The sequence below is a fragment of the Lyngbya aestuarii BL J genome (assembly GCF_000478195.2).
GTDB classification, from domain to species: Bacteria; Cyanobacteriota; Cyanobacteriia; order Cyanobacteriales; family Microcoleaceae; genus Capilliphycus; species Capilliphycus aestuarii.
On the sequence record NZ_AUZM01000037.1, the window covers coordinates 1 to 56,474 of the forward strand.

Sequence of the window (56,474 nt, forward strand, 5' to 3'; positions counted from 1 at the left end):
TTTTCTCCCAGGGCTTTCTCCCAAATAGCTAAGGAACGTTTGTAGAGGGGTTCGGCTTCATCGTAGCGTCCTTGGGAACGGTAGAGTGATGCCAAGTTGTTGAGACTGGTGGCAACACGAGGATGGTTTTCTCCCAGGGCTTTCTCCCAAATAGCTAAGGAACGTTTGTAGAGGGGTTCGGCTTCATCGTAGCGTCCTTGGGAACGGTAGAGTGATGCCAAGTTGTTGAGACTGGTGGCAACACGAGGATGGTTTTCTCCTAAAGCTTTCTCCCAGATAGCTAAGGAACGTTGGTAGAGGGGTTCGGCTTCATCAAAGCGTCCTTGGTCACTGTAGAGTGCTGCCAAACCGTTGAGGCTGGTGGCGACCGAGGGATGGTTTTCTCCCAAAGCGTTCTCACGGATAGCTAAGGAACGTTGGTAAAGGGGTTCGGCTTCACTGTAGCGTCCTTGGTCACTGTAGAGTGCTGCCAAGTTGTTGAGGCTGGTGGCGACCGAGGGATGGTTTTCTCCCAAAGCGTTCTCACGGATAGCTAAGGAACGTTGGTGGAGGGGTTCGGCTTCATCGTAGCGTCCTTGGGAATGGTAGAGATATGCCAAGTTGTTGAGGCTGGTGGCGACAAGGGGATGTTCAGTCGATAGCGCTTTTTCATAGATAGCTAAGGAACGTTGGTAGAGGGGTTCGGCCTCACTGTATCTTCCTTGTTCTTTGTATAGTAATGCCAAGTTGTTGAGGCTGGTAGCTACATCGGGATGGTTTTCTCCTAAAATTCTCTCTCGTATTTCTAGAACCCTTTCTGCTATGGGTATTGCTTCGTTATATTTGCCTTGTTGATACAGTTGAATAACTTGTTGTTGGAGTCGTTCAGCTTCTTCGAGTTCATCGGACTGTTGAACCAACAACATAGGAGAATTTGTCTGTCCGCTAACGGGTTGAGGTGTTCCCGTTAACAGTCCAGAACATCCAACGAAAACCGTTAGCCAGAGGAAGGGGTTGAGGGGAGTTCGCTTCATCGGGTAGATAGTCACGCCAAGTTCATTATCACTTATGTCTGAGGGGTGTTGAGTTATGCAGTTTGACCCCCCTCGGTTCCCCCTGAAAGGACCGAAGAAAGTTAACCCCCCTCGCGATTAATAAATAGTCCCCGACGGGACACAATTTCCCTCTCGACTAATTAATAGTCCCGCGAGGGACACAATTTCCCTCTCCTCGTAGGAGAGGGTTAGGGAGAGGTAGGAGAGGGTTAGGGAGAGGTTCTTCTCAGTTTTGACCCCCCTCAGTCTCCCCTAAAAGCAGGGAAGAAAATTGAATTTCCGTTGCTAGAGTTAAATCAGGATGTTGAACAATTGGCTGCACAGTTCTTATACTTACAAATATTGTCGTAGATTTCGGATTTTTACCCCTAAAATTTTGCCCGAATCGTAAACGAATAATCCCCTCCCGGTTCGAGTTTATAATCGGATTTTTCCAGAAAACGACCTAGAGGTTCGTGAATTAAAGCACGACCTTGAGAGGGTTGAATAATCAGAGTTTTATTTCGTCTAAACCGCCATTGAAATCGCCACTCAAATTCTCCTGCACTAACTTCTCCTTCTAAAATGCCTTGGGGCCACGATTGGCTTGTTACCCGAACATAGGCAGTCGTTTCTGGTAAACTTCTAGAACTCACTGGTGTTTATTTGGCGTTTATTCGGCAATACTGCGACTATTGTAAAGGCTCATGGATTTTTCTACGCCCTGCTTAAGACTTAATTCCACAGCCTCTACGACCAGTTTAAGCACTTTTTCCATTGCCTGAGTTTCAGAAGGGGAAAATTTTCCTAAAACATGAGAGATGGTTTCACCCGTTTGACTGGATGCAGGGTCTTTCGGTTTACCAATCCCAATTCGCAAACGGGGAAAGTTTTGAGTTCCAAGATGGGAAATGGTTGATTTCATCCCGTTATGACCCCCCGCAGAACCCGACAGTCGCAACCGCAACCGCCCGAGGGGTAAATCCATGTCATCATAAACCACTAATACCGATTCCGGGGGAATTTTGTACCAATTAACAACCGCTTGAATTGCTTGTCCAGAACGGTTCATATAGGTTAGGGGTTTGAGGAGTCTGATTTTATCGCGTCCTCGACTGATTCCTTCTCCAAATCGTCCTTGAAATTTGCGATTTTCAGAGAGAGAAATTTGCCAATTCTCCGCTAACATATCAATCGCAGCAAAACCAATATTATGTCGGGTTCGATCATATTTAGGTTCAGGATTTCCCAAACCGACAATTAATTGGGGAATAATTAAGGCTTGAGATGAAGTGGCCTCCGTCATGGTTGATTCTGGGTTGAAAGTGCTGTTGCGACGATGTTAATGGTTTTGAATACTAAAAATTAAAACAGGGAGAAACGGTGATTGTTCTCCCTCAATTTCCGATGATATTCGCTCTCAATATTAATCTCAACATTTTGATTAAGCATCAACCGCTTCATCAGTTGAAGCCACGGTCATCGTTTTTTCGGGTTGAGATTTGCTCGTTTTTGTTGCTTCTTCTAGTTGTTTGGCTTCTCGTTTGAATTCATTTTCAAATTCTTTAGAAGCCTCTTGAAATCCTCGAATTGCCTTTCCCATACTGCGACCAATCTCGGGTAGCTTTTTCGGGCCAAAAATTAACAACGCGAGAACGAGTATTACAGCCATTTCTGGCAAACCAATCCCAAAGATATTCACTATCTGATCTCCTAGATATTGACTAAAATTTTTTAGAGTTAGGCATAGGTGAGGGAATTTCAGCATTAGAGCTGTTCACCTTGAAAACTGGGCTGATTCAAGATCATCACAGCCATTGAGCAACTCTCCCCAAGGTTCCTACGCCCAACACAACCTTAGCGACTCAGGTTCGCCCAATCTACATCCACACTCTCGAGCAGCAGTGAGGAGTTATAAATCTGTAAAATGATTAACAGAAAGACAAAAAACAGCGCCATGAAAACACCCATCAGAGGCGTTGTACCCCAACCCGGAGCGACTTTACCGTATTCAGAGTTCAAGGGACGTAAGATGTCACCTAACCAAGTTCGTTGTGCCATAAGTTACCTGCTGATCTAATATCGACAACAAATTTTAATGTTTCGTAATATTATATAAGGATGAGTGTCAGATTAGAATAATCCTATGGAACCTGCAATAGCTCTTAACATTTCGATCGCGGCGGTCGTCGTCGTCATTACAGCTTATGCCGTCTACACGGCTTTCGGGCCTCCGGCCAAGGAATTAAGTGATCCCTTTGAAGATCATGAAGATTAACAGTTTGTAGATTCACTGTTGCAATCGTTTAGATGGAGTTGGAGCAAAGTCAGGTCGCCCAACTGGCAACCCGGATCAACTCCAATCTGTCTATTTGGTATTGAGGTGAGACTTCCATCAAATATAGGATAAACAATCAGACCCAACTCTATATGGGGATCTCAGGATAAAAATGGTAGCTCAGGCTGATGTCAAGAATCCAAGATTTGCTAGAATCGATGGGGGGAAAAGTTATCAAGCACGATCATCTCTTAAACCATGGGTAATAGTTTTGGGCATTTATTTCGGGTCACTACTTTCGGTGAATCTCACGGCGGTGGAGTTGGTGTGGTGATCGATGGATGCCCGCCTAAATTAAACATCGATGTATCTGAAATACAAGCAGAGTTAGATCGGCGGCGTCCCGGACAAAGTAAAATTAGCACACCGCGAAAGGAAACCGACACCTGTGAGATTCTCAGTGGTGTATTTGAGGGAAAAACCTTGGGAACGCCCATCGCAATGTTAGTGCGAAATAAGGATACTCGCCCTCAAGACTATAGTGAAATGGCGACCACCTATCGTCCCTCTCACGCAGATGCCACCTATGATGCCAAGTATGGACTTCGTAACTGGCAGGGGGGAGGCCGATCCTCAGCCCGAGAAACCATTGGGCGAGTGGCAGCAGGAGCGATCGCCAAAAAGATTTTAAAACAAGTCGTCGGCATCGAAATAGTCGGTTACGTCAAACGAATCAAAGATCTAGAAGGAATTGTCGATCCTGAGACGGTGAACTTAGAACAAGTCGAAAGCAACATTGTTCGCTGTCCAGATCATGAGTGCGCCCCAAAAATGATTGAACTGATTGAACAAATACGCAATCAGGGAGATTCCATTGGAGGTGTAGTCGAATGTGTAGCGAGAAATGTGCCAAAAGGACTAGGTTCTCCTGTATTTGATAAACTAGAAGCAGATCTCGCCAAAGGGGTAATGTCTTTACCTGCAAGTAAAGGATTTGAAATCGGTTCTGGTTTTGCAGGAACCCTTTTGAGCGGGAGTGAACACAACGACGAGTATTACACAGACGAACAGGGAACGATCCGCACCGTGAGCAATCGCTCGGGTGGCATTCAAGGGGGCATCTCAAACGGAGAGAATATTATCTTACGGGTTGCTTTTAAGCCAACGGCTACAATTCGCAAAGAGCAGCGAACAGTGACTCGTGAGGGAGAAGAAACAATGTTGGCAGCCAAGGGAAGACACGATCCCTGCGTCCTGCCGAGAGCTGTCCCGATGGTAGAAGCAATGGTTGCGCTTGTGATGTGCGATCATTTGTTACGTCATCAGGGCCAATGTGGAACTTTAAAGCCTGAAGATTAACGACATGGAAACCGCGACCACGCCTGCTATGGTAACTTCTCTCGATAGCCCAAACCCCTCAATCTCCTCTTTTAACCCAAATGATTTTGTGGTTCAGTTCTGGGGAGTACGAGGTAGTATTCCCACGCCGGGAAAAAGCACCATTCGCTATGGGGGAAATACCTCCTGTTTAGAGATGCGGGTAGCTGGTAAACGGCTAATCTTTGACGGCGGTACAGGCTTGCGAATGTTAGGCGATGCCATGATGGCAGAAATGCCGATTGAAGCCTATATGTTTTTTACCCACTACCATTGGGATCATATCCAAGGTTTTCCCTTATTTACCCCGGCTTTTCTCCCGGGTAATCGTTTTCATATTTATGGATCGATTCCTCCAGAGGGGGAGTCAATGAAAAAGCATTTTATTGAACGAGTTTTACACCCCAATTCTTCGGTTCCCCTCAAAGGATTACAAGCCGATTTGAGATTTCATGAACTCAAAGCCGGAGATTCAATGATGCTCGATGACATCAAAATTGAAACCGGACAACTCAATCATCCCAATACCGCCATGGGATATCGGATCACTTGGAATGGTCGAAGCGTGGTGTACTGTTCTGATACCGAACATTTACCGGATGGCTTAGACGAAAACGTATTGAACCTTTCCCAAGATGCAGATGTTCTGATCTACGATGCCATGTACACCGATGAAGAATATCACAGCCCCAAATCTCCGAAGGTGGGTTGGGGACATTCAACCTGGCAGGAAGCCGTCAAAATGGCACAAGCCGCAGGGGTGAAGCGAGTCGTGATTTTTCACCACGATCCCACCCACAGCGATGACTTTTTGGATCAGATAGAACAAGAGGTGCAAGCGGTCTTTCCCAAAGCGATTATGGCACGAGAAGGTTTAGTTGTACCCATTGGGGTTTAACCAACAATTGATCCAGTGTATAGATTGATCAGGCTTTGGATTGTATCCAAACTTGCAGTCCCTCAACCCGCAATCCCTTACCCCGAGTTCCACAAAATTGTCCGTTAGAACAAACGGGAACATCACCAATATTCTGGACATGAGCGGTATAACAAATCTCATAGTTGGAAGCTTGTGGCCCGGTGAGTTCAATCGCAAATCCTTCAATTTGTCTGCCTTTACCCGGTTCACCAACAAGCTGTCCTTCAGAAATCATCGGAGTATTTCCAACTTCAGAGATGTGCGCCATATAGCGTAAACTCAAACCGGGAACGGGAGGAACAATACTGATTTGAAACGCTTCTAAAGGAAGACCCTGGCCGCGAGTTCCAGCATATTCTTGAGCAGCATATTCGCGATCGCCAAGTCTGTGAATTGAAACTCCCACCTTTAACCCCACAGGAGCAAGTCTAGTGGCTTTTGCCGAGGTTGATTTTCCAGAAATCGGAGCATTCCCAAAAACGATATGGGTTCCATCAATAGTCGGTGGCGTTTTGGGAACTTCCATACTCGGAACAATAATCACCTCTTGAGGAGTCATAGAAGTCGGTTCACCCAAAATGACAATATCAGGATTAGCCGCAGGGGGAACAGAAGAAGTCAACTCACTAGAGGAGATAGAGCGAATAATTTTTCCACGAGAAATCGCCACAGCGAGAGATTTGCCAAAACTCGCCGAAACTTTTTCTTCGAGAACAACCCACTGTTGATCGTCTAAACTCTCACCCGTCTCAACCAAAGTCAGCAAAGCAGACAACGGATGAACTCCAGCAACAAGCGCTTCGACTTCTGGAGAAAACTCAGTTGTGGAATGGGTAATTTGAGTTCGCAGTTGAGTTGCACTGTGTTTAGCACTGTCTAAAGATTCAAAAGCACCTTGATCTTTGTGAGTTAAACTCAAAACTTGCTCCAGTACACTTAAGGCTTTTTGGCGTCGGTTTGGGGAGTCATTGGGTTGTATTTGCTGATGCAGTCGCTTCTCTAAGTCTGATAGAGACATCTCGACTTGAGAAGCTGATTCCCCTTCTGTCATCACCTCTTGTTGCAAGTGGTTAAAGTCTCGATTGTACCTGACCAACTCCTCTAGTAATGTTTCTGATAGAGGTGTACCCGCTTGCTGAAGTTTTTGAGCGGCTTGTAAAAGATGAGAGCCTAAGCTTCCATGACATTTGGACAGAGAGGAGAGTTGTTGCTGCCAAGTTTGGGGTGTAGATTTCATAGGTATTTACTTCAGTTGCTTTCCAATCTGAGTTTGTGATCACAATCACAAGATTTTATCGAACAAATAAGCAGTCAAATCTGCATAAAGTTCCAAAGTCGTTCCTAATGACATCATAGGTGCCGATGTTTTCATCTCATAGACTCTTAGAGAGAAAAGTTCGGAGACTTAGATTAATCAAGTGATTGTGCGTGAGGAAAATCCTATGACTTGTATTCATGAAGTTGTTAACCAAGCTCTAGCCACAGGGTTTTTGAGTCTTGAAGCCGAAGAGCGACTCCGGCAATTGTTACAGACGACTCAGTATGGAGTTGATGAGATGAATGCTTTTGTCAACTTGCAGCTTGCAGCGATGGCCGGAAAAATTAGACAAGAATCTCGGGAACGACTCCAACAACAACGGGAGTCTGAATGTGCTTTATCTTGTTCTGCCAGATGAATCTATACTGCCAGTCGTCTATGGGATTTGAAGACTGGAAATGACACTGGGGTTCAGCCCCGCCCAAAAAGCTTAACTCTCGATGCTCGGTTGACGAGTCGTCAGGGTTTGGAAATCCCGATTATCAAGAAGCGCGTGATGACTCAGAATTCGTAGACCAATCAATAAATCAATAATTTTTAGAAGTTATTCAAGTCCATAGAGTATTTATCCTCGATCAGTCCCAAAAACTTCCGCTTCAATACCTATCCACCATTCCCCCAAATTCATCAAGTCTTGCTGAATCTCTGCTAATTCTTGTAAGTATGCTTGGGAACTAAGCTGAGAACGACGTTCCTGAAGTTTTTGCAATCGCAGTTGAACGAGTAACCAAGGTTTAGAAATCCCTCCAGTTGCTTCTATATACTTGGCTAAATTTTCACTATTCATATATTTGTTAAAAAGATTAAAGCTATGGAAAAAACAGCCACCCTGAATGCGTGACTGTTCTTTATTGGTTTAACTTAGATAATTTTGAGTTCAGCGAACGACTAGACTCAATCGCTGATTTTCATTTTTTATTGAGCCGCCGCTAAGTTTTCAGCGACAAAATCCCAGTTCACCAGTTTACCGAGGAAGTTATCAATATAACCGGGGCGAGCATTCTGGAAGTCGAGATAGTAAGCGTGTTCCCAGACATCCATCGTCAGTAAAGGAGTTACTCCTTCAATGATGGGGTTAATCGCATTTAAAGTCTTTTTAACTTTGAGTGTGCCATTTTCTAGGACTAACCAAGCCCAACCACTACCAAATTGGGTTGCTCCTGCATTTTTAAATTCTTCTGCAAACTTCTCATAACTGCCGAAGTCTGCATTGATTTTTTCGGCTAAAGCTCCACTTGGCTTTCCACCGCCACCGGGCTTCATACATTTCCAGAAGAAGCTGTGGTTCCAAACTTGAGCCGCATTATTGAAAATGCCGCTTTTGCTGGGATCATTGGCTGTTGCTTTAACGATTTCTTCGAGAGACTTATTGGCTAAGTCTGTTCCTTCAATCATTCCATTGAGCTTTTTAACGTAAGCGGCATGGTGTTTGCCATGATGAAATGAGAAGGTTTGCTTAGACATCCCAGAGGATTCTAAGGCATCTGCGGGATAAGGTAATTCTGGAAGTTCAAAAGCCATCGTGTTCAATCCTCTCCGAACGATTGTAGATTTAAGTTGACTTTGATACGCTATGAGCCTACCATCACTCGCACCTTCCCGACCGGGGTAGCAACGAGGTCTGTAATTTGATCTACATAAATCTTTACATTGATTTCATTTTATAACAAACCGGATCAAACCCAAAACTTTTCTGTTCAATCTGACAAACGGTAAGTATATTCACTCCCGCGTATCGGGTCCCGATCAACTCAATCTACTCAAACCTTAGCTATAATACCGAGTGAAATGGGAATAGTGCCTCTACCGTCAGATAGAAATAACAAGCTTGATTTTTTCAGCTTTGGTGACGACTCCCTGACAAGGGTGTTTTCGATCACTCTGGGGATCTGATCTCAATCATGCCCAAAGCATATTACATTTTGTAATAATAAGTAAAGAATTAAAAACTTTCTGAATCGATTGAACGTTTACGTTTAAATATTCAAACGAATCGTCATAATCACCAATAAGGAAAAAACTTGAATGAATTTGGAGCAATGGTGGGAGGAACAAGAACTTATCTTAAACCAAATCGACAATGCGATCGCCCTATTTGATCCAAACTCACATCTAATTTTATTCAACCTCAAACTCGCTCAAACCTGGGGCTTATCAAGCGAATTCTTAGCAAGTCAGCCCGATTGTGAAACGGTTTTTAGAGAAATCGTTAATCAAGGGTATTGGAGTGAAGAACAATGCCAACACTTAAAAGCTTGTTTACTCAAGTCTGAATCTCAAGGATCAGCTTTTTGCCTAGAACAAAACAATGGAGTTTGTTTAGAAGTTTACACCACAATCATGCCCAGTGGGGGATGCCTCTTTACCTTTCGAGAAGTCACCTACTACCGCAACTCTCAAGCCAGTTTTAACACTGAAGTTCGGCGGTTAAAATTCCTCCTGGGTTTAAACGAACGGTTGCAAGACTCCGATAACCTACGAGAGATTGCTCAGTATGCCCTCAATTATCTAGTGCGGGTGATGAATGCGGCTTTTGGGGATGTCAAAGTGGTTACAGGAGAAGGTAAGCAACGCCAAGCTGGTGCAATCAGTAACAATATCTCCAGTCAATTTGTTGCCAGCTACGGAGAACCTGTGATCGCTGAAATGCAACAATTATTGGAGAAAGGCATTCCCTACGGTCAAGGCTTACTCTGGGAAGTTGTCGAAACAGGTCAAGCCGTCTATGTCGAAGACTACGCCAACCATCCCCAAGCTGTAGAGGGATTTCGTCATCCGGGAATTGGTCAGTTAGGAATTTTTCCCATTCCAGCCACAAACGGGGAAATCATTGGGGTATTAACCCTCGAATCTCGCAACCTCGAACAACTGCAAGCCTATCCTCAACGGGATATGTTGTATGCGGCTTGTCGTACCCTCGGTACCGCCATCGAACGCGCTCAAGCCCAAGAGCGTCTGCGGCAAATTAACGAAGATTTAGAACGGGCGTCTCAGATGAAATCGGAGTTTTTGGCTTCCATGTCCCACGAACTGCGAACACCCCTCAATAGCATTTTAGGCTTTTCCGACCTGCTCAAACGTCAAATTTCCGGTGAACTCAATCACCGCCAAATCAATCATGTGAAATTAATCGAAAAAAGCGGTCAACACTTATTACAACTAATCAACGATATTCTAGATTTATCTAAAATCGAAGCGGGCAAAACAGATCTCAATATCCAAGCCGTTGAGATTCACCGCCTTTGTAACGAGTGTCTAAAAATGATCCAACCTCGGGCAGATAAAAAACGACTTGCTCTATCGTTAGAATTAGATTACCCACTTAACCAGGTAGCACTTGATGAGCGTCGAGTCCGACAAATCATCATTAATTTACTGTCCAACGCGGTCAAGTTTACACCGGAGGCTGGCATCATTAAGCTGAGTGGACGCTTGGCTTATGGATCTCAGATAGAGGGAGATTATCGTCCGGATTGTTCTCCGGTGAATGCCAGTACACCTTACTTATGTCTGGAAGTGCAGGATTCAGGAATTGGGATTCCAGAAGATCGTTGGCATCTGCTGTTTCGTCCCTTTCAACAGGTGGACGCTTCTCTAACACGACGACATGAGGGGACAGGTTTAGGTTTGGCTTTAACAAAACGTTTGGCTGAACTTCATGGGGGTACTGTTTCTTTGCAGTCGGAAGTGAATCAAGGAAGTCGGTTTCGCGTTTGGCTTCCGTTGACAGAGATGCGAGAGACATTAGCCGATAGCCAAAATCTGCTTGATTCCACTTTGGAAATCCCATCTAACTTGGTATCTCCTAGTTTAACCTCAAAGACTCGTAATGCTCCTCGAATTCTAGTTGTCGAAGACCAACCTTTTAACCAATTGTTGGTTTCGGAGATCTTGGAGTTAGAAGGATATCAAGTTGAACTGATCTGTGAAGGTCAAACGATGATGGACATGATTAACTCACCCTTTGTACGAGCGAGTATGTTGCCAGATATGATCTTAATGGATATTCAACTTCCAGAAGTTGATGGGTTTGAACTAATGCGTCAACTCAAAAAACATTCGGTTTGGCAGTCTGTTCCAGTAGTGGCTGTGACTGCAATGGCGATGGCTGGAGATCGTGATCGCTGTCTGGCGGCGGGTGCGGTGGCTTATCTGAGTAAACCTTTGGATGTGGATCAAGTATTAACAACGGTTAAGTCTTTACTGCCAAGCTAAAGAAGCAGATTATCAAACAATTGAGATTTTTAGAAATATTTCAGGGGCATTCAACACAACAACTGAATAGGCTTTAGTCTACTTCAATTTAGTCTCAAGAATAATATAGATGATTTTTGCCTGTCAAGACTAAAGTTCAAGAGAAAGGATATTTAGGGAAACACTGACTCAATTTCATCTAATTTCATCTAATTTCATCTAACAGTCTTGCGTCCTTGCTCTGTCTGATTACTTACTAACCCCATGTCAGATCGCTTACCCCAAATTTTAATTGTTGATGATGAACCTGCAAACCTGATTTTATTAGAAGAACTGTTAAGAGCAGAGGGCTATGAAATTATCTTAGCTGCATCGGGAATAGAGGCATTACAACTGGCAAAAACGACATCGCCAGATTTGGTTTTGTTGGATGTAATGATGCCTGATATGGATGGGTTTGAAGTTTGTGATAGTCTAAGAAAAGATGAGCAGTTGAAAGTTACACCTGTGATTTTTCTGACTGCATTAGATGATGAACAGTCCCAAATTAAAGGACTGGAATTAATGGGGGATGATTATATTACAAAACCATTTAATAGTCGTTTACTGGTAGCCAAAGTATCGAGTCTATTGCAACTCAATCAAATGCGAACCCAAACGACACCAGTTGATAGCCAGAGGATTTCAGATGATCGTAAGAATGGTTCAGTTGCAGTACAGGTAGAGGAAGATGCTTCAGAAAAATTACGGTTATTTGTTCCTGAACAGTTTCTAGAACGGATTGCGCCTCAAGGTGTTAACTCGATAAAACTAGGTAACTTTACTGAAGAAGAATTAACGATTTTATTCTGCGATATTCGGGGATTTACAACGATTGCTGAGTCTCAAACCGCGAGCGAAACTTATCAGTGGTTAAATGTATTTTTTAATCAAATGAGTGTTTGTATTGACTCTAACTATGGCTTTATTGATAAGTATCTCGGAGATGCGATTATGGCTGTTTTTGATCGAGAACAGTTTCATCAGGAAGACGCACTCAATGCAGCAATTATTATGCAAAAAAGCCTAGAAAAATTCAATGAAGAACGCGATCAATTTCAAATTCAAGATCCTTTAAGAATTGGTATTGGAATTCATACCGGAATAGGAATGATCGGTACATTAGGTTCAGAAAGCCGGATGGACTCTACTGTTATCGGTGATGTGGTGAATACTGCTTCTCGCTTAGAAGGCTTAACTAAAACCTATGGTTGTAAAATAATAGTCAGTCAAGAAACGATGTGTTATGAAGAACAACCTTTAGAAATAACTTCATTAAGTGATGCAAAATTAGCACATCAATCTCAAACCAAATCGAGTTCATTTTATTATCGATGGTTAGATAAAGTTGCTCCTCGTGGAAAGCAAAAAGCGATTAAAATCTATGAACTCTTTGGAAATCAAAGTCATCTGATTGATTCAGATAAAACCCAAACCTTAACTCTATTTGAAAATGGAGTAGCAGCTTGGCAAATGGGAGAATTAACCCAAGCTTTATTATGCTTTAAGCAGGTGATCGAACAAGATCCCACTGATATTGTCGCAGAACTCTATATTCAACGGTGTCAAGAGCAACTCAAAGTTGATAGTTAACTGTGTTCACTTCAGTGGGAATCAACGAGAACAAGAACTCAGTGTTAAGTTCCCCAAGAGTCGATAATACCCTGTAAAGATTCTCCAGTTTTTTGCCAATTCTTGGCTAAATCTGTGCTGCGATCTTTTTTGAGAAATTCGGCTTCTTTGTGACAATGAGAAGCAAGTCCTTGAATCACGCTTTTAAGACCATGTTCTTCAATCAGTAGATTGAGAGAATGGGTTAACTTTTCGTCTTTGGGTTCAACCATAATTTGACAAGATTTTTAACTAAAAACAGTTGAGAACTGACATGATTCATTGTACCAAAAGAAGTTCAATAATTTAGGAATGGGGAGCAGGAAAGTGTGTTCGCGTAGCCTGTCGTTAGGCGTAGCATCTCACTCCCTGGTGAGGAAAATCAGTGGCATCAGGAAAATGAGCCAGCATTTTGATTATACGAGTGACGAGTGACTGTTGACGGTATGAGAATCTCCGAGTGCGTAAAATCTCGCACATTATAACTTTTCTTGAGTGTTTAGTGATACATCAGAAAACCCGGAAAACCCCGTTTTCAGAATGCTTAGACTCGGATAACAATGTTAGATAGATTACTTTTATCGGCAAACCTGAATAGGAGCTTGTGATCATGAACCAGGGTATACCACAGTGTCAAAATTTGCAAGAACAAGTTGAAAGTCTACTGGGACTGCTACACAGTGAACCAACACTGCGACAACAGGATGTGAGTGGGGTTCGCGCCGCCCTCGATAAGGTGATTTCTCCGACGTTTGAAATTGTCTTTGCGGGGGCTTTCAGTGCGGGGAAGTCGATGTTAATTAACGCATTGTTGGGGCGAAAACTCCTCTACAGCGCCGAAGGACACGCCACCGGAACCGAATGTTATATCCGCTATGCCGAACAAAATCAAGAACGAGTTGTATTAACATTTTTGAGTGAAGTTGAAATTCGCGAACAGGTAAAAACGTTGTGCGAACTGTTAAATTTACCTCTGGTTGGGAATATTAATCAGCCGGAAACCGTTCAATATTTACAACGGAAAGCCCAAGAGATTTTAGAGATTGAAGGGGGCGAAGCCCATTCGGAACGAGCTAAACAAGCGAAAGCATTGGAGTTGTTATTAGAAGGATTTGAAGCCAACCGCGATCGCATTCAAACCCTGAATAATGCAACTTATTCAATGGAGCATTTTCACGCATCAAATATTGAAGAAGCGGCGCATTTTGCACGGCGGAGTAAAAATAGTGCAGTGATCAAACGAATTGAATATTATTGCAATCATTCCTTGCTGAAAGATGGTAACGTTATTATTGACACGCCGGGAATTGATGCACCTGTAAAAAAAGATGCTCAAATTGCTTACGATAAAATCGAAAATCCTGATACTTCTGCGGTTGTATTTGTGCTGCGAACCGCTTTAACCGGAGAATTAGCAACAGAAGAAACCGAACTTCTGGAAAAAATGAAAGGAAATTCTGCAATTCGCGATCGCGTGTTTCATGTGTTTAACTATATCGATGCAACTTGGTATAATCATGAGTTACGTTCTCGGTTAGATTATCACATCAACACTCAATTTCGGAACGAAAAACGAATTTATAAAACGAGTGGGTTACTCGGGTTTTATAGCAAGTTAGTTGAACAGCAAACCTATCAATCCGATCGCTGGGGAATAGATTCGATTTTTGCTGATAGCGTCCGAAGCGATAATGGGGTTGAAAATACACCCCAGTTTGTTAATGAATTTAACCGTTACTGTTTAGTTTCGGGTCGTTTACCTTCCAGCCAGTTCCGAATTCCCCCAGAAGTTCCAATTCCGGGTCCCCCCAACGAACAATATACCGCAATTCTCAATGGTTTGGGAAATTCAGTTCTCGAACATCTCATTCAAGATAGCGGTGTTGAAGAATTTCGGAATGCAATGACCCGCTATTTAATGGAAGAAAAACGCCCACAGTTGTTTGAAGTGTTGGCGAAAGATTTACAGCCATTTTGTATTAGTTTGCGGGAATCTTATCTAAAAGCTTGGTGGGATTTAGAGAGTCAACCTCGCGAGGTAAACGCCCTCAAAGAATATCAATTACGACAGCTAAATACCGAACTCAAACAAATAGGAGATGATTTTTGTAAACACATCGAAAAAGAGTTAAATTTGGTCGTTGCCAGTGATGAAAATTTAGCTTTTGAGAAGGATTTTAAAAAGCTTCAGCACCGAATGATTAGTCGCTTGGATGTGTTGATTAAATCCTTTTCTGTTGGGGAAACTCATAAACGCGCCCAAGCCAGTCATAAACGCAATGCTGTAGTCCCCATTATGGGGATTTTAGCGGAGGCTTTCTATTACTTAGCGAATGAGTTGGAAGCGGTTTTAGTCGAGGCGTCTAAGGAGTTGATGGATAACTTCTTTTATCAACTTTATGAACGGGTTCGTCAAGCGGATTATTACAGCAAATTGTATCGTTTATTGGGGAATGATAACGGGGTTGAACAGAATTTAGAACGTTGGTGTGAACGGGCGAAAGCGGCGTTAGTAAATGAGTCTAAAACCGAATGCGATCGCTATATTCGAGAACGTCCTGAATTTTATTCAGAAGGTACGGTTTCGGTGTTTCAATTGCGTCAAGTTTTGCAAGAAGCTTGTCGGGGTTATGACTATGAAAGTATGGTGAAAGCTGAACCTGCTATTCGTCAATTGTTGAAGATTGATTTTGAGCCAAAACTTAAGGAAACGATTCTCAGAACTTATCGCCCAACGGTGAATAAAACTCTGATTCATCATTTGTTAGAACCGTCTCACACCCTGGCTAATTATATTTTACAACAGCATGAGAAAGCTTGCGAACATTTGGCAAAAACGTTGGATAAAGAAGCCTCCGCACAATTGGAAGCCAATGAGAAACAAAAGGTAGAATTGAAGGAAAAAATTGAGGCGTATAATCAAGCGGTGAAGGGAATTAATCAGTGTTTGGAAATGATGAAATTAGATCGCCAAACTTTACCGGAAATTTCGGAGATGGATTTATTTACTTTACCCGTTGTTATTGAGGTTAATCCTGCTGATAGTTTACAACAAAAGTTCGCGGATATTTCTGAGTCTGAGAATGGATTTGTTTCTTCAGATAATGGATTGATTTCGATGGATTTTTCTAACTAAATTACCTCTCCCTAACCCTCTCCTACGAGATGAAAAACCTCTCCCCCAACCCCTCTCCTACGAGATGAAAAACCTCTCCCCCAACCCCTCTCCTACGAGATGAAAAACCTCTCCCCCAACCCCTCTCCTACGAGATGAAAAACCTCTCCCCCAACCCCTCTCCTACGAGATGAAAAACCTCTCCCCCAACCCCTCTCCTACGAGGAGAGGGGAGTAATAAAAGAGGTAATTAATCGCCTCGTAATACCTTCTAAATCCCCCCTTTTTAAGGGGGGCGAGGGGGGATCTTTAGGAGGTTGGTGGGGGTAAACTTAATCAATAGCCTCCTCCTTTTAGGGGGAGGTTGGTGGGGGTAAATTTAATCAATAGCCTCCTCCTTTTAGGGGGAGGTTGGTGGGGGTCAGATCGTGATATATAATGTAAAAAAACAGGAGATTGAGTTCAATGGAAGATAATATTACTCTGCAAAACTGTAGTGAGAACGATGTTTTTTCCTTTCAGGAGGAAACTCATAAAGTTAACAGTTTTAAGAAAAAAATTATCACAGTTTTAACGAGACAGGTTTCTAATCAGTTTGTTGCCTGTTTAGTAAATACAGGAGTTAAAAAGGCTGAAATAAAACATTCTGATGATCTTAAATATGCGAATGGAGAATGGTTTCATAATGGTAAAGAGTGTGAAATCTTAAAACTCGGTTCAACGGGATGGCAAAAAGGGAAAGTGAGGTTGAAAGTTATTCTTGAGTTTTGTCCTGATGAACCCGAACTTTCCGAACCCGAGTCACCGTTAGATAGTTTGCGTCAGCAGTTAATTGAAAGTCAAACGCCGGATAATTAATTCGATGAAAAGTAGGGGCGTATGGCATATGCCCCCAGGCATTTGTATTTTAGGAAAATAAAAAATGAACGAAAAAACGCCGAGAATTATTATTCCGCCCGAAGTCAGAAAATATGTGTTTGAACGGGATAATTATTGTTGTAAAAGTTGTAAAAAAACGAATTTAGAAGCAGAATTAACGATTGATCATATTATTCCCTTAGCCAAAGGCGGAAGTAATGATATTAGCAATTTACAAACCCTTTGTCGAAGTTGTAACCTCAAAAAGAGACATTATCTAGATCCTCGGTTCCAGCGTCGTTATACAGACTAACCGCAATCGAGAGGAAATTGTGCGATATTGAAGTGAGTAAAGTTATCTTGTACACTACTAAATCGCCGATTGAATGGAGAGAAAATGAAAATACGTCGCCAGCAATTACATAATTTAGTTGACCAAATGCCGAAAGATGAGTTAGAACGGGCTTGGGAACTCCTAACCACGTTATATTATGATGCTTATATGCTAAAAGCGATTCAATATGCTCAAAGAACCTTAAAACCGGGGGACTCTTTCACCACCGAGGAAGCAATGCGGGTGCTTTCTAATGATTATCTGATGAAACTTTAAGCAATAATATTATCAAATCAAACTTTAATCGATTTATTTGTACGATTGCTGAATTTTTTGTGAACCTTGACGTGCGTTATGCTCGCTCTTTCCTGAGAGACTTAATCAGTTTAGAACCCCTAGTTTATAAACGGGTGTATGATTTTGTCTTTGTTCAATTCCAGCAACTGGATAACTTATACAACTTACCCGAACTGCATTCGTTGGACTCCAGCCGGATTTTTTATCGCTTTACTCTTGATGATTATTTTATTGGTATTGAGGTGACGGGTCAAATTGTTAAGTTTATCCGAATTTTACCGAAACCTGAAATTTAATGGTGTTGTGAAGTCTTCAATTCATCCCTCTTTCCCGATGACTTGTTTTTCGGTCTAGGATCGATGTGAATAAGCGATAAAATCTTTAGATTTGGTAAATGAAACACCTTCCTCCTCCAATACTAATGCTAAATTAAGGGCTGTTGTGAGAGTAGGCTTGCTCTAGCTGACCACAACCTAACGTGATCTGGAAAAATTGGGCGCTCTGGTCCGGCTTTTCTGGTTAACGGCAGTTTGAGCGAATTCTGCATTAGCTTTTGTAATTAGCGGAAGACGATACTATGGATGCCTCAGCACTTTGGCAACGCTACCAAGATTGGTTATACTATCACGAAGGTTTGGGGTTATACCTCGATGTAAGTCGCGTGCGCTTCGATGATTCCTTCTGTACGTCGATGAAGCCGAAGTTTGACAAAGCGTTCAAAGACATGGAAGCCTTAGAAGGCGGAGCGATCATGAACCCGGATGAAAACCGGATGGTCGGTCATTACTGGTTAAGAGATCCCGAAATTGCTCCGACACCGGAAATTAAACAAGAAATTGTTAGTACCCTCGAAAAAATAGAAGCCTTTGCGAAAAAGGTTCACACCAGCCAGGTGAAACCCCCTGGTGCGCCCAAATTTACCGACTTACTCTCCATCGGTATTGGGGGTTCGGCACTTGGGCCGCAATTTGTGGCACAAGCCTTGACACCAGACTCTCCGCCCCTGAAAATTCATTTTATCGATAATACTGACCCCGATGGCATTGATCGAGTGTTGGGTGAGTTAAAAGATAGACTCAGTAGCACTTTAACTCTGGTGATTTCTAAGTCGGGCGGCACTCCCGAACCCAGTAACGGGATGAAAGAAGCCAAGCACGCCTACGAAACTCAAGGCTTAGATTTTAGCAAACACGCGATCGCAACAACTGGAGTCGGCAGCAAACTCGATCAACTCGCCAAGTCAGAAGGTTGGATCGATACCTTTCCGATGGCAGACTGGGTGGGGGGACGAACTTCGGAACTCTCCGCTGTTGGCCTGTTACCTGCGGCATTGCAAGGGATTGATGTTCGCGCCATGCTAGAAGGGGCAAAAGTCATGGATGGGGCAACCCGTAAACCCGACTGGAAAACGAACCCCTCGGCGTTACTGGCTCTGAGTTGGTACTATGTGGGCAACGGTAAGGGCGAAAAAGACATGGTTGTGCTGCCCTACAAAGACAGTTTGCAAGTGTTTAGCCGCTATCTGCAACAGTTGGTGATGGAGTCTTTGGGGAAAGAAAAAGACCTCGATGGCAATGTTGTTAACCAGGGGATCGCAGTTTATGGAAACAAGGGTTCGACCGATCAACACGCCTACGTCCAACAGTTGCGTGATGGAGTCCCGAACTTTTTTGCGACTTTTATTGAGGTGTTGCAAGATCGTCTTGGGCCGTCCCCGGAAGTGGAACCGAATGTCACCGCAGGCGATTATCTCTCGGGATTTTTGCAAGGAACTCGACAAGCGTTGTATGAAAATCAGCGGGATTCGATTACAATTACAATCCCAGAGGTAACCCCTCGCCATGTGGGTGCGCTGATTGCTTTGTATGAACGAGCGGTGAGTTTGTATGGGTTTTTGGTGAATATTAATGCTTATCATCAACCCGGAGTTGAAGCCGGAAAGAAAGCCGCAGCTACTGTCTTGAACTTGCAGCAAGACCTGTTGAAAGTGTTAAAAGCAGAACGCACTGCACTGTCTTTAGAGGCTTTGGTGAACAAAGCAGGTGCTTCTGAAAATGTGGAACAAGCCTACAAGATTCTGCGACATCTCGCCGCTAATGATCGCGGTGTTGTGTTACAAGGAAATCTGGCTCAACCTGCGAGTTTGACGATCAGCTACAGAGCTTAACTTCATTAAGCAAAAACAGAAAAAATGAGTGGGGATCAGGGTAATCAACTCCCTCACTCATTTCTAATATTGGATTTCACTCCAAGACAAGGTATAATTGATAAGCTTAACAAATGTAAGCGATAACGTTTGCTTGTTTGATTTGGTCAAAAAAGGCTAAATCCAAAACGATCAACGCTAAGTCATCTTTCCGGTTTAAATTTCCAGTCCCCGTCCTATGCCCCTAACGATATTGGTTGTAGATGACGACTTCGGGACTCGCCTCTCGATTAGTGATTATCTTGAAATTTCAGGTTACACTGTGATTTCTGCTGAGAATGGTCAGGAGGCTCTTGAGTTGGTAGATAAACACAAACCTCACCTGATCGTCACCGATATTACTATGCCTGAGATGGACGGCTATGATCTCGTTAAGCGTATCCGTTCTCGTCCAGCTTTTCGTCTGCTGCCTGTGATTTTTTTAACCGCTCACACCGCTATTCAATCCCGAATTCGGGGTTATCAATTGGGCTGCGATAATTACTTACCCAAACCTTTTGAATTGGATGAATTGGGGGTAGTCATTCGGGCTTTATTAGAGCGATCACAATTGATCGAGTCAGAGTTGCGAAGTCGAGTCAGTGAGTCTGTGGTCGTGATCAATGGAGCAACTTCTACTTTATCTCATGAGATTAATTTAACTGAGCGAGAACAACAAGTTTTGGATCTCTTAACAGAAGGACGCTCCAATGTACAAATTGGCGAAAAACTGCATTTAAGTCCAAGAACAATTGAAAAATATGTCAGTAGTTTATTGAGAAAAACAGAGAGTAATAACCGAGCAGAATTGGTTCGGTTTGCGATGACAAATCACTTGATTGATTAGAAATTTTAGTGGGTTAATTTAACGGCTCAAACTAAAAAAAATAGCCGCCAGTACAATTAAACCTAAAAGAGCTAAGGGAACCCAAAAACTAGAAAGTTCGATCATGGTTTTCGCAATCTGTCACTTCTCCTTTAAAATATAAAGCAAAGGTAAACGGGAGAACCAACGATGGATGTTCAAGAGTTGGTGACATGGCTACAAGAACGAAGTGCTTTGAGCTTGCTCAACCGAGAGATTCTGGAGGCGATCGCGAGCCGACTCGAACACCGCAGGGTAGAAGCCCAAAACATGATTGTCACAGAAGCAAAATCGCCAGAGGGACTCTACATTCTACGCTCAGGTCATCTCGAAGCCGAAAGCGATCAGTTGCGTTCCTATGGCTTATTACCCGGATCGGTGATCAATCTTCAAGAACTTTTGCTCAATAAACCTGTTCGACAAACCCTGGTCACTTTGAGTGAGTGTGAATTGTGGTTGATTAAAACAGAAGCATTTAATCAATTGGTGAGTCAATATCCTGAAATTTCTCAGGCGTTTTCTCAGCAATTAGTTGAGGAAGTCGAAGCATTATCTTCTCAACTGGTTTATGAACAGGAACGACTCCTGATTTTACAACCCTATTTAGTCCCGAAAGCAAGACGGGGAATTGTCGGAAGAAGTCGCTATGCGGTTCGACTGCGATCGCAAATTAAACAAGCTGCAAAAAACCGTCAGTCTGTGTTAGTTTTTGGTGAACCGGGACTGGAAAAAGATAATATTGCGGCGTTAATTCATTTTGGTTCATCGGAGCGACGTAAACCTCTAATTAAACTCGATTGTAGCACCTTACAAACAAGCGGTTCCGAATTATTGGGTCGAGTTGGCGGGAAACCTGGATTGATTGAAGCGTTGGGCGAAGGCACCTTAATTTTTAATAATGTCCATGATCTTCCTCCTGAACTTTTACCTGTAATTGTTAACCTGGTAAGAACCAAAACCTACAGTCCAGTTAGTCGTCCAGGAGAACCTGCTGCCCCGACTAAAACCTGTGAAGCTCAAATTATTATTGTCTCTGAAAAAGCCATCTCAGAACTCAATTCTATCGTCGATAATTTAATTAAAGTTCCCCCGTTGCGGGTGAGAAAAGCAGACTTAGAAGATTGGGTCAAATACTATATTAGTTTAATTTGTCGCTCTAAAGGTATTGAAAAAGCTCGGGTTACTCCCGAAGCCTTACGACGACTACAAGCCTATGATTTTCCTAATAATTTACGAGAACTTCGCAACTTAGTTGAACGGGCAATTATTCAACTCCAAGGCGGTTTAGAAATTACCGAAGAAATTATCTGGCCGTCGCAAACCAAGAAAAAACAATTTCGTCTGAATTTACTGAATACTTATCCCGGACTTCGCCATTTTCTTCGCAGTCCTTGGTGGCCGGATCGAATTAATTATGGTTTTACATTAACTGCATTTGCATTAATTATTGGAGTTTTATTTTTCGGCCCGCAAACCCGTTCAGAAAATTTTGCTTTAAATTTATTTTGGGCGTGGTGGTGGCCGATAGTTCTGATCGGATTTCCATTTTTAGGGCGAGTTTGGTGTGCGGTTTGTCCGTTTATGATCTATGGAGAAGTTACCCAAAAATTATCGCTGTGGTTGTTTCCCCGCAAACTTAAACGCTGGCCGAGAGAGATTGCTGAAGATTGGGGTGGATGGTTTTTGTTTGGATTATTTGCTTTAATTTTACTCTGGGAAGAACTCTGGGATTTAACGAATACAGCATATTTATCGGCTTGTTTACTGCTGTTAATTACGGCTGGAGCGATGATTTTCTCGGCTCTATTTGAACGGCGGTTTTGGTGTCGTTATCTCTGTCCGATAGGGGGAATGAATGGGATGTTTGCTAAACTTTCAATGACGGAATTGAGGGCGCAGCAAGGCACTTGTTCGGCAGAATGTACCACCTATCAATGTTACAAAGGAGGGCCAGAAAAAGGTGAAGGGATGGCTACCAATGGCTGTCCATTGTATTCTCATCCGGCTCAATTAGAAGATAACCGAGACTGTGTTTTGTGTATGACTTGTCTCAAGGCTTGTCCTCATCGTTCGGTAGAGTTTAATTTACGTCCACCGGGAATTGAATTGTGGACAACTCATGTTTCTCGCAGTTATGAGGTGGCTTTATTATTTTTGATGTTGGGAGCGGTTTTTTTACATCATCTTCCCGAGTTACAAACCCAGTTGAATTTACCTTGGAATTTACTTCAGCCTCAACCTCATTTATGGATATCGGTGGCGGCTTTGAGTTTACCAGTCTTTATACCGCTTTTAGCTCATCTTTTCATCCAAGGAATTCGTCAGGTTTTTCCGAATTTTAAATCTTGCTCGTTTGTGGAATTAGCTTATGGATATTTACCGCTGGTTTTAGCGGGGAATTTAGCCCATTATCTGCGGTTGGGGTTGTCTGAAGGGGGACGTATTCTTCCGGTGGCTTTGGCGACTTTCGGTTTAGATGGTGAGGGATTACCTGTATTAGTAGCTCATCCGGCTGTCATTGGTTTTTTACAGGGAACGGTCTTGATATTTGGTGAAATTACGGCGATTATTCTAACACAGAAAATTGCCCGTCAATCGTTTAAGTTTTTATTACCTCAGCATCTAGCGATTGGAATTTTAACGGTGTGTTTGTGGCAAGTTATTGTGGGTTATTAAGATGAAAAATTGATGATCAATCTGGTTAACTTCGGATGTAAGCCTGTTCTCCTAAAATATAAGTGGCAGCTACGGATCGATCATCTCCTAAGATGATGAGAGAAAATATAAAATCCGCTATTTCTTCTATCGTTTTAGCGTGTATTTTACCTTGAGTTCGCAATGCCAACAATGGGGTTGCTCGCCCATCTAATACCACAAAATCTGCTTCTTTACCAATCTCAAAGTTTCCAATCTTATCGTCTAAAGATAAGGCTTCTGCACTCCCTAATGTAGCCAGAAATAAAGCTTGTAAACCGGATAGATTTTGTCCTTGAAGATGGGTGACTTTGTAGGCTTCGTGGGCAGTTTGGAGGAGAGAAAAGCTCGTTCCGCCGCCGACATCGGTTGCTAAACCCACAGGAATTGGATATTCTCTAGATTTGGCTTGATGGAGTTTAAAAAGTCCGCTTCCTAAAAATAAGTTAGAAGTCGGACAAAAAGCAATAGCAGATTGAGTTTCTGATAACCGTTGAAACTCGGAGTCGGAAAGATGAATTCCATGAGCAAAAATTGATTGTTTCCCGACTAATCCAAATTGTTCATAAACCTGTAAATAGTCTAAACTGTCTGGAAAAAGTTCAGCAACAAATTTAATTTCATTGACATTTTCAGACAGATGAGTGTGTAGATAAACATCGGGGTATTCTTGCAGGAGTTTCCCCGCGAGATGGAGTTGTTGGGGTGTTGAAGTAATCGCAAACCGAGGAGTAACAGCGTAGAGAAGGCGATTTTTATTGTGCCATTTTTCAATGAGTTTTTGACTTTCTTCATAAGAAGATTTTGCGGTATCGAGTAAATATTCAGGTGCATGACGATCCATCATCACTTTACCCGCAATCATTCGCAAGTTTCGGGAGTTTGCCGCTTCAAAAAAGGCATCTACAGACTCGGAAAAAACTGCGGCTAAAACCACAGCGGTTGTGGTACCATTTCGCAGAAGTTCGTTGAGAAAAAATTGGGCAATGTGTTGGGAGTAATCTGGATCTTTAAATTTAGATTCTGTTAAAAATGTGTATCTTTCTAACCAATCTAACAGTTGATTACTATCAGAAGCAATCATTTCTGTTTGCGGATAATGAACGTGTAAATCAATGAATCCCGGCACAATTAATTTGTCAGGGTAAGCAATGTATTCAACATCGGAATATTGAGGTTGTAGATGTTCATAGCTACCAAATTCCTTGATTTTTCCATTTTCGACAATCAGTAAACCATCGGGTATATAGCGAATACTCTCCTCTACTGACCCATAAAAAGGATCGGCAACACAGTCAAAAAATGCGCCTCGAAAGGCTTTAATAGAAGTTTGAGATGGCATCAGGTTTGTATGAGTAAAGTTATGAAGTTTCTTTTTGTAAATGTGAAGCTTTAAATGGAGTTGAGATTAATAATGTTAAAAGGATAATTGCTCGACTGGATTAGTCTATAGATTTTATAGTATATCATTTTATTGATTAAATGACGAGTCATCAACCCGTGTTCTAAATATTTTTGGAGAGTTTCAGAAAAAGGATTGAGGTTTGATATGATAGCGAAATATCTTGATAGAGTCAGTTTAAATGAGTTTCGATCATCATCCTCCACCAAACCGAGGTAGGCTAAATGCGATCGCCCGTTATTTTCAGTTTGCACACTTTCAAACCAACTTCCGTACAGAAACCCTAGCCGGAATCACTACATTTATGACGATGGCTTATATTTTAGTCGTTAATCCGATTATTTTATCCGATGCAATTTATATTAATCAATCGGGAGATTTATTTCCTCAATTAGTCGTAGCGACGGGAATTTCTGCGGCAATTGGCACGTTAATTATGGCATTATTAGCCAACTATCCGTTTGCTCAAGCACCAGGAATGGGACTGAATGCTTTTTTTGCTTATACGGTGGTTTTAAGGCTAGGAATCGACTGGAGATTAGCGTTAAGTTCTGTCTTTATTGAGGGATTAATTTTTATCGGATTAACCCTCAGTAATATTCGCCGTCAAATTATTACTGCAATTCCAAACTCATTAAAAAGTGCTACGGCTGCGGGAATTGGTTTGTTTATTGCTTATATTGGTTTGGCGAGTAATCTTGAAACAGGAGGTGCAGGAATTATTGTGGCGAATGAAGTCACAAAAACAGCTTTTGGGAGTCTCAGAGAACCCCAAACGTTAGTAGCAATTGCCGGAATTTTGATCACGTCTGCTTTGGTTGTTCGTCGAATCAAAGGCGCTTTATTATGGGGAATTTTAGCCACTGCAAGTTTAGGCTGGATTTTAGGAATAACTCCTTGGCCTCAAGGAATTCTGGAATTTCCGCCTTTTCCCAAAGAATTATTTGGAGAGGCTTTTTTAGGACTTGTTAACCTCAATGCTAATAATTTTATTGATTTTGTAGCCGTTACATTTGTATTTTTATTTGTTGATTTATTTGATACAATTGGAACACTCACAGGTGTAGCGATGAAAGCGGGTTATATTGATGAAAATGGCGAACTTCCTCGGGCAAATCAAGCGTTAATGGCGGATGCAATTGCCACAACATCAGGCGCAATTTTAGGAACTTCTAGTGTCACCACTTATATTGAATCGGCGGCGGGTGTATCCGAAGGTGGACGCACGGGTTTTACCTCTGTAATTACGGCCATATTATTGGGGTTATCTATTCTATTTATTCCGGTTTTAAAAGCCATTCCTGCCTATGCCACTACTCCCACATTAGTGATTGTTGGTGTATTAATGCTATCTAATATTGCCCAAATTCATTGGCAAGATTTAGGAGAAGCAATTCCGGCATTTTTAACGCTGTTTACCATTCCGTTAACGTTCTCCATTGCCGAAGGATTATCGATTGGATTTATTAGCTATCCTTTGCTGAAAAGTTTTCAAGGAAAAAGCCGCGAAGTTTCCCTCGCAACTTGGATTTTAGCCGGAGTTTTTGTGGTGCGGTTTGTGTTTATGACAGTCCGTTTTGGTTAATGTTTTTCAACTAATATTTATAGCGTTAATTACATGGAAAATTTAATTTCATTATTGGGTATTGTTGTGTTTTTGGGAATAGGTTATAGTCTTTCTGTGAATCGAAAAGCTGTAATTTGGCGACCTGTTATTTGGGGAATTGCGTTACAATTTATTCTCGCTGTAATTATTCTCAGAATTCCTGGAACTTATTTAGTTTTTGATGCCATTGGTCTTGTTGTTACCCGTTTTTTAGATTTTACCGTTGAGGGGGCTAAATTTGTCTTTGGGGAAAACTACGAAGAACATTTTTTTGCGTTTAAAGTCTTACCAACTATTATCTTTTTCTCGTCTTTTGTGTCTGTTTTATATTATCTCGGTCTTCTCCAAAAAATCGTTAAAGCCGTCGCCTGGGTGATGTTAAAAACCACAAAAACATCGGGGGCGGAATCTCTTTCTAATGCGGCGAATGTGTTTGTGGGAATGACGGAAGCACCGCTTTTGGTTAAACCCTTTATCAACACCATGACTAAATCGGAATTAAACACCGTAATGACGGGAGGTTTTGCCACTGTAGCGGGGGGAGTTTTGGCGGCTTATGTGTCTTTTGGAATTTCCGCTAGAGACTTGATTTCAGCGTCGGTAATGGCGGCGCCCTGTGCGTTAGGAATGTCTAAATTACTCTACCCTGAAACCGAAAAACCAGAAACCGCAGGAAAGTTAGAATTAAACGTCGAAAAAACGGCGACAAATGTTGTCGATGCGGCGGCGGCGGGTGCGATAGAAGGGGCAAAACTAGCGGTTAATATTGCGGCGGTGATTATTGCTTTTTTAGCGTTAATTGCCTTTTTAAATGCGGTTTTAAGTTGGTTTGGGGGATTGTTTGGCTATCCTCAACTTTCCTTAGATTTAATCTTAGGTTGGGTATTATATCCGATAGCATTATTGACAGGTGTTTCTTGGGGTGATGCCAGTCAAGTTGCTGCGTTAATTGGAAAAAAGATCATTTTAAACGAGTTTATTGCTTATGTAGATTTAGCAGAAATGATTAAAAATAATGCGCTTTCCGAACGTTCGATTAGAATTGCTACATTTGCCCTCTGTAGTTTTGCCAATATTGGATCTATTGGGATTCAAATTGGGGCTTTAAGTGGGATTGCGCCTCAACGTCGCAGTGAACTGGCTGAATTAGGAATTCGAGCGATGATTGGCGGAGTTTTAACCAATTTAATTGTTGCGGCAACAGCCGGATTTTTGTTATAATTATCTTAATTAGTAAGTTTTAACGTTGCCAACTCAACCAAATTGAAGCCAATTTTTTCACCCATCCTTTTAACCAGGTAAAATTGTATTTATCCGCCGCTTTCCGAATCACTTCCGATTGGGTTGGATAGGGATAAATTGTATTGGCAATCGTTCTTAATCCCACATTTCCCACCATTGCCAAGGTGATTTGATTAATCATTTCTCCGGCGTGTGCGGATACAATTGTCGCGCCCAATATTTTATCGGTTCCGTGACGAACGTGAACTTTAGCAAACCCATTCGTTTGTCTATCAATACAAGCGCGATCGATATCGCTTAGTGGCACGTAAAACGTTTTCACTTTTTCGGGTTTTTGCAAAATTTCGGCTTCCGTTATCCCCACTTGAGCGACTTCGGGATCGGTATAAGCACAGGAGGGAATAATCAAACTGCTGAGTTTTTTTCGTCCGATTCCAAGCGGTGAAAATAAAGCATTTTGAACGACAATTCTCGCCGCCGCATCCGCCGCATGGGTGAATTTTGACTCCATACAAACATCCCCAACCGCATAAATATTAGGATTAGTTGTTTGCAAGTAATCGTTAATAATAATTCCTTTTTTTGGATCGGATTTAACCCCAACTGCTTCTAAGTTTAAGCCTTTAATATTGGGCTGTCTTCCGGTAGCGACAATAATTTCATCAACAGTAGATTGTTCTTCAATTCCTAAAACATCATAATAAATAGTTTTGCCATCTTCCGACTCTATTCGCTTGATATCTGCATTTAAAACTGTATAGATTCCTTCCCGTGCAAATACCTCTTGAATAAGATCTGAAACTTCAATATCGGAACGTTTAAGAACTTGATCTCCTCTTTGCAATAAAATAACTTTTGAACCCAGACGTTGAAAGGTTTGAGCGAGTTCACAGCCAATATAACCCCCCCCAATAACAGCCAGAGATTCCGGAAGTTTGGTTAAAGAAAATACGGTTTCATTCGTCAAATATCCTGCTGTTTCTAAACCTGCAATTTGGGGTATAATTGGATGAGAACCCGTAGCAATTACAGCTTTCTTGAAGCGCAGTTTTTCTCCGCGAACATCAACAGTTTGTGAACTCGAAAAATGAGCTTTTCCGAGAAAAATATCAACTCCAAATTCTTCTTGAAATCGAGCCGCAGAATCGTTAGAACTAATTTGCGATCGCACTTTTCGCATTTGTTCCATGACGACAGAAAAATCAGCTTTCACACTCTCTGGAACCGGAATTCCGTACTCAGAAGCAATACCGACAGCAGCAGCAATTCTACTGGAACGAATTAAGGCTTTTGAAGGAACACAACCGACATTTGTACAGTCTCCTCCTAACAAATTCTGTTCAATTAATGCGACTTTTCCACCTAATAAACCTGCACCTGCTGCGGTTACTAATCCTGCTGTTCCACCCCCAATAACGACTAAATTGTAACAGCGTTCAGGTTGGGGATTTTTCCAGTGAGAGGGATGCAAATTTTCAACCAAAGTTTGATTGAATTCATCCATCGGAGAAACGGTAATCGGCTGATTCTCTAACTGAGTCATTTTTCCTTAAACATTGAAAATAAAGCGATTTCTATCGTTAAAGTTTAACTGAAATTTGATCAGCAACTCTTAAGAACGGAGTAAACCGGGAATAATAGAAGCTTGTTTCGGATTATCATCAGGTTTAGTATACCAATAAGCCCAAGTAATTAAAACAGCTTGAAAAGGAAGCCGAATCGCCTGAAACCAATTTCCATCCGGTATGCCATCAATATGAATATGATTGACTGCCATATTAATATTAGCAGGAAATACGGCAATAAATAATGCTAGAAGTCCCCAAGCAGCGAATTGAGAAACCGGAGGAGTTAACAGTCCAATTCCCCCGAGTATTTCAAAAACACCGCTAATATAAACTAAAGCCGCAGGTGAGGGCAGAAAATCGGGTACAATTCTAATAAACGGTTCCGGTACGACAAAGTGTAGAATTCCTGCAACGATAATACAAACAGCTAAAATGACTCGCAGCAATTCTTTGTTACTTTTTATTACGTTAATCATCGTTTAATTTAACTTTTTTCAAGCCATCCTTTTTTAATTTTATTTCCTTCCAACTCAAAAATTGTAATTCCCGTTAACTCAATGGGTTCTCCTTTATAACTTTCTTCTGAAAATCCATTATTAATCCCCTGAATTCGCCAACGAGTTACAACTTTTTGATTGTAAGCAAATAGATCTTCTATTATAAATTCAAAATTCTTGATTTCCTTTCTAAACTGTTTAATCAAGTTGATCATTTTTGATTGGGTTTCAATTGCATTTCCACCACAGTAGAATAAACAATTTTCCGTCACCAATTCTTTGAAAATTTCGAGTTGACCCGCATTCCAGACTCGGTTCCAAAACCGTCGGACAATTGCCTCACTCACAACTCTTGTACTTAACCGTTCTAATTCAGCAGTAGATGTCATAGATGTCATTTTTATTCTCCTTAAGTTTACAACAAAAAACTAGAATTAAATCTTTGCTCTCTTACACTAACGAACAACTTTCTGTCGAGATGGACTCGGTGGTGCGTGGTCATTAAAAATCTCATCCGTTATCCAATCTACAGTCGCTTTAAAATTGTGAACCGGAGTGGGTAAAAGTTCTAAATAAGTTCCCTGACGAACTAAATGACCCGGTTGACCTGCGATCACAAATCGCTCAAATAAATTTGCTGCTGCTGCTTCAAGTCCTAACTTCATTAATGTACCTCGCAACTTAATTTCACTGGGTTCAAGCAGTTCCTGTTCAGCCAACGCAATCAGATTATTAGCAATAGCAATTCCTTGTTGATAAGCGACTTGCGCCGTTGGGGGTAAAGCCTGATCTAAAACTGCACTATCTCCCCCCACAAATACTTCTGGAAACTCTCGTAATTGTAATGTGGGTGTAACTCGCAAACGGTTTTGTTGATCATGTTGTTCTGGGGAAATTGACAATTTTTTAATCAATGGATGAACCGCATTTCCCGCCGTCCAAATCACAGTTCCCGTTGCTAATTTATGCAGTTGATTATTTTGTTTATATTCTAAATATTCGGGGGAAACTTCACTAACTTTTGCTTCGAGTCGGACTTCTACCGGAACCACTCGTTCCTGTAAAGCTTTTTCAGCTTTTTCTCTGAGATGAACATTAATATCACCTGTGAGAATTTCAGACACCATATCGAGAATAATTACCTGAACTTCAGCAGGATTTCCTCCGAGTTGATGATACCATTGGGGCAGCCAGTCTGCTAAGGTGCTGGCGATTTCAATTCCTGATGGCCCTGCACCAACAATCGCAATTGTAAGAAGCTGATGACGTGCAGTTTCATCTTCCGTTTGGGTGGCGAGTTGCAACTGTTGTCGGAGGTGATTTCTGAGGGTCATGGCATCATCACCATTGCGAAATGCAAACGTATTTTCTCTAGCACCTTCTATCCCAAAATAACAAGCAACACTTCCTAATCCTAAGACTAAATTTTCATAGGAATAGTCTAAACCTGATGAAAGTTTAAGTTGACGGTGTTTGAAATCAATTTCATCTACACTTCCTTGAATATAAGTAATATTGCTACAGTCTAAAAGTTCTTCATAGCGAGGTAAAACTTGATCAACTTCCATTTCTCCACTTAAAACTTCATAGAGTAAAGGTTTAAACACAAAACGTTCTTGAGGATCAATTAAAATAGTCGGTCGTAAATAGTTATGATGGCACAAATGTAAAGCCGTAAACAAACCTGTAAAGCCGGCACCAACAATTGCCGTTGTATAATGTTCGTTATTTATAGAAGTATGGTTTGAGTTAATGGTCATTTGCCTGTTTTTATATATATTTTACAATCAACTTTACAATCAACTTTAAAGTCAGAGTTGATTTTGCTAAAATTTTGAGAATAGCATTGTACTTTTATTTTGGATCAACCCAAGCTGAACTGCTTGCACAAGAAATACAGTTTTTAATCTGTACGCTCCATTGTAAAACAAAGATTCTGATTTTTGAAGCAGTTTAGCTTGATTTATAACTTTAGGACTATGTTTGTTTTTTAACTGAACTCCCTCTTTGGTGATCTCGTTTGAGTCATCCTCTCTCTCTAGATAGAGATTTGTATTATAGTCTTTATTGATTTTTTTTAGAACTATGGCTTTAATTTTTGATTTCGGATTTTTATCTAAAAAATAAAGTCAGGTTGATTACACCCATCTATATTTATTTAGAGACGTTGATGACAACGCCTCTACTCACTTTCTCAAAATAAACTGGGTTTTAAGTTGAGAACTAACTATCCAAACAAACGCTGCTGATTTTCCGTTACCCCTTGACCTCGATAAATTTGGCGAGTGTTTTTAGGGATAGTAATCCAACCTAAATCTTGCAAGCGATTAGTGAGATTAGAAATCGTGACTCCTAACTGATCACGGAGTTTATATAAATCCGTCCATTTTGTTAGATCTAAGCCCTGCTGTTTCTCTTCTAAAATATGTTGAGGCATCAACAAACAACTCGCAAAATACTGCGCTTGCCATTCAATGGAAGCAATTTTTGAGTCATAAGCCGAACCCCGACACACAAATGGTTCTTCGGAAGTTGTGGGCTTTTTCCCGTATTCTCCTAACGGTAATTCCAACTGTTTAACCTCACCATCGACTTCATCTTGATTGATGTGTAAAACCCAATGACCAATTTCATGGGCAATAGTTGACTCAATAAACCCTTGAGGTTTTTCGAGGATATTTTCGTTAATTTCAATGGTTCGTTCAGTCGGTAAAATACGGGCAGCAATTTCTCCTTCCCCATCGGCAGGAATCTCATCCCAAACCACTCCTAAATCGAGAAAATCTGCAACCAAAGAAGACTCAAACGGCCACTGAGGTGCAAAATTGGGTTGAGTTTGCATTTGAGTGAGAATATCCTGCGCCCGCCGTTCGATAGATTCTTTCGGATAAAAACGGTACGGCTTCAGAATACTCATTTATTCAGTCTCCTGGGCAGCATCAAAAATCTTTTTAGCAAAGCTTGGGTTCTCTTGCAATCTTCGGAATAAAGCTGTTATTTCCTTGTTATTTTGCTTGAGAAAATTCTCGTAATGTTGCGGAATTCGACCCGCTAAAAAGATTAACTCCTCCTCATCAATGCCGAGATTTCGCGCCAGTCCCCGAATGACATCTTCTTTGGGGGCGTAGTCAGCACGGTCATTCTCTAGCTTTGACAGGTAGGTAAAATCAACCTTTAACAGCGCCGCAAGCTGTCGTTGGGAGTATCCCTTGTCCTTGCGGGCTTGACGAATCAGTTTTCCAAATGTTTGTTCCACGGTATTTCCCTCCTATGCTCGATCATATGCGAGTTTGACGTAAATTTCAACTTATGGCTTGACGATTAAATCAACAACTGTTACTATCGGCATAGTTGATAAAAACTTCAACATAGCTCTCACCTCACCTGGGGTTGAAACTTACATCAATTCTAACGGCACTCTAGATAAGGTGTACCCCCATTGGAATTAAAGGGTGTGAAGAATCATTAAAAGTGCAAACACTTGAATGGATTGAAATATACAGGAGGATGAACCTCTATGCTCAGAACTTGGACAGATACGCACTACAAATTGGATGACGAAGATTGGATGTATATTGCCACCCATGAAGAACAAGGTTCGGCATCTCTAGTTTGCCCAGGGTACGCACGAGATGGTGAAGGCTTTAGCATTCATTTTACCCCAGCTCATGCCGAAATGCTAGAAAGTTTGATTGCAACTTTACACCTCATTAAAACCCAACAAAAGACGTTATCTAGCTATCAAGAAACCCCAACTCAAAACCATATCATTCGATAGTTCAAGGTTCATTTTTTAGCGATAAAAATAATCAATCAACTCAGAATCGTCAACGGAAAAGCACAAAAAGGAAGATTAAAATGTCAAAAATAGCAGATAACTTTAACTTTTCTGTCTTTGGGGCTAAACACAAAGAAGCCATCCTTGTTCCGGAAATGCCAATCGCAGTTCGCAACAATTGTCAGTCGGGAAAATGGACTATCGGGGATGAAGAATATGGCTCTAAATGTTCGATCACAATTCTCAAATTTAGCAAATTTTTTGGGAGTTTAGGTCAAACTCAGAATACCTTATGGGGTCAAATTTGGTTCATTGCTGAATCAGGAGATCTCCCCCAAGGTGTGGTCATTGTGACTTATATTAAAAGTCGCAGTTTGAATGATTTTAACCGTTTAGTTGCATCAATTCAAGCCCGAGGAGTTGAACCAGCAACCGGGATTTTTGTACCCGAATTTATCAAACATTCCGGTCAAAAACCTGATGAAAATGGCACTTTAAAACCTATTAACTATTATAGCCTCAAATGGACATGGAAAGAACGAACGAACTGGTCAGTTATCGAACAAGCGGCTGCGGTTCTCTCCTCGGAAAGCAACTTATCTCGAATGATTGATTTAGAAGGAACAAAGTCAATGGTTTGTTTAGATAATTTATCTCCCCACGATATCGCTTATTTGATCACCTCTCACTCTCCCAAAAATCAGACTGAAGAACTTTCCTTAGATTCAAGTCGGGAAAATGCGCTTCTTCCTGCATCTGAAAAAGTTCCGGCTAAGGTTTCTTAACTCCTGAATTCACTGGAATGGGGGACGCAGTTCTTTTTGTGTTCCTCCTTCCCAAAATCTTAGTTTTTTTGTTCAGAGGTAGAAACATTAAAAAAATGAAAAACTTTCTGAAGCTAATCCAACAAACAGAGTCAAATTATCCAGTTATCAATCAACAAGAACTCAGTCATCGTATTCGAGAAAATGCGGTTCACGACTTAGACAGTTTATGTGCAGATTTTCAACATATGCAAAGTGTTATCAAATCAATTCAACGAAACTATGAAGCAGTTTTAGAAGAAAATAAACAACTCAAATTGATGTTAAAAAATTTGGTCAATAACTGTTATTGTTGGCCAGGAAATCGTTGTGATCGCTGTCAACAAATTTTGAAGTCACTTTTACGTGAAAATACGGAAGAACGCTCAAAGGCTGTATCCGATCATCAAGAAATTGTCGAACAATTACGCAAGCGACAGTCTCGGGTAAAAGCTTAAAATAGGATAAACACTTTCTATTCAACCTTCGTTCAATACTCACTTTCTGTTAACATTTTGAGGTCAAATCAATCATGGAATCTACAATTCAAAATAGCAAAACTCAAATCATTAGTAAATTTCAGCAAATTCTTGAACAGCGTAAAAAAGTTGATTCTAAAATTTCAACCAAAGAGGAAGAAGCTGAAAAAGAGAAAGGAAAAGAACTTCTCAACAAAACATCTGCCTACACCGTTGATAGTATTGTTAAAAATTTAGCGGATTTACAGCTTAGTTTTGGAAACAACATTGTTGAAATTTCCGAACAGCTTAAAACAGAATCGTCTAAATTAGAGGAACTGAAGCGATCAATTGAAATTGAAACTCAACAGCTTCAAGAGTTACAAAAAATTCGTGTCGTTGCAGATGCGTTGTATTTGTTGAGTCAAGAACATCAGGAAAAACTGAGTTTACTCACTCAAAATGCCACCCAGCGTCAAGAAACGTTAGATAAAGATAAAATCGCTAAACGGAAAGCTTGGGAACAAGAACAATCCAATTTTGAAGCTACAGTTCAACAACAGCAGGAAGAACTGGTTAATATTCGTCAGCAGGAAGAAGAAAATTATAACTATGAACTTGAAAAAACGCGCAAAATCGAACAAGATGAATATGAAGAAACTCGCCGGAAGTTAGAACGAGAGTTGACAAATACAACACAAGAAAAAGAGAAAAACTGGTCAGAAAGAGAAGAAATTTTAGAGAAACATAAAGTCGAATTTGAAGCTAATAAAAAGAAAGCTGAAGGCTTTGAAGATGAATTGAAAAAAGCTTATGTAAAAGCGAAAGAAGAAGCGATTCAAGATGCGAACCGAGAAGCAAAAGTTAAGGCTGATTTATTCGAGAAAGAATGGGAATCAACGAAACAAGGTTATGAACTGCAAGTAACTTCTTTGGAACAAACTATTCAACGTCAAAATGAACAAATTGCAGACTTATCTGCTCAGTTACAAGCCACAATTAAGCAAGCACAAGACTTAGCAATGCGAGCGTTTGCAAGTTCTTCGAGTCAAAAATAATCACAGCAACATCAATCAAATTAAGTTAAATAAACCACAAACAAAAAGGAGAAAAAAATGGCTAAAAGAGTTAGCGATCGCAACACCAAAGCTGAGATTTTAGAAGCTTATAAAGAATTGAAACAAGAAAATTCTTCTCTGCAATCAGAAGTTAAACAGTCTACAAATGGGAATGGGAATGGTAAAAATGAAACGGTTGCAACTGAACCGATCAAAACCTTAAACTTATCATCTTCTAAAAAACCTAAAATGCAGCAAGTTCTAGAAAACTTAATGCTGTTACAAGTAGGTTTTGGTGGTGCGGTGAGTGAGTTATCAGAACAGTTAACCCGAGAAGCAACTCAACTCCAAGAATTTCAAAAAAATGTTAATCTAGAGTTAGAACAACTGAAAGACTTACACGATTTAGAAGAAGTCAGCGATGATACGTTAGATGTATTAGTTCAACGCTACAAAGAAAATTCTAAGACGTTTACTGAAGAACTAACTCAACAGCAAGAAACCTTAGAACAACAATTTCAAGAACAACAAAGTGCTTGGCAAAAAGAACAAAATCAACACCAAAAAAGTATTCAAGAACGCAACGAAAACCGCAATAAAAGTCAAGCACGAGATCAAGAATCCTATCAATATAACTTACAGCTTCAGCGAGATTTAGATCACGAAGAATATGAACAGACTCAAGCCACATTGTACAAACAGTTAGAGGAATTACAACAAGAACGAGAAAAACAATGGGAAGAACGAGAACAAGCCCTAACGGAAAAAGAAAAAGAATACGCCGAAGTGAAAGCTAAAGTTGAGGAATTCTCGCAGAAGTTAGAAGAAAATATTAAACGAGGTAAAGAATCTGGGCGAAATATTGGCAACTATCAAGCCAAAATTAAAGCCGATTTGTTGGCGAAAGAAGTTGAAGGACAAAAACAATTTTTTGAACTGCGTATTAAATCCCTATCCGAAACCATTCAAAATCAAGAAAACCGGATTCAAAGCCTATCCAAACAAGTCGATGCAGCCCTCAAGCAAGTTCAAGATTTGGCGGTGAAAGCGATTGAAGGAACCTCAAACGCCAGTTCATTCCAAGCCATGAAAGAACTCGCTTTAGAACAGGCTAAAAACCAACAAAAAAATAAATAAAGATTAACAAAATTTAAGAAGATTTACACACCCGATTTGTTGAAGAAATCGGGTTTTTTTGAGTTTACAAATCCTTGAGCTTTGATCTATAATTAATCTAAACTAGATTTGTAAAAGTTGAACTGATGAAACCCGAACAAATTACCGCTTCCTTTTTTCAAGTCCTGAATAATCAACCTGAACTGTTTACCCAAGAAATACAGCAAGATTTAACCCAATTAGAAATTGCAGTAGATCGAGTTGAATATATCCCCGAAGACGATCAAACTGAATTTTTAGCCGATGCGATTATTGATTTTTGTGATGTTAATCCTACTATTTACCAAGCCTTAAGTGAAAATCTGAATACATCTCAAACAGAAGACTCTGAAAAAATAACAGTACAAAAGCGTTTTTTATTATCTCAAAAAATTAGAAGCTTGCTGACTTATAGTAGCGAAATTTAATTCCAACTTAGATGAGATCAAGATCGTGCAAAAAACTAAAGCTTTGTTGTCTATAGTTGTACCTCAACCGAAAATCAGCCGAGTTTCAGCTTTAACGGTTGAGGTTTTTTAAGAAAATTTATCGGGTTATTTCTTGATGTTGGATTTATGCTTTTCCTTTCCCTGACCTAACAACGTTAGACCTCCAATCAAACCTAATCCCAATAAAAAAGAAGGTTCGGGAACAGAAGCCGAAGGAGATGTCAATTCTGCCGATAATGTGGTTGCATAGGAAATGGCGTAGGGAAGATCTAAATTTCCATTCGGATTATAACTGGCTTCAATTACTTCTAATCCTCCTGCTTCTACAGGAACCAAAAGCACGCCATTTTCATCTACACTCAACTCTTGTCCGAGATATTCCACCGTAGCATTATCAATCAGGCTACCATTAAACAACACTTGAATTGCTAGATTTTCTCCGGCTTTAACCTCTAAGGGATTTTGTAAAGGCATGATTTCTAAAGGAAGACCAAAAGGCATAGAAATCTCGTCAGACCAACCATAAATTCCCTTGGTATACTTGACAAAATTGGTGACATTATCATAGTCAATCGCTTCGGCTTCTTCTGGAGACAAATTATCAGAAGTTCCGTCAGGATTGCTACGATAGAAGCCATTATCGTAGAAAGCAGTTAAAGCTGCAATCTCACTTTCTGGAACAAAAAATAGATTATCCTCTTGCAATTCCGTGACACCCGGAACCAGATTTTTGCTTAAATCATAGGCGGTAGCTTCGCGAAATTTGCTGACATCAAAAGGTTCAGTCTCATCGGCTTCGGGATGACCAAATAATAGCTCATATTTTCCGTCCTCATAATCAAACCAAACAACATGAGCCAATGCGGGTTGAGTCAAAATAAGGGGTAAAACTGCCAGGGATAGAAATAGTTTGATGAAGCTCATTTTTTCTCCACAAAATGGTAGTGTTCACTTGATTTTTACAAGGTTACGAACACTGTATAGATTGTTTTTGTGAATCACAATCCTCCCCCAAGGGATTTTTATCTTAAAATAAAATAAAGTTAATTAACCAAATTGACTGAAAAATAACCTTATAAAATATCATCAAAAATTGGCTGTGTAAATACGGGAGAGGGGCATATAAAATCGGACTCTACGGAAGCCGAGAACAGTCGAGGAGCGGTAAAAGCGAATGCAGTCTCCCCCCCCGGGTTAAGAGAAAATGTTAATATAATCACTTAAAGTTTTTGAATAATCGCCAAAACTGGTCAGGAGGGCCTATCGAGACAATCTATGGAAATCTGCAAGGGCTAAAAGCAAGTCAACTCAAGGGATTGCAACGCCTCTACCATCAACGGATACCGGGCGATCGCATTACCACACCGGAGTTTGCTCAACGTCTAGCCGCTAGCAGTACCGAAATCGGTCAGCCCGTTTGTGCTTACCTCAACCGTCGGGGACAAGTCATTCGGGTAGGAGTGGGAACACCCCGTCAAACTCAAATTCCCCCCCTAGAATTGCCCCGTTATGGAGAAGGGCGTTTGAGTGGGATTCGCTGCATTGCAACTCAAGTCAAATCAGATCCCCCCAACGAATCGGCGTTAACCGCAATGGCAATTCAACGATTGGATGCCTTAGTCGTCCTCACCTTAACCGGAAGCGGGTTTCAACGTCGAGGCGGGGGAGGAACAGGATATATCAAAGAAACCTATCTCGCTCATTTAGTGCCACCCACCGCAGAAGAAAACAACGGCAATCTCACCACGCCTTTAGCACCCATTCCCTACTATTTATCTCCACCCCAAAGCTTGGATATGCTCTCCGCCCAGGATTTTCTCGACTTGGTGGATAGCCTCGAAGCCGAACTGCAACGGGAGTTTATCGCCCAAACCGTCGAGTCCGATGGCGATAATGTGTTGTTAGTGGGTATGAAAACTGAAGATATTAATCCTCAGCGCTTTGAAGACGGATTAGCGGAACTGGTTCGATTGGTCGATACCGCCGGGGGTCGCGTGTTAGAAACCGTCCGTCAAAAGCGATCGCGCCCTCACCCCCAAACCGTTGTCGGCGATGGAAAAGTACAAGAAATTGCCCTCACCGCCCAAACTGTTGGCGCGAGTCTGATTGTCTTTGATCGGGATTTATCTCCGGCCCAAGTTCGCAACTTAGAAACCCGAATTGGGATTCGAGTCGTTGATCGCACCGAAGTGATCCTCGATATTTTCGCCCAACGCGCCCAGTCTCGCGCCGGAAAATTGCAAGTCGAACTGGCACAACTTGAATACAATTTGCCCCGTTTAACCGGGCGAGGTCAAGCCATGTCTCGACTCGGGGGTGGTATCGGAACGAGAGGCCCAGGTGAAACCAAACTAGAAACTGAACGACGAGCCATTCAACGACGCATCGCCCGCTTGCAAAAAGAAGTCAATCAACTGCAAGCCCATCGTTCTCGTCTGCGTCAACGTCGCCAGCAAGCAGTTCCGACCATTGCCATTGTCGGGTATACCAACGCCGGAAAGTCTACCTTACTCAATGTTCTCACGAGTTCGGAAATATATGCGGCCGATCAACTGTTTGCCACCCTTGATCCCACCAGTCGCCGTCTCACCATTCCTGATGCCATTACCAACGAACCTCAAGCGGCTGTTTTAACCGATACGGTAGGATTTATCCATGAATTACCCCCGGCATTAATTGATGCGTTTCGAGCCACTTTAGAAGAAGTCAGTGATGCTGATGCGCTCGTTCATGTCGTTGATTTATCTCATCCGGCTTGGCAAAGTCAAATTGAGTCAGTAATGAAAATTTTGATGTCAATGCCGATTACTCCGGGGCCTGCTTTATTAGCGTTTAATAAAATTGATCAGGTGGATGGAGAAACGTTAAGATTTGCCCAAGAAGAATATCCTCAAGCTGCATTTATTTCGGCATCTAATGCTTTAGGTTTGGAAACTTTACGTCAACGAATTGGGCAGCTTGTTCATTATGTGTCAAGTTCAACTTAAGTAGATCATGAGTCAATCTACCTCCCAAAATACAGAACAAAAACCGCAAAAGTTTAAAATTCCAAAACTCAGTGTCAAACCCAAAAATTGGCTCGTTTCTGCTCATGTTGCCACCGCCGGAATTTGGTTGGGAACCCGATTGTGTATGGTGATTATTGCCTTGTACAATCTCAAAACAACCAATGGCGCTCAACTTTATGCGATCAATTCCGTGATGCAATTGCTTGATGAAGTGGTGATTATTCCGGCTGCAACTGCTTCTTTAGTCACTGGGGCATTATTGTCAGCTTTGACGAATTGGGGATTTGTAAAATACTATTGGGTGATCACAAAATGGATCGCAACAATTTCTCTGATTGTTTTTGGCACGTTTTGGCTTGATCCGGTGGACAAATGCAATCACTTCAATTTCCGCAGAATTGCGATTGCAAGCTTTACAAAATCCCCTTTATATGTTTAATGATCAAGCCACAATTATCGGGGGAATTGTACAAACGATTTGTCTATTAATGATCATTGCCATTTCAGTTCTCAAACCTTGGGGTAGACGAAAATCGACTAAAACTTAACTCAACTTGCGAAATATTCAAGAGTTTTTGATAAAATTAAAGTGCAAATGGGTTGAGGGAAAAGAGAGTTAGATGTCTAAAAATCAAGATGAGTTCGTGCGGTATCAGATTCGAGTTCCCAAAGAAGTTTATCAACAAATAGAAGCGATTGCAACAGCAAAGGGAGCTAAACTTCATCCCCGAACTAAACGACCTCAACTCTCTGAAACAATTATAGAATTATTGCAACTTGCACTCAAACACTCAAACTCAACAGACGAGCATCAATCCCCCTCAGAAAAATCTCCCGACTTAGAGTTAATTGAAAACTCGATCATCGCAATTCAAACCCAACAATTGAATACCATTCTTGAAGCCCAAAAACAAACTCAAGCCGAACTCAATCGTCTTTATATACTGTATCATCAACTCTGCGATCGCCTACCCATTCAAGAACCATTACAAAAAACCTGGTATTCTAATGATAATGAATCTCCTCAACAAATACGTCCTTTAGAATCCTATTGTGAAGGCCCTTGGATGGTCAATCGTCAATGGTTAAATCTCAATGGTCGCTTCAATAAAGAAGCATTTAACGAGTGGAATAACGGAGAAGTTCGTCAAGATCAACAAGGTAATTTTTGGCGTCGAGTTGATCTGGCAAATACAGGCGAAGATTTTCAAATCCCACCCGGTTTAGCAGAGTCTCAAATCTTTTATGTATTAGCCGAGTCAAACAATAGCATCTAAAATCATTCAAATAAAACAGGGGAAATGGATTGACGACTTTTCCATTCCCCTGTCAGCATCTATAACAATGCAGTTAAACTAGATCTAAACCTGATAGATCTCAGCGTTATGCGGCACTCGTTTGATCGTCTCAGACTATTCGGGAAAATCAGGAATGACCCACTGCGGGGGTTCCGTGCGTTTTTTGCGAATGGCTTCGTCAGCCATATTCAGCATTTGATCTAAGGACATGCTGTTAATGAAGTCTTCTGTGCTATTTGCGTACTCCCGATTTGGACATTTGTCCCCTAGAACGCAGCCATTAACGCAGGCTTCTGCACAATTGATATTGTTGATATTGTTGGCTTCCACAGTCGTCTCCTCTCAACTTTAACCAGCTTTCGACTTGAAGACTGTTCGGAGGAATTGACACCCTTCCTAAACAAGCCCAAGTCTCTCTTTAAAAATTGTAATATCATATCCTATGAATCATTGGATGCAACGTCTAAAAAACTTTCCCTGGCGATCGCTACTACAAAGTGCGACTCTCAGTAATCTGATCATTGCGGCTTTAGAAATCTTGCTCTTTTGGGGGGCGGTTCACTCTTTAGCAGTGAGTAACGTCCTAAAAATGTTGTTTTCCCCTCCCTTGGGAATCATCACCCAAATTGCGATCGCAATCGGTATGGGAGCATTAGCCGTCTACTGGTTTGAAATCTGGCAACAACGATTCTTATTAAATTCATCAACACTCTGGATGCTGATTGGGTGTTTACTTTTAGGACTTTTGATTAAATCTCTGCTTCCCCTCCCGAGCTTTTTAGTCAATTTATCTCGTTTAGCCCTCATGGGAATTTTGATTGGAGTGTTCTGGAAGGGAAAACCCTATTGGCGTTAAAACAGAAAGCATCTAGAAGTAACTCATACAAGGTTTAAAAACGTAATTCAACCCCTAATTTCTAGCTTTAAAATCCTTAAAGCTGGTTTGAAATTCATACATCAATCGATTAACGTTATTTGTCGCTCTCGGAAAGATATCATATTCCCATTTGCGCTTGCGACTCGCTAACAGTTTAGCCGCAGAATCCGATGCACTATTAGACACGAAGTAACAGTTCCCAGCAACTCTCAACTCAGACGAAAACGCAATAAAAGCCTGAGCCAATTCAAACTTAAGTTGAGACGTATAATATTGACAATCAACCGCCATTAAAATTCGAGAAGCACGCGGTTGTCGTTGGTTGGCTCGACAGCTATCCGCCTCCATTTTATACAATACACACAGATCACAATCATACAAAACTCTCAAGCGACCATGAATTTTAACCCCCATGTGAATTTCTAAGGGCGGTTTATCCTGAAATTCTATGACCGCATGAGTGTAGGGTTTAGACGGATCATAAATTTGTCCGGCTCGTCTGCGAAACACTAACTGTTCTGGGTTACGTTTGAGAACATCTTTATAATAAACTAACGCGCCTTCATTTCGAGCCGCCTTAATAATAATACAAAAAACATAAAAATTATACAATTCAGAAAGCTCTGTCTCTGTCTGAATTTCCGGATGAAGGGTTTGTTTTAACTGTTGGCTAATATCTTGAATTAACCGAGTATTAATTGACATCTTTTTGCACCTCTTTCTCTAACTTTAACAGCAGTTTTAATAACGTTTCAGCTTCTTTTTGACGATGAGTTGCTAATTCAACTGGAAATTTAAGATCTTGAGTTTTCTTTTCAAACGAAGACGTAAACTGAATCTCCGGTTGTAGATCAGAAGTCATCACTTCTTCGCTTAAATGACGAGCAATTTCCAACTCTAAATCAACCGCATGAACCACCGCTTTTTTAATCGCATGAATTAACAGCAAAAGTTGTTCTTGCGGCGTATAATAAGTTAATTTTAAATCAGGAGATTTGCGCCCTGATACCATTTCTTCCACGGTTTTACCCGCACTAATCACCTCAAAAACTTGTTGACTAACCCAAGCAAATTGAAGTTGATTTAAAATTTCGACCAATTGATCGTAAACGGTCAAACAGTCTTGCTCATTCATCACTGTCACCGCCATACTCTTATTACTAATTTTTTCGAGCTATGCTTTTTTTAGAACTCTCTCTATTGTAGCGGATTTATTCTAAAAAATGATTTAAAAGTCAACAAAAATTAATCTGTCCCGACTTTAAAATAAGTTAGAGGGCGACCCGATGGACACCCCCACAAAAATTCTCCCTATAAGCATCACATTTGGGAAAAACAATCAAATTTCACAGCCTGCTGTAATCAGATTACACCGAAGCCGGAGTCGAAGCATTCGCCAGTTCCAATAGTCGTTCTTGCTGATCCGTAAAGACACAAGCATCAACCACATCATCCATCCCCCCCTCCAAAACGGGAGTTAGAGAGAAGTTCTGGCCCAAACGATGATCTGTGACGCGGTTATCTTTATAGTTGTAAGTGCGAATTTTCTCCGAACGAGCGCCTGTCCCCACCTGAGATCGCCGCATAGAAGTCACCGCTTCTTGTTGTTCACGCAGTTTCATCTCATAGAGTTTCGCTCGCAAAATCTGCATCGCCCGTTCCCGGTTTTGAAGCTGACTGCGTTCTTCAGTACAAAAAATCCGAATTCCCGTCGGTTTGTGAATTAGATCAACCGCCGTTTCCACCTTGTTGACATTTTGCCCTCCAGCCCCCCCGGAACGAGCGGTACTCATTTCTATATCTTTGGGATCAATTTCCACATCCACTTCATCGACTTCTGGCATCACCGCCACCGTTGCCGTTGAGGTATGAACTCGGCCTCCGGCTTCGGTCAGAGGCACCCGTTGAACCCGATGAACTCCGGCTTCAAATTTCAGCTTGCTATAGACTTGATCGCCCTTAATTTCCAAAATGGCTTCTTTAAAACCGCCCATATCCGCAGACGACTCACTCACCATTTTCACCTGCCAGTTTTGGCCTTCAGCATAGCGAGAATACATTCGCACCAAGTCACCCGCCCAGATACTCGCTTCATCCCCGCCCGTTCCGGCTCGGATCTCTAACATGATATTTTTATCATCATTGGGATCACTCGGTAACAAGAGAACTTTCAAGTTGATTTCCAACTGTTCGAGCTGGTTTTGTAGTTCCTCAACTTCCAAAGTCGCCATCTCTTTCATTTCCGGATCTTCTCCGGCTTCTTTCTGGACTTGTCGCGCTCCAGTCAGTTCCTCCTGGGCGGTTTTCCAGAGTTGATAAGTATTGACGACTTCCTCAATTGAAGACCGTTCTTTTGCGATCCGCTGTAACTCCGTCGGGTTATTAGACACATCTGGATCAGCAAGGCGCAGAGTCAGTTCATTAAACGTCTGCTCGAAAGACCTTAATTTTTCGATTAAATAAGTCTCAGCCATTGTCTCGTTGTCCTTTGTCAGTTGTCAGTTGTCAGTTGTCAGAATAGTCGATGAGCTGTGGGGTATGGGGAAGTCAGAGAATGAAAAGGCGCAATTTTAGCCTCGGTTAACTCCACTGACCACCCGCCCAATTGATAGAGTTTCAAGTTCTACCCTCACCGATCACAGACGAAAGTATTTTGAGAGTCAGTTGTCAGTAGAGAACGCTACAGACCCCAGACGACAGACAAACGACAACGGAGCTATTTTTCTTGCTGATCGCTATCGCTTTTTTCAGCTTCAGGTTGAGCTTCACTCACCATGCCATACTTCCGCAAGAAGCGCTCTACCCGACCTTCTGTATCAATAATCTTCTGAGTTCCGGTGTAATAGGGATGATTTCCCGACCACACATCAACATAAATTTTCGGCTGAGTCGAACCAACAGTCATGACTAATTCACCGTTGCAAAAGACTTCAGCTTCTGGATACCATTCGGGATGAATATCAGATTTAGGCATAGTTCAAAATAAAAAAAATGAAGATTGCTTTGATCTCTATTTTAACGATAATTTACCCTTGAAAGCGTGACTTTTTGGAGCAGGAATTGAGATCCAACTCAGAGACTTCTTAGAAGTCCCTGTTTTTCCATCTTGGGAATTTGTCAGCGATCATGTAGGGTGTTAGTTTATCGTTTCGAGAATTGAGGAGCTTTACGAGCTTTGCGTAACCCATATTTTTTCCGTTCTTTCGCACGGGGGTCACGAGTTAAATAGCCCTCAATTTTCAACGGTTGGCGATTATCTGGACTCAGTTCGCACAACGCTCTGGCTACCCCAAGACGAATAGATTCCGCTTGACCAGTTAATCCTCCCCCTTTGACATTGACAAGAATGTCATAATCATTTTCTAAGCCCAGGGTTTCTAGAGGAGCCTTAGCAGAAGAAATATAACTGGGATTAAATTGTAAGTAAGATTCGCCTTCTCGATGATTAATCGTCAGTATTCCCGTACCCGGAACTAGACGGACTCGGGCGATGGAGGCTTTACGACGACCCGTTCCCCAATAAACAGCGCGATCATTATCAGTTGCTTGCATTAGTTGTCTCCTTTAGGAAGTGTGTTAATGGTCATCATTTCAGGCTGTTGAGCCATGTGCGGATGATCGGGGCCTGCATAGACTTTGAGTTTTTTAAACAGTTGTCGTCCCAGGGCATTTTTGGGTAGCATTCCCTTCACCGCTTGTTCAATAATCCGTTCGGGAATACGATTTTGCAAATGAGCAAAGTTTTCTGTTCTCATTCCCCCCGGTCTACCGGAGTGATTTCGATACAGTTTTTGGGAAGCTTTTTTGCCGGTCACTTGCACTTTTTCAGCATTAATAACAATGACAAAATCTCCGGTATCCATGTGAGGCGTAAAAATCGGCTTTCTTTTGCCCCGAATAATACTAGCAATTTCACACGCCAGACGACCCAACCGTTGATCGGCGGCATCGACGACATACCATTTTTGCTCGAGAGAATCTTGAGTGGGAAGGTAAGTTTTTGTTGTCATTTTTCACTATCCTTGATTCTGTGAGAGAGACGGTCATTTGCTCTATCAATTCTTGATAATAGAGCCATAATCATGGGCAATGCGATCAATAATTGGGCGATCGCGATCACGAAGAATGTGTTACCGAGAAAGAAGTCTGTGTTCGGTTCATCACAAACTCAGGATAGGTATCAAACCAAACTTCATGATCAAAGGGAAAGTCTTGATAGCCAACTCGCAGTAAACAAAGACCACGCGCGGGAGCCGAATATTTGACGAGATCTCGGCGTTCGTCAACCCAAATATCAGTGAAGTTTTCCAGCGATCGCGCTTGAGTCCCCACTTCGACTAATAACCCCAACAGTAGTCGCATCATCCCGTATAAAAATCCACTCGCCTGCACTTCGATTTGAATAAACGGCCCTTGTCGTTGACAGGAAACATCCTGCACATCAACCCAAGCATGAGGACGACGGGTACCGGCCCGTTGAAAGGCGCTGAGATGATGACGTCCCAGTAAGGGGGTTAAAGCCGCTTGCATGAGCGTTTCATCCAAAGGGGCATGATAATAATGCCAACTCCAGGGACGCACAAACAAGTTAGGACGTGAGTCTGTGTACAACAGATAGCGATAACGTCTCCACACGGCGGAGAAGCGAGCGTGCCAACTCGGATCGACTTGAGCGGAGGCGCGAACCAGAATATCATGGGGCAAGCGATGATTGAGAATGGTTGCCCAGCGATAGCCAGGAATCGGCCCCGTTACTTCAAAGTGAGCGACTTGAGCGGCGGCATGAACCCCTGCATCGGTACGACCCGCCCCATGTAAGGTCACAGGATAATCCACAACATTGGCAATTGCTGTTTCTATTTCTTCTTGGACTGTTCGTCCATTGGGTTGTCGTTGCCAACCGTTAAAGCGAGTTCCCTGATATTGAATAACCAGAGCAATCCGCTTTCGATCCATCGGCTGCGGGTCATCGCTCTCTTTGACTCCTGTTGATCTCGTCCGATTCATGCTGTTCACGTCACGGGTCATTGACGATTGGGTGTTTCGGGTTTGCGATCGCCACTTTTTTCTGGAAATTTCCAGGTTAAACTAATTCAATGATTGCCATTTCTGCATTATCACCTCGACGGCGCACGGTACGCACCACCCGAGTATATCCACCATTGCGCGTTCCATAACGCTCTCCGGCCGCTTCAAACAGCGCATGGACAAGCTGTTTATCATAGAGATAACCCATTGCCGCCCGTCTGGCAGACAAAGAGCCATCTTTAGCCAAGGTAATCATTTTTTCGGCTGCCGCTCTTACAGCTTTAGCTCGAGTTTTAGTGGTTGTAATTCGACCATGACGAATTAATTCGGTGGCCAGCGATCGCAAGAGGGCCTTACGCTGGTCTGCGGGTTTACCTAGTCTGGCAACACGACAACGATGACGCATAACAATTTCCGATTAACAACGTGATTACTAGCAGTTTGTCAGTCTTAGAAACAGGGTGAGCCGTCTAGATTTCTAGGCTGAATGTGCGGCTTGTCCTTCTTGAGTGATCTTCGCGGGGGAGCGAGCCACTGATCTTCCCCTGCGATTGTTTTTCCTCCATCCCCGGACTAGGGTTTACCGGCTCTTTCCTGAGGTAAGGTAATTCCCAGGCGTTTTTGTAGGGCTTCAATCACCTCTTCGGCGGACTTTTGACCAAAGTTTTTGATTTCCAAAAGATCTTCTTGGGTATAATCCCGTAAGTCTGCCACTGAGTTAATTTGAGCGCGTTTGAGACAGTTATAGGCTCGCACCGAAAGTTGGAGTTCTTCGATCGGGATTTGACTGGTGGGATCGACATCATCGGTCTGATCCGTTTTAATAGATTCAAGCGTGATATCTTTGAGCGGAACAAATAGATCGACTAAGATTGTGGCCGCTTGACTTAACGCCTCTTGGGGAGTCAAACTCCCATTCGTCGAGATCTCTAGAATCAGCCGATCTTTTTCGAGTGAACCCCCTACCCTTGCATCTTCAACGGTGTAATTGACTTTACGAACCGGCATAAACACAGCATCAATTTGTAAAAAATCGACTGCTGTAGCTTCATCTCGATTGCGATCAATCGCCCGATACCCTGTTCCCTTTTCGACCTGAAATTCCATCTCCAAGGTTGATCCTGGAGATAAGGTCGCGATATATTGATTTTTGTCTACGACTTCTACCTCTGAAGGTAGATCAAAGTGTCCCGCTGTTACAGTAGCCGGACCTTGAACCAATAAACGACCAATTTGCCTTTGGTTAGAATAGCTATTGAGAACAATTTCTTTCAAGTTCAGCAGAATTTCTAATACATCTTCTCTTACCCCTGGAATTGTGGCAAACTCATGATTAACTCCGGCAATCCGAACGGCTGTCACTGCCGTTCCTTCTAGGTTTGACAACAGTACCCGTCTGAGGGCGTTGCCAACTGTTGTTCCCTGCCCGCGATCTAGCGGTTCCAGGACAAATTTACCGTATTGACTCCGGTCTGTATCAGTGTTTGACTCAATACACTCAATCTTAAATTGCGCCACCGATTGACCTCCCTTCTCCTTTGAACCCCGAAGTGTATTTGATTAAAAGCGAAAAATGAAAAACTGCCGGACTGACATTTTCCATTTTCCATTTGCATCCCAGCACTGTGAGTTCCTGATTAGACACGACGCCGTTTTGGAGGACGGCAACCATTGTGAGGAATGGGTGTAATATCTCGAATCAGGGTGATTTCTAGTCCCGCTCCTTGCAAAGCTCGAATCGCTGTTTCTCGACCGGCACCCGGGCCACTAACCATGACTTCGATTTGTCGCATTCCTTGATCATTGGCTCGCCGTCCGGCACTTTCTGCGGCAGTTTGAGCGGCAAAGGGAGTTCCTTTTTTTGCCCCTTTAAAGCCAGTTGATCCCGCTGATGCCCAGGAAATGACTTCACCGTTGGGATCAGTAATCGTCACAATCGTATTATTGAACGTGGATTGAATGTAGGCCATCCCATTGGGTACGTTGCGCTTTTGCTTTTTGGTTCCTGACTTTTTTGATGGTTTTGCCATAGTTACATCTCTAACGCGATCTCATTTGTTTTGATTACCCACCGATTTGCTAGGTCAGCACACGATGGGGCAATGGTTTGTTTAACCTTATTTCTTCGCACTTGCCTTTTTCCGACCGGCAACGGTACGCCGCGCACCCCGACGAGTTCGCGCATTGGTTCGAGTCCGTTGACCCCGTACAGGTAGTCCCATACGATGACGCCGACCCCGATAAGTCCCAATATCCATCAGACGCTTGATGTTCATTGCTTCCCAGCGTCTGAGATCTCCTTCAACTTGATATTGACTTTGAACCAGAGATCGTAAGGCTGCAACTTCCGCATCGCTGAGATCTTTGACTCGGGTATCCGGATTGACACCCGTTTCTTTCAAAATTTCTTTGGACCGTGAGAGTCCAATTCCGTAAATGTAAGTCAGACCAATTTCAACACGTTTATCTCGTGGAAGGTCTACTCCGGCTATACGTGCCACGCTTATTTCTCCCTGAAATATATTCTGTAAAGTTACTCTATCGACGAATGCAGTAAAATGACTGCATTAAGTTTTGACTTCGTACCCCCACCCAACGCACACGCCTAAACATTTTGAGGTGAAGGCAGGTTTTGCTCCAACCTTCTACTCTAACGAATACGCGAGTTTTAGGTTAGTCTCGGTTGCTTTCCTGAGTGGCAATTGCGGTTGAGCTAAAATATGACCTCAACGGGGTTTGAAAGAGTAGAGTCTTAACACATCTGAGTTTGTCGGACTTGAGTCTAGATTCGCTGTTATCCAAAAACTAATTTAGAGTTCTTGGAGTCGGTTGCTAACTATCCTTGTCGCTGTTTGTGCTTCGGATTGGAACAGATCACCATCACCCTGCCACGACGACGGATGACGCGACATTTTTCGCAAATTTTTCGGACTGATGCTCTTACTTTCATGCCGGTTCTGGCAATACTACAACAAATTTATTATTATATCATTGATTGAGAAAGTTGATCCAATATTAATCCCTTTTGATCATCAAAAAGGCAGTGGATCAACCTCAACCTACTTCTTCTTCAGGCGATATGTAATTCTACCTTTAGTCAGATCGTAAGGAGTTAATTCCACCTTAACTCGGTCTCCCGGTAAAATCTTGATGTAGTTGCGGCGGATCTTGCCGGAAATATGAGCTAAAACATTGAACCCATTATCAAGATCCACACGAAACATAGCATTTGGAAGAGACTCTGTAACCGTTCCTTCCATTTCAATCAAATCTTGCTTAGACAAGCTGTTTTTTCCTCAATTCAACCGAACTGCTCCTTGAACCTATCTTTGCCGTTCCAGACAGACTAGCTCTAACCCTTGGCTGATTTGCGCTCAAGATGCAATTCTTAACATATTTTATCAAAATCTTCAAATAAACGGAGGAACTCATGTTAAGGGGAGACCGCCTGCTAGTTAGAGTCTAGCCTGAAGAACGAAGTATCTTGTCAATGCAGAAATCAGGATTTGGTCAGACTTAAAGCTGTTGCTCTCCCACCCATTCAAGAGAACACAAAACCATTAAGCAACAATTGCCTTTTTCAAGGCATCTGTCACCTGATCAAGCGGAAGATTCCCATTGACAACACTCAACTGATTGCGATCGCTATAGAACTGAATCAACGGTTCCGTTTGTTCGTGATACACTTGCAAGCGATGACGAATGGTTTCTTCACTATCATCAGCCCGACCCCGAGCTAGTAAGCGCTCAATCAAAACCTCATCCGGGACTTCCAAATTGATCGTACTCAAACCGTTGGCATCAGCATTTTCGGAACCCTGTTCAGCCTTCTGTCGCTGCACCAGACTTTCAACAAAAGTTGCTTGAGTCACATTCCGAGGAAAACCATCAAGAATCCAACCCTTTTGAGCATCCGACTGATCAAGACGCTCCTGCACCATATTGAGAATCAACTGATCGGGAACCAAATCTCCTTGATCCATAAACCTGCGCGCTTTTTGACCTAAATCAGTCTGTTGAGCGACATGAGTTCTCAAGATATCACCCGTTGAGATATGAGGAACCGCTAACAACTCAGACAATCGTGCTGACTGCGTTCCTTTACCTGAACCTGGAGGGCCTAAAAAAATAACTTGAACCACTATCGCTTCACCATTCCTTCATAGCGTTGAGAAATTACATAAGTTTGCACCTGTTTCGCCGTGTCAATGGCTACACCCACCAAAATCAGGAGAGAAGTGGCACCAAATCCGCGAAAAGTGGGAACCCGAGTCGCGGTTTCAACGACAGTGGGAATAATCGCCACAAACCCTAAAAAGATCGCCCCCAAAAAGGTCAATCGATTTAAAACCCGCTCAATATATTCACTGGTCGCTCGACCTGGACGAATTCCCGGAATAGACGCCCCCATTTTTTTCAAGTTCTGCGCCATATCCACAGGTTGCAAAATCAGCGACGCATAGAAATAACTAAAGAACAAGATCAGCACCAAATAGAAAGCGGCATACAACCAAGGAGTCGGTCCACTCGGACTTAGAGCTGTCGCAATTTGAACTAAAATCGGATTGTTGGTAAATTGCGAGAGGGATGCAGGTAAAATCAAAACAGCCGAAGCAAAAATGATCGGCATCACCCCACCCTGATTCAGTCGCAACGGCAAATAACTGGTTTTTTCCCGATAAAGTTTCCGACCGACCTGACGACGAGCCGAAACAATCGGAATTCGCCTCGTTCCTTCTTGAACAAACACAATCCCGACGATCATCGCCAAGAAAATCAGCAACAGGATAATCACCCGACCGACAATGGCGCGATCACCACTTTGAGCCAACTCAATTGTATTTCCCAAAGAGCGAGGCAGAACCGCCACAATATTGACAAAAATCAGCAATGAAGCCCCGTTCCCAATTCCGCGCTCGGTAATCAGTTCCGACACCCACATGACAAACATTGCCCCGGCTGATAACGCCAAGACCACCTCCGCCATAAACAAAGGCCCTGGACTTTCAGCAAAAGGACTCACCCACAAAGCCAGACCAATACTTTGCAGAACAGACCATCCGAAGGCAACATAACGGGTAATCTGAGAAATCTTACGGCGTCCCGCTTCCCCTTCATTTTTCTGTAAGTCTTCTAAAGTCGGTAATGCAGCCGTCATCAACTGCATGATGATCGAAGCATTAATAAAGGGTAAAATTCCCAAGGCAAAAATTCCCAGAGCTGAAAGGCCCCCACCCACAAACAAATCCAAAAAGCCAATCACGGGGCTATTTTGAATATTGGCACTAAAGGCAGCGCGATCAATTCCGGGAATGGGTAAAAATACCCCCAAACGAACTAAAATTAACAAGCCAATGGTGACTAGGATACGACCTCGTAACCCTGCGGCTTGAGCCATCTGCAAAAACGTCTCTTGTGCAGTTGGTGCTTTATCTCGACTAACAACCATTAAGGACTACCTCTTTCAAACCAAGTTGAACCGGGATCGCTCAGTCTTGCTCAGTCTGAGTTTCCTGAGTTTTTCCACTTGTTTTATTTTTGGCATCAATCGTCTGACAACTTCCCCCTGCGGCTTCAATTTTTGAGCGAGCAGTTTGGGTAAAAGCTGCGGCTTTGACTTGCAGCGGCACATTGAGTTCCCCATCTCCTAACACTTTTAACGGGCCATTATTACTGGTTAAAATTCCCGCTTTTTGTAAAGAATCAAGGGTAACTTCTGTATTGGCACTGCACGATGCCAACTTTCCTACATTAATGGTAGTGTACTGTTTCCGATTCACCAGAGGAAAGCCCTTTAATTTGGGCAAACGTCTGTAGAGAGGATTTTGACCTCCTTCAAATCCCGGTCGGGTACTTCTCCCGGAGCGAGCTTTTTGACCGCGCATCCCTTTACCACAGCTTGCCCCTTGGCCGGCAGAAATTCCTCGACCCAGGCGACGACGACGCTTGCGGGAGCCGGCTTTTGGTACGGCATCTTCTAATCTCATGGTTTTTTATCTGTGATCAGTTATCAGTTGTTGGGGATGAGAATTTTCATTGTCGGGTACAAACTCAACCCGTTAACTTGCATAAAGCTGCTCAACCGAAATTCCCCGTTCTCGGGCAACTTCTGACAAGGTTCTTAAGCTGGTGAGTGCATCAACCGCCGCTCGGGCATTATTGAGCGGGTTACTCGAACCGAGTTGTTTGGCGAGGATATTGCGAACGCCTGCCAGTTCAAGAACCGTTCGGACAGCTCCCCCGGCAATTACCCCAGTACCGGGTGCTGCGGGACGAATTAGCACTTTTGCACCGCCACCTTCTCCTTGAACCAGATGGGGAACAGAGTAGGATTTGGTCAGAGGGACTTCAATCACGTTTTTGCGACCATCTGCAACTCCTTTTTTAACCGCCCCAATGACATCGGCAGCTTTTCCGACCCCAACGCCCACTTGACCCCGTTCGTTACCGACGATCACAATCGCCCGGAAACTGAGTTTTTTACCGCCCTTGACGACTTTAGTCACCCGACGAATTTGTACAACCCGTTCTTGCCATTCTGTGTCTTTTTCTTTGGCGCGATTGCCTTTTTTGCGACGCTGCTGTTGTTGTTCTGCCATAATCGTTTATCCTCTTAGCTGTTCATGTTTAATTTTAGAAGTCTAAACCCGCTTCTCGGGCGGCTTCGGCAAGAGCTTTGACTCGACCGTGATAAAGGTAGCCACCTCGGTCAAAAACGACTTTGCTGATCCCTTGAGAGAGTAAACGTTGAGCTAGAAGCTGTCCCACTTGTACAGAGGCATCACAGGTTCCCCCGGTTTCGACTTGGGTTTTGAGATCGGGATCAAGGGTAGAAGCCGCCGCCAGGGTATGATGTTGAGTATCATCAATCACCTGAGCATAGATGTGTTTGTGAGAACGAAATACGGCTAACCGAGGCCGTTGGGAAGTGCCAAACACTTTGCGTCGAACACGGCGATGCCGACGAGTGCGTGATTCTCTGCGAGTCTGTTTCATGGTTTATTTCTTGGCTTTACCTGCTTTACCTGCTTTACGTCTGACTTGTTCTCCGGCATAGCGGATGCCTTTCCCTTTGTAGGGTTCAGGGGGACGAACGGCACGAATTTGAGCGGCGATATTCCCCACAACTTCTTTGTCGATGCCGCTAATAATCACGTTGGTATTGTTTTCCACCGCCACGGTAATCCCCTGGGGTGGGTTCATCTCCACGGGTTTGCTGTAGCCGACATTGAGAATCAAATTTTTTCCTTGAACTTGCGCCCGATACCCCACCCCTTGAATTTCCAGGCGTTTTTCAAATCCTTTGCTGACGCCATCGACCATATTGGCAACCAGGGTACGAGATAATCCATGTCGTTGACGAGCGACCCGGGACTCATCACGCCGTTTAACCAATAAGGTTTCACCGTCTTGTTCAAATAACACTTGAGCGGGTAGCACCCGAGAGAGTTCGCCTTTGGGGCCTTTGACGGTGATTTGTTGTCCCTCAATGGTTAAGGTTACTTTCGGGGGAATCGGAATTGGACGTTTACCAATTCTAGACATAATGCTTTTGTCAGTTGTAAGTTGTCAATTTTTGCAAGTCAAACAGCAAAACGGACATTGGTCTACAAAAAGGAATTCAATGATCTGATGAGCAACAAAGATCTAGAGTTCTGGGTTTAACCGTCGCCTGCTTTTCAACCAATGTCTCCATTGCAGAACGGATAAACGGATCTAATCAAAACATCAATCTTTGCTCAAGAGCATAGAGGTTCTCCGTTTTTTGCGCTCCCTATCCGTTGTAAAATCGAGACGGTTTTGAATGTTGATGTTACTTTCGACTCGACTTACCAGATGTAACAAAGCACTTCTCCGCCAATACCCTGACTACGGGCTTCTCGGTCGGTCATCACTCCTCGAGAGGTGGAGATAATCGCAATCCCAATTCCTCCTAAAACCCGAGGGAGTTCTTTGCGGTTGCTATAAACTCGTAAACCCGGGCGGCTGACTCGTTTTAGCTTTTTGATAATGGGAGTGCGAGTTTTCGGATTGTACTTCAAGGAGAGAACCAAAGCTTTTCTGATTCCTTCTCCGGTTTCCTCATACTCTCCAATAAAGCCTTCGTTCCTCAGCACTTTAGCAATGCTGCGAGTCATTTTCGTGGAGGGAATGTGTGTGGTTTGATGTCGCGCCAAGCAAGAGTTCCGAATGCGCGTCAACATATCTGAAATAGTATCGTTTGTTGGCATAGTTATTTCGTTGATCTAATCGCCTTAGTTTTCCCGGAAGGGCATTCCCATCTCTTTGAGTAAGGCACGTCCCTCTTCGTCGGACTGAGCGGTGGTAATAATTGAAATATCTAAACCCCGAATTTGATCGATGCTGTCGTATTCAATTTCAGGGAAAATGAGTTGTTCTCGAACACCCAAACTGTAGTTTCCTCGTCCATCGAAGCTTTTAGGGCTAATCCCCCGAAAGTCCCGAATTCGTGGCAATGCCAGGTGAATGAGTCGCTCTAAGAAGGCATACATCCGATCTGATCGCAATGTGACCATCACCCCAACGGGCATTCCTTGACGAATTTTAAATCCGGCGATCGCTTTTTTGGCTCGGGTAACCACTGGTTTTTGTCCAGTGATTAGAGAGATTTCCTTGAGTGATGAGTCGAGGGCTTTAGCATTCTGCGAAGCTTCTCCCAAGCCACGATTAATAGTTATTTTAATAATCTTGGGAACTTGATGGATATTTTGATATCCAAATTGCTCCATGAGCTTGGGAACGACTTTTTCGAGATACTGATTTTTTATTTGAGTGACTGCCATTGTGCTTGATCCTTTTCTATCCCTGGGCTTGGTCAGGGAGGGGTTGATACCAAGGTGAGAGTGATTTTTTTCCCGTTGTTTTAGAGAAATTAATCAAGAATCTCTCCGGTTTTTTTGAGCTTTCTTACTTTTCGTCCTTCTTCGGTGAAGGTGTAACAAATTCGACTGGCAACTTTTTCTTTGGTGGAATACAGCATGACATTAGAGCTATGAATTGGGGCTTCAAAGGTAATGATTTTGCCGGATTCTCCTTCTTGTTGAGGTTTGACGTGTTTGGTGCGGATGTTAATATCCTTAACGACGACTTTACTCAACTTGGGAATAGCGCGGATAACTTCTCCAACTT

General features: G+C 42.4%; 66 protein-coding genes (1 of these 66 running past the window's edge). 26 read left to right on the plus strand and 40 right to left on the minus strand.

The window, feature by feature from the left end:
* From M595_RS15800 to psbH, 5 genes are all read right to left on the minus strand, one after another.
* The coding region (locus M595_RS15800) for a tetratricopeptide repeat protein (RefSeq protein ID WP_023067351.1) at positions 1-1,013 on the minus strand (1,013 nt) is incomplete at its 3' end.
* 389 nt (positions 1,014-1,402) lie between these two features.
* The gene (locus M595_RS15805; RefSeq protein ID WP_023067379.1) at positions 1,403-1,669 is read right to left on the minus strand and encodes a DUF3146 family protein; all 267 of its coding nucleotides are present in this window, start codon (positions 1,667-1,669) and stop codon (positions 1,403-1,405) included.
* A gap of 17 nt (positions 1,670-1,686) precedes the next feature.
* Entirely contained in the window at positions 1,687-2,319 is a 633-nt protein-coding gene (pth, locus tag M595_RS15810) for an aminoacyl-tRNA hydrolase (protein ID WP_023067397.1), read from the minus strand.
* 138 nt (positions 2,320-2,457) lie between these two features.
* Positions 2,458-2,715 (minus strand): TatA/E family twin arginine-targeting protein translocase, encoded by a 258-nt coding sequence (locus M595_RS15815; RefSeq protein WP_023067361.1) that lies wholly within the window; start codon positions 2,713-2,715, stop codon positions 2,458-2,460.
* A 155-nt stretch (positions 2,716-2,870) separates the two neighbouring features.
* Positions 2,871-3,074 carry a photosystem II reaction center phosphoprotein PsbH gene (gene psbH / locus M595_RS15820; RefSeq protein WP_009782658.1) on the minus strand — a complete coding sequence of 68 codons (204 nt, stop codon included), beginning with the start codon at positions 3,072-3,074 and terminating at the stop codon, positions 2,871-2,873.
* Positions 3,075-3,159: 85 nt separating this feature from the next.
* Between psbH and psbN the strand changes: the two genes are divergently transcribed.
* From psbN to M595_RS15835, 3 genes are all read left to right on the plus strand, one after another.
* The gene (psbN, locus tag M595_RS15825; RefSeq protein ID WP_009782659.1) at positions 3,160-3,291 is read left to right on the plus strand and encodes a photosystem II reaction center protein PsbN; all 132 of its coding nucleotides are present in this window, start codon (positions 3,160-3,162) and stop codon (positions 3,289-3,291) included.
* Between the two features lie 258 nt (positions 3,292-3,549).
* Positions 3,550-4,650: a chorismate synthase gene (aroC, locus tag M595_RS15830; RefSeq protein WP_023067359.1), complete on the plus strand. Its 1,101-nt coding sequence runs from the start codon at positions 3,550-3,552 to the stop codon at positions 4,648-4,650.
* A 4-nt stretch (positions 4,651-4,654) separates the two neighbouring features.
* Entirely contained in the window at positions 4,655-5,566 is a 912-nt protein-coding gene (locus tag M595_RS15835) for an MBL fold metallo-hydrolase (RefSeq protein ID WP_023067366.1), read from the plus strand.
* A gap of 28 nt (positions 5,567-5,594) precedes the next feature.
* On the opposite strand, the gene M595_RS15840 is transcribed toward M595_RS15835, so the two are convergent.
* Positions 5,595-6,824 (minus strand): clostridial hydrophobic W family protein, encoded by a 1,230-nt coding sequence (locus M595_RS15840; RefSeq protein WP_023067400.1) that lies wholly within the window; start codon positions 6,822-6,824, stop codon positions 5,595-5,597.
* A gap of 205 nt (positions 6,825-7,029) precedes the next feature.
* On the opposite strand from M595_RS15840, the gene M595_RS15845 reads away from it, so the two are divergent.
* Positions 7,030-7,263, plus strand: a complete 234-nt coding sequence (locus tag M595_RS15845; RefSeq protein WP_023067372.1) for a hypothetical protein — start codon at positions 7,030-7,032, stop codon at positions 7,261-7,263.
* Positions 7,264-7,470: 207 nt separating this feature from the next.
* Here M595_RS15845 and M595_RS15850 read toward each other — a convergent pair whose 3' ends face one another.
* Positions 7,471-7,692, minus strand: a complete 222-nt coding sequence (locus tag M595_RS15850; protein WP_023067377.1) for a hypothetical protein — start codon at positions 7,690-7,692, stop codon at positions 7,471-7,473.
* A 128-nt stretch (positions 7,693-7,820) separates the two neighbouring features.
* Complete coding sequence (locus M595_RS15855) at positions 7,821-8,426, minus strand: superoxide dismutase (RefSeq protein WP_023067347.1); 606 nt, start codon at positions 8,424-8,426, stop codon at positions 7,821-7,823.
* Between the two features lie 504 nt (positions 8,427-8,930).
* Here M595_RS15855 and M595_RS15860 point away from each other — a divergent pair.
* Both M595_RS15860 and M595_RS15865 read left to right on the plus strand, forming a co-directional pair.
* Positions 8,931-11,120, plus strand: coding sequence for a hybrid sensor histidine kinase/response regulator (locus tag M595_RS15860; RefSeq protein ID WP_023067391.1), 2,190 nt, complete (start codon positions 8,931-8,933; stop codon positions 11,118-11,120).
* A gap of 243 nt (positions 11,121-11,363) precedes the next feature.
* Positions 11,364-12,731, plus strand: a complete 1,368-nt coding sequence (locus tag M595_RS15865; protein WP_023067373.1) for a response regulator — start codon at positions 11,364-11,366, stop codon at positions 12,729-12,731.
* A 44-nt stretch (positions 12,732-12,775) separates the two neighbouring features.
* Here M595_RS15865 and M595_RS15870 read toward each other — a convergent pair whose 3' ends face one another.
* Positions 12,776-12,982 (minus strand): hypothetical protein, encoded by a 207-nt coding sequence (locus M595_RS15870; RefSeq protein ID WP_023067350.1) that lies wholly within the window; start codon positions 12,980-12,982, stop codon positions 12,776-12,778.
* A gap of 377 nt (positions 12,983-13,359) precedes the next feature.
* Here M595_RS15870 and M595_RS15875 point away from each other — a divergent pair, with 377 nt between their 5' ends.
* From M595_RS15875 to M595_RS15910, 8 genes are all read left to right on the plus strand, one after another.
* Positions 13,360-15,885: a dynamin family protein gene (locus M595_RS15875; protein ID WP_023067356.1), complete on the plus strand. Its 2,526-nt coding sequence runs from the start codon at positions 13,360-13,362 to the stop codon at positions 15,883-15,885.
* 444 nt (positions 15,886-16,329) lie between these two features.
* Positions 16,330-16,722, plus strand: coding sequence for a KGK domain-containing protein (locus tag M595_RS15880; protein ID WP_023067380.1), 393 nt, complete (start codon positions 16,330-16,332; stop codon positions 16,720-16,722).
* A 64-nt stretch (positions 16,723-16,786) separates the two neighbouring features.
* On the plus strand, positions 16,787-17,035 hold the full coding sequence (locus M595_RS15885) for an HNH endonuclease (protein ID WP_023067375.1): 249 nt from the start codon (positions 16,787-16,789) through the stop codon (positions 17,033-17,035).
* Positions 17,036-17,119: 84 nt separating this feature from the next.
* The gene (locus tag M595_RS15890) at positions 17,120-17,332 is read left to right on the plus strand and encodes a hypothetical protein (RefSeq protein WP_023067406.1); all 213 of its coding nucleotides are present in this window, start codon (positions 17,120-17,122) and stop codon (positions 17,330-17,332) included.
* Between the two features lie 59 nt (positions 17,333-17,391).
* Positions 17,392-17,649, plus strand: a complete 258-nt coding sequence (locus M595_RS15895) for a hypothetical protein (RefSeq protein ID WP_023067357.1) — start codon at positions 17,392-17,394, stop codon at positions 17,647-17,649.
* A gap of 281 nt (positions 17,650-17,930) precedes the next feature.
* Positions 17,931-19,520: a glucose-6-phosphate isomerase gene (locus M595_RS15900; protein WP_023067352.1), complete on the plus strand. Its 1,590-nt coding sequence runs from the start codon at positions 17,931-17,933 to the stop codon at positions 19,518-19,520.
* Positions 19,521-19,737: 217 nt separating this feature from the next.
* Positions 19,738-20,385: a response regulator transcription factor gene (locus M595_RS15905; RefSeq protein ID WP_023067398.1), complete on the plus strand. Its 648-nt coding sequence runs from the start codon at positions 19,738-19,740 to the stop codon at positions 20,383-20,385.
* A 168-nt stretch (positions 20,386-20,553) separates the two neighbouring features.
* Positions 20,554-23,079: a sigma 54-interacting transcriptional regulator gene (locus M595_RS15910; RefSeq protein ID WP_023067353.1), complete on the plus strand. Its 2,526-nt coding sequence runs from the start codon at positions 20,554-20,556 to the stop codon at positions 23,077-23,079.
* A 25-nt stretch (positions 23,080-23,104) separates the two neighbouring features.
* Here the strand turns inward: M595_RS15910 and guaD are convergent, their stop codons facing one another.
* Complete coding sequence (gene guaD, locus M595_RS15915; RefSeq protein ID WP_023067354.1) at positions 23,105-24,439, minus strand: guanine deaminase; 1,335 nt, start codon at positions 24,437-24,439, stop codon at positions 23,105-23,107.
* A gap of 241 nt (positions 24,440-24,680) precedes the next feature.
* Here guaD and M595_RS15920 point away from each other — a divergent pair, with 241 nt between their 5' ends.
* Both M595_RS15920 and M595_RS15925 read left to right on the plus strand, forming a co-directional pair.
* A complete protein-coding gene (locus M595_RS15920; RefSeq protein WP_023067348.1) occupies positions 24,681-26,084 on the plus strand; it encodes an NCS2 family permease in 1,404 nt (467 codons plus the stop codon).
* Positions 26,085-26,117: 33 nt separating this feature from the next.
* Positions 26,118-27,326, plus strand: a complete 1,209-nt coding sequence (locus tag M595_RS15925) for a NupC/NupG family nucleoside CNT transporter (protein WP_023067355.1) — start codon at positions 26,118-26,120, stop codon at positions 27,324-27,326.
* Positions 27,327-27,345: 19 nt separating this feature from the next.
* Here M595_RS15925 and M595_RS15930 read toward each other — a convergent pair whose 3' ends face one another.
* The 6 genes from M595_RS15930 to M595_RS15955 all read right to left on the minus strand — a co-directional run bounded on the left by M595_RS15930 (position 27,346) and on the right by M595_RS15955 (position 32,668).
* Positions 27,346-28,890 carry a mercuric reductase gene (locus M595_RS15930; RefSeq protein WP_023067387.1) on the minus strand — a complete coding sequence of 515 codons (1,545 nt, stop codon included), beginning with the start codon at positions 28,888-28,890 and terminating at the stop codon, positions 27,346-27,348.
* Between the two features lie 69 nt (positions 28,891-28,959).
* Complete coding sequence (locus tag M595_RS15935) at positions 28,960-29,391, minus strand: DoxX family protein (RefSeq protein ID WP_023067341.1); 432 nt, start codon at positions 29,389-29,391, stop codon at positions 28,960-28,962.
* An 8-nt stretch (positions 29,392-29,399) separates the two neighbouring features.
* A complete protein-coding gene (locus tag M595_RS15940) occupies positions 29,400-29,810 on the minus strand; it encodes an ester cyclase (protein WP_023067393.1) in 411 nt (136 codons plus the stop codon).
* 57 nt (positions 29,811-29,867) lie between these two features.
* Entirely contained in the window at positions 29,868-31,172 is a 1,305-nt protein-coding gene (locus M595_RS15945; protein ID WP_023067382.1) for an NAD(P)/FAD-dependent oxidoreductase, read from the minus strand.
* A gap of 467 nt (positions 31,173-31,639) precedes the next feature.
* Entirely contained in the window at positions 31,640-32,329 is a 690-nt protein-coding gene (locus tag M595_RS15950) for an ImmA/IrrE family metallo-endopeptidase (protein ID WP_023067368.1), read from the minus strand.
* Positions 32,330-32,668 (minus strand): helix-turn-helix domain-containing protein, encoded by a 339-nt coding sequence (locus M595_RS15955; protein ID WP_023067358.1) that lies wholly within the window; start codon positions 32,666-32,668, stop codon positions 32,330-32,332.
* 261 nt (positions 32,669-32,929) lie between these two features.
* Here M595_RS15955 and M595_RS15960 point away from each other — a divergent pair, with 261 nt between their 5' ends.
* The 6 genes from M595_RS15960 to M595_RS15985 all read left to right on the plus strand — a co-directional run bounded on the left by M595_RS15960 (position 32,930) and on the right by M595_RS15985 (position 37,092).
* Positions 32,930-33,190, plus strand: a complete 261-nt coding sequence (locus M595_RS15960; RefSeq protein ID WP_023067385.1) for a hypothetical protein — start codon at positions 32,930-32,932, stop codon at positions 33,188-33,190.
* 80 nt (positions 33,191-33,270) lie between these two features.
* Positions 33,271-33,975, plus strand: coding sequence for a hypothetical protein (locus M595_RS15965; RefSeq protein WP_023067344.1), 705 nt, complete (start codon positions 33,271-33,273; stop codon positions 33,973-33,975).
* A gap of 95 nt (positions 33,976-34,070) precedes the next feature.
* Complete coding sequence (locus M595_RS15970; protein WP_023067339.1) at positions 34,071-34,451, plus strand: hypothetical protein; 381 nt, start codon at positions 34,071-34,073, stop codon at positions 34,449-34,451.
* Between the two features lie 74 nt (positions 34,452-34,525).
* Positions 34,526-35,509: a coiled-coil domain-containing protein gene (locus tag M595_RS15975; RefSeq protein WP_023067345.1), complete on the plus strand. Its 984-nt coding sequence runs from the start codon at positions 34,526-34,528 to the stop codon at positions 35,507-35,509.
* A 57-nt stretch (positions 35,510-35,566) separates the two neighbouring features.
* Positions 35,567-36,646 carry a coiled-coil domain-containing protein gene (locus tag M595_RS15980; protein WP_023067392.1) on the plus strand — a complete coding sequence of 360 codons (1,080 nt, stop codon included), beginning with the start codon at positions 35,567-35,569 and terminating at the stop codon, positions 36,644-36,646.
* Between the two features lie 125 nt (positions 36,647-36,771).
* A complete protein-coding gene (locus tag M595_RS15985; RefSeq protein ID WP_023067395.1) occupies positions 36,772-37,092 on the plus strand; it encodes a hypothetical protein in 321 nt (106 codons plus the stop codon).
* 126 nt (positions 37,093-37,218) lie between these two features.
* Here the strand turns inward: M595_RS15985 and M595_RS15990 are convergent, their stop codons facing one another.
* Positions 37,219-38,037 carry a DUF4198 domain-containing protein gene (locus M595_RS15990; RefSeq protein ID WP_023067374.1) on the minus strand — a complete coding sequence of 273 codons (819 nt, stop codon included), beginning with the start codon at positions 38,035-38,037 and terminating at the stop codon, positions 37,219-37,221.
* Positions 38,038-38,342: 305 nt separating this feature from the next.
* Between M595_RS15990 and hflX the strand changes: the two genes are divergently transcribed.
* The 3 genes from hflX to M595_RS16005 all read left to right on the plus strand — a co-directional run bounded on the left by hflX (position 38,343) and on the right by M595_RS16005 (position 41,398).
* The gene (gene hflX, locus M595_RS15995; RefSeq protein WP_023067403.1) at positions 38,343-40,100 is read left to right on the plus strand and encodes a GTPase HflX; all 1,758 of its coding nucleotides are present in this window, start codon (positions 38,343-38,345) and stop codon (positions 40,098-40,100) included.
* A 7-nt stretch (positions 40,101-40,107) separates the two neighbouring features.
* Positions 40,108-40,560 carry a hypothetical protein gene (locus tag M595_RS16000; RefSeq protein ID WP_023067404.1) on the plus strand — a complete coding sequence of 151 codons (453 nt, stop codon included), beginning with the start codon at positions 40,108-40,110 and terminating at the stop codon, positions 40,558-40,560.
* A 181-nt stretch (positions 40,561-40,741) separates the two neighbouring features.
* Positions 40,742-41,398 carry a hypothetical protein gene (locus M595_RS16005; protein ID WP_023067342.1) on the plus strand — a complete coding sequence of 219 codons (657 nt, stop codon included), beginning with the start codon at positions 40,742-40,744 and terminating at the stop codon, positions 41,396-41,398.
* Between the two features lie 135 nt (positions 41,399-41,533).
* On the opposite strand, the gene M595_RS16010 is transcribed toward M595_RS16005, so the two are convergent.
* The gene (locus M595_RS16010) at positions 41,534-41,749 is read right to left on the minus strand and encodes a hypothetical protein (protein WP_203419094.1); all 216 of its coding nucleotides are present in this window, start codon (positions 41,747-41,749) and stop codon (positions 41,534-41,536) included.
* A 112-nt stretch (positions 41,750-41,861) separates the two neighbouring features.
* On the opposite strand from M595_RS16010, the gene M595_RS16015 reads away from it, so the two are divergent.
* Positions 41,862-42,275, plus strand: coding sequence for a hypothetical protein (locus tag M595_RS16015; protein ID WP_023067383.1), 414 nt, complete (start codon positions 41,862-41,864; stop codon positions 42,273-42,275).
* 54 nt (positions 42,276-42,329) lie between these two features.
* Here the strand turns inward: M595_RS16015 and M595_RS32380 are convergent, their stop codons facing one another.
* From M595_RS32380 to rplX, 22 genes are all read right to left on the minus strand, one after another.
* Entirely contained in the window at positions 42,330-43,001 is a 672-nt protein-coding gene (locus tag M595_RS32380) for a hypothetical protein (protein WP_023067363.1), read from the minus strand.
* Positions 42,991-43,431 carry a hypothetical protein gene (locus M595_RS32385; protein ID WP_238987086.1) on the minus strand — a complete coding sequence of 147 codons (441 nt, stop codon included), beginning with the start codon at positions 43,429-43,431 and terminating at the stop codon, positions 42,991-42,993. The genes M595_RS32380 and M595_RS32385 overlap by 11 nt, the downstream gene beginning before the upstream one ends.
* A gap of 232 nt (positions 43,432-43,663) precedes the next feature.
* Positions 43,664-44,770: a peptide chain release factor 1 gene (gene prfA, locus M595_RS16025; protein ID WP_023067362.1), complete on the minus strand. Its 1,107-nt coding sequence runs from the start codon at positions 44,768-44,770 to the stop codon at positions 43,664-43,666.
* Positions 44,771-45,012: 242 nt separating this feature from the next.
* Positions 45,013-45,270, minus strand: coding sequence for a 50S ribosomal protein L31 (gene rpmE / locus M595_RS16030; RefSeq protein ID WP_023067340.1), 258 nt, complete (start codon positions 45,268-45,270; stop codon positions 45,013-45,015).
* A gap of 167 nt (positions 45,271-45,437) precedes the next feature.
* Positions 45,438-45,848: a 30S ribosomal protein S9 gene (gene rpsI / locus M595_RS16035; protein ID WP_023067389.1), complete on the minus strand. Its 411-nt coding sequence runs from the start codon at positions 45,846-45,848 to the stop codon at positions 45,438-45,440.
* A complete protein-coding gene (rplM, locus tag M595_RS16040) occupies positions 45,848-46,306 on the minus strand; it encodes a 50S ribosomal protein L13 (protein WP_023067370.1) in 459 nt (152 codons plus the stop codon). The genes rpsI and rplM overlap by 1 nt, the downstream gene beginning before the upstream one ends.
* 106 nt (positions 46,307-46,412) lie before the next feature.
* Positions 46,413-47,252, minus strand: coding sequence for a tRNA pseudouridine(38-40) synthase TruA (truA, locus tag M595_RS16045; protein WP_023067399.1), 840 nt, complete (start codon positions 47,250-47,252; stop codon positions 46,413-46,415).
* Positions 47,253-47,379: 127 nt separating this feature from the next.
* Positions 47,380-47,730 (minus strand): 50S ribosomal protein L17, encoded by a 351-nt coding sequence (rplQ, locus tag M595_RS16050; RefSeq protein WP_023067338.1) that lies wholly within the window; start codon positions 47,728-47,730, stop codon positions 47,380-47,382.
* A 167-nt stretch (positions 47,731-47,897) separates the two neighbouring features.
* Entirely contained in the window at positions 47,898-48,842 is a 945-nt protein-coding gene (locus tag M595_RS16055) for a DNA-directed RNA polymerase subunit alpha (RefSeq protein ID WP_023067386.1), read from the minus strand.
* Positions 48,843-48,961: 119 nt separating this feature from the next.
* On the minus strand, positions 48,962-49,354 hold the full coding sequence (rpsK, locus tag M595_RS16060) for a 30S ribosomal protein S11 (RefSeq protein WP_040484204.1): 393 nt from the start codon (positions 49,352-49,354) through the stop codon (positions 48,962-48,964).
* Between the two features lie 87 nt (positions 49,355-49,441).
* Entirely contained in the window at positions 49,442-49,825 is a 384-nt protein-coding gene (gene rpsM, locus M595_RS16065) for a 30S ribosomal protein S13 (RefSeq protein WP_040484205.1), read from the minus strand.
* A 335-nt stretch (positions 49,826-50,160) separates the two neighbouring features.
* On the minus strand, positions 50,161-50,274 hold the full coding sequence (gene rpmJ / locus M595_RS29340; protein WP_071782548.1) for a 50S ribosomal protein L36: 114 nt from the start codon (positions 50,272-50,274) through the stop codon (positions 50,161-50,163).
* 109 nt (positions 50,275-50,383) lie between these two features.
* Positions 50,384-50,608 carry a translation initiation factor IF-1 gene (gene infA / locus M595_RS16070; protein ID WP_009782729.1) on the minus strand — a complete coding sequence of 75 codons (225 nt, stop codon included), beginning with the start codon at positions 50,606-50,608 and terminating at the stop codon, positions 50,384-50,386.
* Between the two features lie 276 nt (positions 50,609-50,884).
* On the minus strand, positions 50,885-51,466 hold the full coding sequence (locus tag M595_RS16075) for an adenylate kinase (RefSeq protein ID WP_023067371.1): 582 nt from the start codon (positions 51,464-51,466) through the stop codon (positions 50,885-50,887).
* Entirely contained in the window at positions 51,466-52,773 is a 1,308-nt protein-coding gene (gene secY / locus M595_RS16080) for a preprotein translocase subunit SecY (RefSeq protein ID WP_009782731.1), read from the minus strand. Before secY ends, M595_RS16075 begins: the two co-directional genes overlap by 1 nt.
* Positions 52,774-52,813: 40 nt before the next feature.
* Positions 52,814-53,311 (minus strand): 50S ribosomal protein L15, encoded by a 498-nt coding sequence (rplO, locus tag M595_RS16085; RefSeq protein WP_023067360.1) that lies wholly within the window; start codon positions 53,309-53,311, stop codon positions 52,814-52,816.
* Positions 53,312-53,383: 72 nt separating this feature from the next.
* Positions 53,384-53,923, minus strand: coding sequence for a 30S ribosomal protein S5 (rpsE, locus tag M595_RS16090; RefSeq protein WP_023067402.1), 540 nt, complete (start codon positions 53,921-53,923; stop codon positions 53,384-53,386).
* Positions 53,924-53,957: 34 nt separating this feature from the next.
* Positions 53,958-54,320, minus strand: coding sequence for a 50S ribosomal protein L18 (gene rplR / locus M595_RS16095; RefSeq protein ID WP_009782734.1), 363 nt, complete (start codon positions 54,318-54,320; stop codon positions 53,958-53,960).
* Between the two features lie 3 nt (positions 54,321-54,323).
* Entirely contained in the window at positions 54,324-54,869 is a 546-nt protein-coding gene (gene rplF, locus M595_RS16100) for a 50S ribosomal protein L6 (RefSeq protein WP_023067381.1), read from the minus strand.
* A gap of 284 nt (positions 54,870-55,153) precedes the next feature.
* The gene (gene rpsH / locus M595_RS16105; protein ID WP_023067405.1) at positions 55,154-55,555 is read right to left on the minus strand and encodes a 30S ribosomal protein S8; all 402 of its coding nucleotides are present in this window, start codon (positions 55,553-55,555) and stop codon (positions 55,154-55,156) included.
* 24 nt (positions 55,556-55,579) lie between these two features.
* The gene (rplE, locus tag M595_RS16110; protein WP_023067396.1) at positions 55,580-56,128 is read right to left on the minus strand and encodes a 50S ribosomal protein L5; all 549 of its coding nucleotides are present in this window, start codon (positions 56,126-56,128) and stop codon (positions 55,580-55,582) included.
* An 89-nt stretch (positions 56,129-56,217) separates the two neighbouring features.
* Positions 56,218-56,474, minus strand: the 3' portion of a protein-coding gene (gene rplX, locus M595_RS16115; RefSeq protein WP_023067376.1) for a 50S ribosomal protein L24. 94 nt of this gene lie beyond the right edge of the window; 257 of the gene's 351 nt are visible here — the last part of the coding sequence; its start codon lies off the right edge, out of view; the stop codon is at positions 56,218-56,220.

Coding starts and splice junctions, on each gene's coding strand:
- pth (WP_023067397.1), bottom strand. CDS start 2,319: ATGACGGAGGCCACTTCATCTCAAGCCTTAATTATTCCCCAATTAATT.
- psbH (WP_009782658.1), bottom strand. CDS start 3,074: ATGGCACAACGAACTTGGTTAGGTGACATCTTACGTCCCTTGAACTCT.
- psbN (WP_009782659.1), top strand. CDS start 3,160: ATGGAACCTGCAATAGCTCTTAACATTTCGATCGCGGCGGTCGTCGTC.
- aroC (WP_023067359.1), top strand. CDS start 3,550: ATGGGTAATAGTTTTGGGCATTTATTTCGGGTCACTACTTTCGGTGAA.
- M595_RS15835 (WP_023067366.1), top strand. CDS start 4,655: ATGGAAACCGCGACCACGCCTGCTATGGTAACTTCTCTCGATAGCCCA.
- M595_RS15840 (WP_023067400.1), bottom strand. CDS start 6,824: ATGAAATCTACACCCCAAACTTGGCAGCAACAACTCTCCTCTCTGTCC.
- M595_RS15845 (WP_023067372.1), top strand. CDS start 7,030: ATGACTTGTATTCATGAAGTTGTTAACCAAGCTCTAGCCACAGGGTTT.
- M595_RS15850 (WP_023067377.1), bottom strand. CDS start 7,692: ATGAATAGTGAAAATTTAGCCAAGTATATAGAAGCAACTGGAGGGATT.
- M595_RS15855 (WP_023067347.1), bottom strand. CDS start 8,426: ATGGCTTTTGAACTTCCAGAATTACCTTATCCCGCAGATGCCTTAGAA.
- M595_RS15860 (WP_023067391.1), top strand. CDS start 8,931: ATGAATTTGGAGCAATGGTGGGAGGAACAAGAACTTATCTTAAACCAA.
- M595_RS15865 (WP_023067373.1), top strand. CDS start 11,364: ATGTCAGATCGCTTACCCCAAATTTTAATTGTTGATGATGAACCTGCA.
- M595_RS15870 (WP_023067350.1), bottom strand. CDS start 12,982: ATGGTTGAACCCAAAGACGAAAAGTTAACCCATTCTCTCAATCTACTG.
- M595_RS15875 (WP_023067356.1), top strand. CDS start 13,360: ATGAACCAGGGTATACCACAGTGTCAAAATTTGCAAGAACAAGTTGAA.
- M595_RS15880 (WP_023067380.1), top strand. CDS start 16,330: ATGGAAGATAATATTACTCTGCAAAACTGTAGTGAGAACGATGTTTTT.
- M595_RS15885 (WP_023067375.1), top strand. CDS start 16,787: ATGAACGAAAAAACGCCGAGAATTATTATTCCGCCCGAAGTCAGAAAA.
- M595_RS15890 (WP_023067406.1), top strand. CDS start 17,120: ATGAAAATACGTCGCCAGCAATTACATAATTTAGTTGACCAAATGCCG.
- M595_RS15900 (WP_023067352.1), top strand. CDS start 17,931: ATGGATGCCTCAGCACTTTGGCAACGCTACCAAGATTGGTTATACTAT.
- M595_RS15905 (WP_023067398.1), top strand. CDS start 19,738: ATGCCCCTAACGATATTGGTTGTAGATGACGACTTCGGGACTCGCCTC.
- M595_RS15910 (WP_023067353.1), top strand. CDS start 20,554: ATGGATGTTCAAGAGTTGGTGACATGGCTACAAGAACGAAGTGCTTTG.
- guaD (WP_023067354.1), bottom strand. CDS start 24,439: ATGCCATCTCAAACTTCTATTAAAGCCTTTCGAGGCGCATTTTTTGAC.
- M595_RS15920 (WP_023067348.1), top strand. CDS start 24,681: ATGAGTTTCGATCATCATCCTCCACCAAACCGAGGTAGGCTAAATGCG.
- M595_RS15925 (WP_023067355.1), top strand. CDS start 26,118: ATGGAAAATTTAATTTCATTATTGGGTATTGTTGTGTTTTTGGGAATA.
- M595_RS15930 (WP_023067387.1), bottom strand. CDS start 28,890: ATGACTCAGTTAGAGAATCAGCCGATTACCGTTTCTCCGATGGATGAA.
- M595_RS15935 (WP_023067341.1), bottom strand. CDS start 29,391: ATGATTAACGTAATAAAAAGTAACAAAGAATTGCTGCGAGTCATTTTA.
- M595_RS15940 (WP_023067393.1), bottom strand. CDS start 29,810: ATGACATCTATGACATCTACTGCTGAATTAGAACGGTTAAGTACAAGA.
- M595_RS15945 (WP_023067382.1), bottom strand. CDS start 31,172: ATGACCATTAACTCAAACCATACTTCTATAAATAACGAACATTATACA.
- M595_RS15950 (WP_023067368.1), bottom strand. CDS start 32,329: ATGAGTATTCTGAAGCCGTACCGTTTTTATCCGAAAGAATCTATCGAA.
- M595_RS15960 (WP_023067385.1), top strand. CDS start 32,930: ATGCTCAGAACTTGGACAGATACGCACTACAAATTGGATGACGAAGAT.
- M595_RS15965 (WP_023067344.1), top strand. CDS start 33,271: ATGTCAAAAATAGCAGATAACTTTAACTTTTCTGTCTTTGGGGCTAAA.
- M595_RS15970 (WP_023067339.1), top strand. CDS start 34,071: ATGAAAAACTTTCTGAAGCTAATCCAACAAACAGAGTCAAATTATCCA.
- M595_RS15975 (WP_023067345.1), top strand. CDS start 34,526: ATGGAATCTACAATTCAAAATAGCAAAACTCAAATCATTAGTAAATTT.
- M595_RS15980 (WP_023067392.1), top strand. CDS start 35,567: ATGGCTAAAAGAGTTAGCGATCGCAACACCAAAGCTGAGATTTTAGAA.
- M595_RS15985 (WP_023067395.1), top strand. CDS start 36,772: ATGAAACCCGAACAAATTACCGCTTCCTTTTTTCAAGTCCTGAATAAT.
- M595_RS15990 (WP_023067374.1), bottom strand. CDS start 38,037: ATGAGCTTCATCAAACTATTTCTATCCCTGGCAGTTTTACCCCTTATT.
- M595_RS16000 (WP_023067404.1), top strand. CDS start 40,108: ATGAGTCAATCTACCTCCCAAAATACAGAACAAAAACCGCAAAAGTTT.
- M595_RS16005 (WP_023067342.1), top strand. CDS start 40,742: ATGTCTAAAAATCAAGATGAGTTCGTGCGGTATCAGATTCGAGTTCCC.
- M595_RS16015 (WP_023067383.1), top strand. CDS start 41,862: ATGAATCATTGGATGCAACGTCTAAAAAACTTTCCCTGGCGATCGCTA.
- M595_RS32380 (WP_023067363.1), bottom strand. CDS start 43,001: ATGTCAATTAATACTCGGTTAATTCAAGATATTAGCCAACAGTTAAAA.
- M595_RS32385 (WP_238987086.1), bottom strand. CDS start 43,431: ATGAATGAGCAAGACTGTTTGACCGTTTACGATCAATTGGTCGAAATT.
- prfA (WP_023067362.1), bottom strand. CDS start 44,770: ATGGCTGAGACTTATTTAATCGAAAAATTAAGGTCTTTCGAGCAGACG.
- rpmE (WP_023067340.1), bottom strand. CDS start 45,270: ATGCCTAAATCTGATATTCATCCCGAATGGTATCCAGAAGCTGAAGTC.
- rpsI (WP_023067389.1), bottom strand. CDS start 45,848: ATGCAAGCAACTGATAATGATCGCGCTGTTTATTGGGGAACGGGTCGT.
- rplM (WP_023067370.1), bottom strand. CDS start 46,306: ATGACAACAAAAACTTACCTTCCCACTCAAGATTCTCTCGAGCAAAAA.
- truA (WP_023067399.1), bottom strand. CDS start 47,252: ATGGATCGAAAGCGGATTGCTCTGGTTATTCAATATCAGGGAACTCGC.
- rplQ (WP_023067338.1), bottom strand. CDS start 47,730: ATGCGTCATCGTTGTCGTGTTGCCAGACTAGGTAAACCCGCAGACCAG.
- rpsK (WP_040484204.1), bottom strand. CDS start 49,354: ATGGCAAAACCATCAAAAAAGTCAGGAACCAAAAAGCAAAAGCGCAAC.
- rpmJ (WP_071782548.1), bottom strand. CDS start 50,274: ATGAAAGTAAGAGCATCAGTCCGAAAAATTTGCGAAAAATGTCGCGTC.
- secY (WP_009782731.1), bottom strand. CDS start 52,773: ATGGTTGTTAGTCGAGATAAAGCACCAACTGCACAAGAGACGTTTTTG.
- rplO (WP_023067360.1), bottom strand. CDS start 53,311: ATGAGATTAGAAGATGCCGTACCAAAAGCCGGCTCCCGCAAGCGTCGT.
- rpsE (WP_023067402.1), bottom strand. CDS start 53,923: ATGGCAGAACAACAACAGCAGCGTCGCAAAAAAGGCAATCGCGCCAAA.
- rplR (WP_009782734.1), bottom strand. CDS start 54,320: ATGAAACAGACTCGCAGAGAATCACGCACTCGTCGGCATCGCCGTGTT.
- rplF (WP_023067381.1), bottom strand. CDS start 54,869: ATGTCTAGAATTGGTAAACGTCCAATTCCGATTCCCCCGAAAGTAACC.
- rpsH (WP_023067405.1), bottom strand. CDS start 55,555: ATGCCAACAAACGATACTATTTCAGATATGTTGACGCGCATTCGGAAC.
- rplE (WP_023067396.1), bottom strand. CDS start 56,128: ATGGCAGTCACTCAAATAAAAAATCAGTATCTCGAAAAAGTCGTTCCC.